At 60.1% G+C, this 53,048-nt stretch carries 44 protein-coding genes and 3 tRNA genes; 24 read left to right on the forward strand and 23 right to left on the reverse strand.

The features are described 5' to 3' along the window. Positions 1–182: 182 nt before the first annotated feature. Complete coding sequence (tyrS, locus tag KTN04_RS12665) at positions 183–1,478, reverse strand: tyrosine--tRNA ligase (RefSeq protein ID WP_217335601.1); 1,296 nt, start codon at positions 1,476–1,478, stop codon at positions 183–185. 173 nt (positions 1,479–1,651) lie between these two features. Here tyrS and KTN04_RS12670 point away from each other — a divergent pair, with 173 nt between their 5' ends. After that, positions 1,652–3,043, forward strand: coding sequence for an OapA family protein (locus KTN04_RS12670; protein ID WP_217335602.1), 1,392 nt, complete (start codon positions 1,652–1,654; stop codon positions 3,041–3,043). Continuing rightward, a complete protein-coding gene (locus tag KTN04_RS12675) occupies positions 3,036–4,139 on the forward strand; it encodes an anhydro-N-acetylmuramic acid kinase (RefSeq protein WP_217335603.1) in 1,104 nt (367 codons plus the stop codon). Before KTN04_RS12670 ends, KTN04_RS12675 begins: the two co-directional genes overlap by 8 nt. A 62-nt stretch (positions 4,140–4,201) precedes the next feature. Here the strand turns inward: KTN04_RS12675 and erpA are convergent, their stop codons facing one another. Then, on the reverse strand, positions 4,202–4,549 hold the full coding sequence (gene erpA, locus KTN04_RS12680) for an iron-sulfur cluster insertion protein ErpA (RefSeq protein ID WP_217335604.1): 348 nt from the start codon (positions 4,547–4,549) through the stop codon (positions 4,202–4,204). A 70-nt stretch (positions 4,550–4,619) separates the two neighbouring features. Continuing rightward, positions 4,620–5,654 (reverse strand): N-acetyl-gamma-glutamyl-phosphate reductase, encoded by a 1,035-nt coding sequence (gene argC / locus KTN04_RS12685; RefSeq protein WP_217335605.1) that lies wholly within the window; start codon positions 5,652–5,654, stop codon positions 4,620–4,622. A gap of 86 nt (positions 5,655–5,740) precedes the next feature. Between argC and KTN04_RS12690 the strand changes: the two genes are divergently transcribed. From KTN04_RS12690 to KTN04_RS12705, 4 genes are read left to right on the forward strand one after another with little or no spacing between them, the layout of a single operon-like run. Further along, a complete protein-coding gene (locus KTN04_RS12690) occupies positions 5,741–7,468 on the forward strand; it encodes a chloride channel protein (protein ID WP_217335606.1) in 1,728 nt (575 codons plus the stop codon). Beyond that, on the forward strand, positions 7,465–8,094 hold the full coding sequence (gene thiE, locus KTN04_RS12695) for a thiamine phosphate synthase (protein WP_217335607.1): 630 nt from the start codon (positions 7,465–7,467) through the stop codon (positions 8,092–8,094). Before KTN04_RS12690 ends, thiE begins: the two co-directional genes overlap by 4 nt. Before the next feature lie 31 nt (positions 8,095–8,125). Further along, the gene (gene hemL / locus KTN04_RS12700; RefSeq protein ID WP_217335608.1) at positions 8,126–9,412 is read left to right on the forward strand and encodes a glutamate-1-semialdehyde 2,1-aminomutase; all 1,287 of its coding nucleotides are present in this window, start codon (positions 8,126–8,128) and stop codon (positions 9,410–9,412) included. A 6-nt stretch (positions 9,413–9,418) separates the two neighbouring features. Further along, complete coding sequence (locus KTN04_RS12705; RefSeq protein WP_217335609.1) at positions 9,419–10,021, forward strand: hypothetical protein; 603 nt, start codon at positions 9,419–9,421, stop codon at positions 10,019–10,021. Here KTN04_RS12705 and KTN04_RS12710 read toward each other — a convergent pair. Both KTN04_RS12710 and mrcB read right to left on the reverse strand, forming a co-directional pair. Then, on the reverse strand, positions 10,015–10,596 hold the full coding sequence (locus tag KTN04_RS12710; RefSeq protein WP_217335610.1) for a tetratricopeptide repeat protein: 582 nt from the start codon (positions 10,594–10,596) through the stop codon (positions 10,015–10,017). The two genes, KTN04_RS12705 and KTN04_RS12710, sit on opposite strands and share 7 nt — an antisense overlap. A gap of 15 nt (positions 10,597–10,611) precedes the next feature. Then, positions 10,612–12,879 carry a penicillin-binding protein 1B gene (gene mrcB / locus KTN04_RS12715; RefSeq protein ID WP_254262540.1) on the reverse strand — a complete coding sequence of 756 codons (2,268 nt, stop codon included), beginning with the start codon at positions 12,877–12,879 and terminating at the stop codon, positions 10,612–10,614. Between the two features lie 112 nt (positions 12,880–12,991). Here mrcB and KTN04_RS12720 point away from each other — a divergent pair, with 112 nt between their 5' ends. The 12 genes from KTN04_RS12720 to KTN04_RS12775 all read left to right on the forward strand — a co-directional run bounded on the left by KTN04_RS12720 (position 12,992) and on the right by KTN04_RS12775 (position 26,562). Then, positions 12,992–14,521, forward strand: coding sequence for a bifunctional aminoglycoside phosphotransferase/ATP-binding protein (locus KTN04_RS12720; protein WP_217335612.1), 1,530 nt, complete (start codon positions 12,992–12,994; stop codon positions 14,519–14,521). 1 nt (position 14,522) lies between these two features. Continuing rightward, positions 14,523–14,858 carry a Rieske (2Fe-2S) protein gene (locus tag KTN04_RS12725; protein WP_217335613.1) on the forward strand — a complete coding sequence of 112 codons (336 nt, stop codon included), beginning with the start codon at positions 14,523–14,525 and terminating at the stop codon, positions 14,856–14,858. A 235-nt stretch (positions 14,859–15,093) separates the two neighbouring features. Continuing rightward, entirely contained in the window at positions 15,094–15,525 is a 432-nt protein-coding gene (dksA, locus tag KTN04_RS12730) for an RNA polymerase-binding protein DksA (RefSeq protein WP_217335614.1), read from the forward strand. A gap of 55 nt (positions 15,526–15,580) precedes the next feature. Continuing rightward, positions 15,581–16,480, forward strand: a complete 900-nt coding sequence (gene gluQRS, locus KTN04_RS12735; protein WP_217335615.1) for a tRNA glutamyl-Q(34) synthetase GluQRS — start codon at positions 15,581–15,583, stop codon at positions 16,478–16,480. Then, complete coding sequence (locus tag KTN04_RS12740) at positions 16,480–16,653, forward strand: hypothetical protein (RefSeq protein ID WP_217335616.1); 174 nt, start codon at positions 16,480–16,482, stop codon at positions 16,651–16,653. Before gluQRS ends, KTN04_RS12740 begins: the two co-directional genes overlap by 1 nt. Beyond that, positions 16,643–19,594, forward strand: a complete 2,952-nt coding sequence (locus KTN04_RS12745) for an ATP-binding protein (RefSeq protein ID WP_217335617.1) — start codon at positions 16,643–16,645, stop codon at positions 19,592–19,594. The genes KTN04_RS12740 and KTN04_RS12745 overlap by 11 nt, the downstream gene beginning before the upstream one ends. After that, positions 19,591–20,985 (forward strand): sigma-54-dependent transcriptional regulator, encoded by a 1,395-nt coding sequence (locus KTN04_RS12750; protein ID WP_217335618.1) that lies wholly within the window; start codon positions 19,591–19,593, stop codon positions 20,983–20,985. The genes KTN04_RS12745 and KTN04_RS12750 overlap by 4 nt, the downstream gene beginning before the upstream one ends. A 520-nt stretch (positions 20,986–21,505) precedes the next feature. Continuing rightward, positions 21,506–22,954 (forward strand): polynucleotide adenylyltransferase PcnB, encoded by a 1,449-nt coding sequence (gene pcnB, locus KTN04_RS12755; RefSeq protein ID WP_217335619.1) that lies wholly within the window; start codon positions 21,506–21,508, stop codon positions 22,952–22,954. 2 nt (positions 22,955–22,956) lie between these two features. Beyond that, on the forward strand, positions 22,957–23,439 hold the full coding sequence (folK, locus tag KTN04_RS12760; protein ID WP_217335620.1) for a 2-amino-4-hydroxy-6-hydroxymethyldihydropteridine diphosphokinase: 483 nt from the start codon (positions 22,957–22,959) through the stop codon (positions 23,437–23,439). A gap of 51 nt (positions 23,440–23,490) precedes the next feature. Continuing rightward, positions 23,491–24,285: a 3-methyl-2-oxobutanoate hydroxymethyltransferase gene (gene panB, locus KTN04_RS12765; protein ID WP_217335621.1), complete on the forward strand. Its 795-nt coding sequence runs from the start codon at positions 23,491–23,493 to the stop codon at positions 24,283–24,285. Between the two features lie 2 nt (positions 24,286–24,287). Beyond that, the gene (gene panC, locus KTN04_RS12770; RefSeq protein WP_217335622.1) at positions 24,288–25,127 is read left to right on the forward strand and encodes a pantoate--beta-alanine ligase; all 840 of its coding nucleotides are present in this window, start codon (positions 24,288–24,290) and stop codon (positions 25,125–25,127) included. 253 nt (positions 25,128–25,380) lie between these two features. Next, a complete protein-coding gene (locus KTN04_RS12775) occupies positions 25,381–26,562 on the forward strand; it encodes an acetyl-CoA C-acetyltransferase (protein ID WP_217335623.1) in 1,182 nt (393 codons plus the stop codon). 76 nt (positions 26,563–26,638) lie between these two features. Here KTN04_RS12775 and KTN04_RS12780 read toward each other — a convergent pair whose 3' ends face one another. Then, the gene (locus KTN04_RS12780) at positions 26,639–27,481 is read right to left on the reverse strand and encodes a 6-carboxytetrahydropterin synthase (protein WP_328515986.1); all 843 of its coding nucleotides are present in this window, start codon (positions 27,479–27,481) and stop codon (positions 26,639–26,641) included. Between the two features lie 117 nt (positions 27,482–27,598). On the opposite strand from KTN04_RS12780, the gene rsuA reads away from it, so the two are divergent. Genes rsuA through KTN04_RS12795 form a run of 3 tightly spaced genes read left to right on the forward strand, consistent with a single transcriptional unit; the run spans position 27,599 to position 30,031 of the window. Then, positions 27,599–28,288, forward strand: a complete 690-nt coding sequence (gene rsuA, locus KTN04_RS12785; protein WP_217335624.1) for a 16S rRNA pseudouridine(516) synthase RsuA — start codon at positions 27,599–27,601, stop codon at positions 28,286–28,288. A gap of 1 nt (position 28,289) precedes the next feature. Further along, positions 28,290–29,351: a methyltransferase gene (locus tag KTN04_RS12790; protein ID WP_217335625.1), complete on the forward strand. Its 1,062-nt coding sequence runs from the start codon at positions 28,290–28,292 to the stop codon at positions 29,349–29,351. Then, positions 29,348–30,031, forward strand: a complete 684-nt coding sequence (locus KTN04_RS12795; protein ID WP_217335626.1) for a YciC family protein — start codon at positions 29,348–29,350, stop codon at positions 30,029–30,031. Before KTN04_RS12790 ends, KTN04_RS12795 begins: the two co-directional genes overlap by 4 nt. 430 nt (positions 30,032–30,461) lie before the next feature. Here the strand turns inward: KTN04_RS12795 and pnp are convergent, their stop codons facing one another. The 14 genes from pnp to ftsH all read right to left on the reverse strand — a co-directional run bounded on the left by pnp (position 30,462) and on the right by ftsH (position 44,897). Further along, positions 30,462–32,564, reverse strand: a complete 2,103-nt coding sequence (pnp, locus tag KTN04_RS12800; RefSeq protein ID WP_217335627.1) for a polyribonucleotide nucleotidyltransferase — start codon at positions 32,562–32,564, stop codon at positions 30,462–30,464. A gap of 226 nt (positions 32,565–32,790) precedes the next feature. Further along, a complete protein-coding gene (gene rpsO, locus KTN04_RS12805) occupies positions 32,791–33,060 on the reverse strand; it encodes a 30S ribosomal protein S15 (protein WP_217335628.1) in 270 nt (89 codons plus the stop codon). A gap of 110 nt (positions 33,061–33,170) precedes the next feature. After that, the gene (gene truB, locus KTN04_RS12810; RefSeq protein WP_217335629.1) at positions 33,171–34,121 is read right to left on the reverse strand and encodes a tRNA pseudouridine(55) synthase TruB; all 951 of its coding nucleotides are present in this window, start codon (positions 34,119–34,121) and stop codon (positions 33,171–33,173) included. 5 nt (positions 34,122–34,126) lie between these two features. Next, on the reverse strand, positions 34,127–34,543 hold the full coding sequence (gene rbfA / locus KTN04_RS12815; RefSeq protein WP_217335630.1) for a 30S ribosome-binding factor RbfA: 417 nt from the start codon (positions 34,541–34,543) through the stop codon (positions 34,127–34,129). A gap of 10 nt (positions 34,544–34,553) precedes the next feature. Continuing rightward, a complete protein-coding gene (gene infB / locus KTN04_RS12820) occupies positions 34,554–37,046 on the reverse strand; it encodes a translation initiation factor IF-2 (RefSeq protein WP_217335631.1) in 2,493 nt (830 codons plus the stop codon). Positions 37,047–37,073: 27 nt separating this feature from the next. Then, complete coding sequence (gene nusA, locus KTN04_RS12825; RefSeq protein ID WP_217335632.1) at positions 37,074–38,564, reverse strand: transcription termination factor NusA; 1,491 nt, start codon at positions 38,562–38,564, stop codon at positions 37,074–37,076. Between the two features lie 30 nt (positions 38,565–38,594). Further along, the gene (gene rimP / locus KTN04_RS12830) at positions 38,595–39,050 is read right to left on the reverse strand and encodes a ribosome maturation factor RimP (RefSeq protein ID WP_217335633.1); all 456 of its coding nucleotides are present in this window, start codon (positions 39,048–39,050) and stop codon (positions 38,595–38,597) included. Positions 39,051–39,179: 129 nt separating this feature from the next. Beyond that, positions 39,180–39,256: transfer RNA gene (locus KTN04_RS12835), tRNA-Met, on the reverse strand. A gap of 46 nt (positions 39,257–39,302) precedes the next feature. Next, a tRNA-Leu gene (locus KTN04_RS12840) sits at positions 39,303–39,388 on the reverse strand. Positions 39,389–39,395: 7 nt separating this feature from the next. After that, positions 39,396–39,761, reverse strand: coding sequence for a preprotein translocase subunit SecG (secG, locus tag KTN04_RS12845; RefSeq protein WP_217335634.1), 366 nt, complete (start codon positions 39,759–39,761; stop codon positions 39,396–39,398). A 12-nt stretch (positions 39,762–39,773) separates the two neighbouring features. Next, complete coding sequence (gene tpiA / locus KTN04_RS12850; RefSeq protein WP_217335635.1) at positions 39,774–40,541, reverse strand: triose-phosphate isomerase; 768 nt, start codon at positions 40,539–40,541, stop codon at positions 39,774–39,776. Positions 40,542–40,586: 45 nt separating this feature from the next. Then, positions 40,587–41,936, reverse strand: a complete 1,350-nt coding sequence (gene glmM, locus KTN04_RS12855; protein ID WP_217335636.1) for a phosphoglucosamine mutase — start codon at positions 41,934–41,936, stop codon at positions 40,587–40,589. Positions 41,937–41,939: 3 nt separating this feature from the next. Then, complete coding sequence (folP, locus tag KTN04_RS12860; protein ID WP_217335637.1) at positions 41,940–42,800, reverse strand: dihydropteroate synthase; 861 nt, start codon at positions 42,798–42,800, stop codon at positions 41,940–41,942. A 90-nt stretch (positions 42,801–42,890) separates the two neighbouring features. Next, positions 42,891–44,897, reverse strand: a complete 2,007-nt coding sequence (gene ftsH / locus KTN04_RS12865; protein WP_217335638.1) for an ATP-dependent zinc metalloprotease FtsH — start codon at positions 44,895–44,897, stop codon at positions 42,891–42,893. A 330-nt stretch (positions 44,898–45,227) separates the two neighbouring features. On the opposite strand from ftsH, the gene KTN04_RS12870 reads away from it, so the two are divergent. Further along, positions 45,228–45,530: a YhbY family RNA-binding protein gene (locus KTN04_RS12870; protein ID WP_217335639.1), complete on the forward strand. Its 303-nt coding sequence runs from the start codon at positions 45,228–45,230 to the stop codon at positions 45,528–45,530. 56 nt (positions 45,531–45,586) lie between these two features. Here KTN04_RS12870 and greA read toward each other — a convergent pair whose 3' ends face one another. Genes greA through carA form a run of 3 tightly spaced genes read right to left on the reverse strand, consistent with a single transcriptional unit; the run spans position 45,587 to position 50,471 of the window. Continuing rightward, positions 45,587–46,063, reverse strand: coding sequence for a transcription elongation factor GreA (greA, locus tag KTN04_RS12875; RefSeq protein WP_217335640.1), 477 nt, complete (start codon positions 46,061–46,063; stop codon positions 45,587–45,589). After that, positions 46,060–49,284, reverse strand: a complete 3,225-nt coding sequence (carB, locus tag KTN04_RS12880) for a carbamoyl-phosphate synthase large subunit (protein WP_217335641.1) — start codon at positions 49,282–49,284, stop codon at positions 46,060–46,062. Before carB ends, greA begins: the two co-directional genes overlap by 4 nt. Before the next feature lie 50 nt (positions 49,285–49,334). Beyond that, entirely contained in the window at positions 49,335–50,471 is a 1,137-nt protein-coding gene (gene carA / locus KTN04_RS12885) for a glutamine-hydrolyzing carbamoyl-phosphate synthase small subunit (protein WP_217335642.1), read from the reverse strand. A gap of 261 nt (positions 50,472–50,732) precedes the next feature. Here carA and KTN04_RS12890 point away from each other — a divergent pair, with 261 nt between their 5' ends. Together KTN04_RS12890 and KTN04_RS12895 are read left to right on the forward strand one after the other, a co-directional pair. Next, positions 50,733–52,706 (forward strand): methyl-accepting chemotaxis protein, encoded by a 1,974-nt coding sequence (locus KTN04_RS12890; RefSeq protein ID WP_217335643.1) that lies wholly within the window; start codon positions 50,733–50,735, stop codon positions 52,704–52,706. Positions 52,707–52,779: 73 nt separating this feature from the next. Continuing rightward, positions 52,780–52,855 (forward strand) — tRNA-Phe (locus KTN04_RS12895). Positions 52,856–53,048 lie beyond the last annotated feature (193 nt).

The raw sequence follows: 53,048 nt of genomic DNA on the forward strand, positions 1-53,048 counted from the left end.
AGTGTTTCGCGAACCCTGTCGTCTCAAGCGAGGAGGCGTATTCTACGCATCCCCGATGCAGAGTCAACACCCGTGCGCGTAAAAGTTTCAAAAAAGCGATCGCACGCCAAAACCACCGCCCCTTAACGCAAACAGGCGCCCCTGAGACCAGGGGCGCCTGTTTCACACCGAATGGGCTGTGTTTACACCAGGTAGAACAGGTGATGTTTCTTCTTGCCCAGCTTTACCAGGAAGTACTTGCCGAAGCGGGCCGCCTCAGGTGCAAACAACTGCGCGGCATTCATGTTCTGCTCCATACCGCACGCTTGGTCATTGACCATGACGGCATTGCGCTGCAACGCATCCTTGACCTGCTTGCCGGACGTCGCCAGCCCCGCATCCGTGAACAGGGTGGTCAACGGCAGGTCTGCCAGTTCGGCCGGCACCTGAGTAGCGGGCAGGCCATCCTGCTCCAACTGAGCATAATCGTCCGCACTCAGTTCGGACAGATCACCCGAGAACAACGCATCGGTAATACGGCGGGCCGCCTGTAGTGCAGCCTCACCGTGTACCAACGCCGTCATCTGTTCAGCCAGAATACGCTGCGCTTCCGGACGACCCGCACGTTCACGGTCAGCCGCTTCAATGGCATCGATCTCACTGACCGGCAGGAAGGTAAAGAACTTCATGAAGCGGTACACGTCTGCATCCGGGGTCTGCAGCCAGAACTGATAGAAAGCATACGGCGACGTCTTCTTCGCATCGAGCCATACCGCACCGCCCTCAGTCTTGCCGAACTTGGTACCGTCCGACTTGGTGATCAGCGGCAGCGTCAGTGCATGTGTTGCAGCACCGTTGACGCGACGGGTCAGCTCGATCCCCCCAACGATGTTGCCCCACTGATCAGAGCCGCCGATCTGCATAGTGCAGCCGTACTTGCTGTTCAGTTGCTGGAAATCGTAGGACTGCAGAATCTGATAGGTGAATTCGGTAAACGAAAGACCCGAGCCTTCACGTTCGATACGCTGCTTGACCGACTCCTTGGCAATCATCTTGTTAACGGTAAAGTGCTTGCCAATGTCACGCAGGAAACTGAGCACATCGACATTGGCAGTCCAGTCATAGTTGTTGGCCAGAATCGCACCGCCTTCGCCATCGAAGGTGATAAAGCGACTGATCTGTGCCTTGAGACATTCACTCCACTGCTGCACAACCTCTTCTGAGTTGAGCTGACGTTCCTGGTCCTTGAAGCTGGGGTCCCCGATCAGGCCGGTTGCGCCACCGACCAGCGCAATCGGGCGATGGCCGGCATCCTGGAAACGCTTCAGCATCAACAGCGGCACCAGGTGCCCCAGGTGCAGGCTGTCGGCAGTCGGATCGAAGCCGCAATAGAGGGTCACCGGCCCCTGAGCCAGGTGCTCAGCCAGTTCCTCTTCATGCGTCATCTGTGCGATAAGACCTCGGGCCTTAAGATCTTCGATCAAACTGTTTGCGTTCATACCGCCGGAATCTCTCTATTGAGTTAAAGTAAGCCGATGCAGCATTCTAAACCTTCACTTGATCCTGAACAAACCCGGCCTCGGCCACCACTTCCCGGGGCTCCGGCCCGCCCTGCGTTTCGATATACTCCATCACTCAAGGGCTATTTTCACCTTCTGACACAGGTATCACCGTGACACCCCTGATTGACAAGTTTCGTACCCTGCCACGTCTTCATCGTCTGGCGGCCGGCAGCATTGCCCTGGCGAGTCTGGCCGCGCTCGCGTTCTGGCCAGCGCCTGCGCCCCGCACTGCCCTGCCGGAAACGGGCGCGGCCATTTCCACACCCCATGAAGCTATTGCCACCTCGACCGAGCGCATTCCTCTACCAGCGCAAACGACCAACCTCTTAACCGATACCCCCCCGGAGGCAAGCATCCATACGGTGACACCTGTGCCGGAGCGCATCGAGAACTGGGTGGAATACCCGGTTAAGTCCGGTGACAACCTGACTCGCCTGTTCAAACGTGCTGGACTGGGGCCACGCGAGGTGTACCGCATCTCTCAGGCCACCACCGGGCAGAACGCCTTTCACCATCTGTGCCCGGGGCAGACCTTTGCCTTTCTGATCGAAGACGGCGTGCTACGCAAGCTCAGGCATGTACGTACGCCTCTGGAAAGCACCCTGGTCGAGTTGACTGACCTCGGTTACCAGGCACGGGATATCGTGCGCCAGCCACAAGCGCGTCAGCGCTATGCCGAAGGTCAAATCCAGTCCTCACTATTCGCGGATGCATCCGCCGCAGGCCTGCCGCAGCGAACCATCATGCAGCTGGCTGAGATTTTCGGCTGGGACATCGACTTTGCCCTCGACCTGCGAGCAGGTGACAGCTTCCGCGTACTTTATGAACAGGACTACCTGGATGATAAGCCGCTGGACCGCAGCCGCATCCTGGCTGCCGAATTCATCAATCAAGGCATACGTCACCAGGCCGTGCGCTTCACCGGCCCGAACGGCGACAGCGATTATTTTTCGCCGGATGGCCGCAGCATGCGCAAGGCATTCCTGCGCTCTCCGGTGGACTTTCGCCGCATCAGTTCGCGCTTCAAGCCGGAACGTTACCACCCGGTATTGGGCAAGCGCCGACCGCACCGTGGCGTGGACTATGCCGCTGCCACCGGCACTCCGATTCGGGCGGCCGGAGATGGCAAAATCATCTGGCGCGGCACCAAGGGCGGCTACGGCCGTACCCTCATGCTGCAGCACGGCAGCAACATGACCACTCTGTATGCACATATGAGTCGCTATCAAAAAGGGCAACACAAGGGGGACAAGGTCAAGCAGGGAGAGATCATCGGCTACGTCGGTGCCTCCGGACTGGCAACGGGGCCGCACCTGCATTATGAATTCCGCATCGACAACGTACACCAGAACCCGCTGACCGTGGACCTGCCTGCGGCCGAACCGGTTCCGGGCCCGCAACGCGAAGCCTTTGCGACCCAGGCACGGACGCTGCTTGCAGCACTGGACGCCGCCTCCGGCACCCGACTGGCCATGACCGAACAGGAGAATAGGGATGAGTGACTGTTACATCGGCCTGATGTCCGGGACCAGCCTGGATGGCATTGACGCCGTCGCCGTCAGCTTCGAACCGACTTTCTGCCTGCACGCCAGCCACACCCATCCGCTACCCGCGGACCTGCGCCAGCTGATTCTGCAACTGAACCACAGCGGCAGCGATGAGATCGACCGACTGGGGCAACTGGACATTGCCCTGGGCCGCGTGTTTGCCGAAGCCGTACAGGGCCTGCTTGACAACAGCGGTCTGCTGCCTGAACAAATACGCGCCATCGGCAGCCATGGCCAGACCATCCGCCACCGGCCGGAGCTGGGCTTCAGCTTGCAAATCGGCGACCCGGCAACACTGGCCGAATACACTGGTATCACCACCGTGGCCGACTTTCGGCGCCGCGATCTGGCCGCCGGTGGCCAGGGGGCCCCTCTGGTTCCGGCCTTTCACCAGGCGCTGTTTCGTCAAGAGGGGCAGGACCGGGTTCTGGCCAATCTGGGGGGCATGGCCAACATCACCCTGCTGCCCGGTGACCGGGAGCGACCGGTGCTGGGCTATGACACCGGACCGGGCAATGTGCTGATGGATGCCTGGATTCGGCGCCACCGGGGACTCGCCTATGATGCGGACGGCCAGTGGGCCGCCAGTGGACGGGTGCATGCCGGTCTGTTGGAGCAGCTGCTCCGCCATCCCTACTTTGCCCGTACCCCGCCGAAAAGCACCGGACGCGAGCAGTTTGATCTGCCCTGGCTGGATGACCAGCTGCAGCAATTGGCGGAACCGGTGGCCTCGGTCGACGTACAGACCACCCTGCTGGAGTTGACCGCCCTGTCACTGACCCGAGCGATTCAACATCATGCGCTGTCCCGACCCGAACTGCTATTGTGCGGCGGTGGCAGCCACAATCGGCAGCTGCAGCAACGCCTGCAATTGCACTTGCCACAGGCGCGTCTGACAACGTCAGCCGCCGGAGGTTTGGAACCCGATTGGGTCGAAGCCGCTGCCTTTGCCTGGTTTGCCATGCGCACCCTATCGCGCCAACCTTCAAGCCTGGCGGCGGTGACCGGTGCACGGGGAGACCGCATTCTCGGCGCCATCCACTATCCCTGAGCGCGACCCAAAAACAGAAACGCCGGCATCAAGCCGGCGTTTGCGCAACAGTATGACAGCGATCAGATCGAGAACGATGACCCGCAACCGCAGGTTGTGGTCGCGTTGGGGTTGTTGATCACGAACTGGGAGCCCTGCAGGCCTTCCTTATAGTCGACTTCAGAACCCGCCAGGTACTGGTAGCTCATGGGGTCGACCACCAGGGTCACGCCATCACGTTCAACAGCTGCGTCGTCGTCAGCCATGTTTTCATCAAACGTGAAGCCGTAGGAAAAGCCGGCACAACCGCCGCCGGTGATATACACCCGCAGTTTGAGGTTGTTGTTCTGCTCTTCTTCCAGCAGTGACTTCACTTTGTTGACCGCCGCATCGGTAAAGACCAGTTCGGCCGCTTGTGCAGTATCGCTCATAGTTACACTTAACCCTCTTGGATACAGCGCATTCTGCCTAACCCTAGTATTTCAGTCAAGTATTGACCGATCAGGGCATCAGGGCGACCTGTTGCAGACCAGTGGTCTCCGGCAGATCGAACATGATGTTCATGACCTGTACCGCCTGACCGGACGCCCCCTTGACCAGGTTATCGATGGCCGACAGCACCACCACCGTATCTTCACCCTGCGGCTGGTGCACACTGATGCGACACATATTAGAGCCCTTGACGCTGCGGGTTTCCGGGTGAGCACCGGCCGGCATCACATCCACGAACGGCTCATCACGGTAGAACTCTTCGAACAGCGTCTGGAGATCCGGTCCGACCGGATCCTTGAGCACCGAGTACAGGGTGGCATGAATGCCACGGATCATCGGCATCAGGTGCGGTGCGAACGTCAGGCCAACCGGACGACCGGCCATGCTGCTCAGGCCCTGCTTGATTTCCGGCAGATGACGATGGCCCGGCACGCCGTAAGCTTTGACGCTTTCGCTGGATTCCGCCTGTAGCATGGCTACATTGGCACCACGACCGGCCCCGGTAACACCGGACTTGCAGTCGGCAATCAGACGACGGTGATCGATCAGGCCCTTTTCCAGCAGCGGACGGAAGCCCAGCTGAACGGCCGTCGGGTAACAGCCGGCACAACCGATCAGCTGACCTTCACGAATCGCATCGCGGTTGACTTCAGGCAGACCATAGACCGCCTGCTGAGCCAGGTCCGGGCAAGTGTGTTCCAGGCCGTACCATTTCTCCCAGAGCTCGATATCCTTGATGCGGAAATCAGCCCCCAGGTCAATGATACGCACGCCACGCGCAACCAGCTCAGGTGCCATGCTCATGGCCACACCATGCGGCGTGGCAAAGAACACCACATCACAAGCGGCCAAACGGTCCACATCAGGCACGGTAAATGCGAGGTCGTAGTGGCCACGCAGGTTGGGGAACATGTCCGCGACCTGGATACCCTCCTCGGATCGCGAGGTGATAACCTCGACCTGAGCCTGTGGATGGTTTGCCAGAAGACGCAACAATTCTACACCGGTGTAGCCGGTGCCACCGACGATTCCTACCTTGACCACATCAACCTCTCATCAGTACGCAAAAACTGTTAGGGTATAATACTCAGCTGTTCAGCAGATGACCATGATCCCCTGAAGCCACCATCATGCCACACCGACTGCTTTCACTGGAACATTTCCGCCAACGTCTGGCCCACGCCGACGCCCTGCCGCAGCTGGTTGTGCTGGGGGTACTGTCCGGCCTCGCGGCAGGCGGTCTGATCAGCCTGTTTCGTCATCTTGATACCCTGCTGCAGTTCGAGCTGCTGCCCGGCGGTGCCGAACGCTTTGAGAACCTGTCGACGCAGGAGCGTCTACTGTGGCCGGTCGGCGGCAGCCTGATGCTGATCCTGCTGTTTCTGGTCATCCCCGCGCATGCCCGTTCGGTCGGGATCGTCCACCTGCTGGAACGCCTCAACAATCAGCAGGGGCGCATGCCGGGTCTGAACATGCTGATCCAGGGCCTGTCCGCGCTGATTGCCCTGGGCAGCGGTCACTCGGTGGGCCGCGAGGGCCCCGCCGTCCATATCGGCGCCGCCGCCAGCAGCCTGATCGGCCAGCGCATGCACCTGCCCAACAACTCCCTGCGGCTGCTGGTCGGCTGCGGCACGGCGGCCGGGATCGCGGCGGTCTTCAACACCCCGCTGGCCGGGGTGATCTTCGCCATGGAAGTGGTTCTGCTCGAATATACCCTGATCGGTTTCCTGCCTATTATGGTGGCAGCCGTGGTGGCCGACGTGGTGGTAAGGGCCACGGTGGGCGAGGCGATCGTCTTCAATGCGCCGGAGGCCAGCATCGGCGAGCTGACCGGGCTGCCACTGGTCGTACTGCTGGGGCTGCTGACCGGACTGTTGGCCGCCGGATTTCATCACCTGCAACTGCTGACCTTCCGCCTGCGTCACTGGCATTTCAGCGTGCGCTTTTTATTGGCCGGCGGACTGACCGGCGCCGTGGCCGCCTACTGGCCGGAAGTGATGGGCAGCGGCTACGACACCATCGAAGCCCTGTTTCACGGCCCGGCCCCGCTGCTGTTCCTGCTCGGCCTGCTATTGGCCAAGTGCCTGCTGACCCCCGTGATCATTGCGCTGGGCATTCCCGCCGGCCTGATCGCGCCAGCCCTGTTCATCGGCGCCGTCGCCGGTGCTCTGCTTGGCGGTGTCGGCGCCTGGCTGACCGGCCAGCCGCATACCGGCTTGTATGCCATGATCGGCATGGGCGCGATGATGGCCGCCCTGCTCAATGCGCCACTGGCTGCCCTGCTGGCACTGCTGGAGCTGACCCACAACACCGGCATCATCCTCCCCGGCATGCTGGCCATTCTGGTAGCCAATCTGACCACCCGCTTCGGTTTCGGCCTGCCCTCCATCTTTCACGCCTCCCTGCAGCAGCAAGGCCTGGATCTGCGCCAGGCACCGCTGGCACAGGTGCTGTCACGGGCAGCGGTGGGCAGTCTGATGCAGCGCGACCTCTGCCAGGCACCGGCGAGTCTGAACCGCACGGCGGCACGTGCGCTACTGGATGCCGCGCCCTACTGGATTCTGGTAGACAGTACACCACGCCGGTTCCTGCTGCCCCCGACCGATCTGCGCCAGTACCTGGACAGCTTGGCGCCCGAAGTGGACTCTGGCGACGACATCGACCTGCTCAGCATTCCAGCTCAACGGATCGACGTTGAACCTTTGCTCTACCGCGCCACTCTCAAGGAGGCACTGGAGCGCATGCAGCAACAACAGCTGCAGTACCTGCTGGTGGTCAGCAACCGGGAAGAACCCATGGGCCTGATCAGCCGCCAGCAGATCGAAGACTACTACCATCAGAAACAGAGCCTGACATGACCCGATTGCATGGCCTTTATGGCCTCACCGATGCCACCCTGATGCCCACCGATACCCTTATGCTGGAGCGGGTGGAAGCGGCCCTGCGCGGCGGCATGCGCCTGCTGCAGTACCGCGACAAGTCCACCGATGACGCTCGCCGTCTGCGCCAGGCACTGGCATTGCGTGACCTGTGCCGACAGTATGACTGCCCGCTGCTAATCAACGATGACGTGGAGCTGGCTCATGCCAGCGGTGCCGATGGCGTTCATCTGGGTCAGCAGGACGGCAGCGTGGCCGCCGCACGCGACCGCCTGGGCCCAGCGGCACTGATCGGCCAGACCTGCCACGACCGTATCGATCTGGCCCAGCGCGCCATTCAAGCCGGCGCCGATCATGTCGCCTTCGGGGCCTTCTTTGCCTCGCGCACCAAGCCCGAGGCTGAACTGGCGCCGCTGGCACTGCTACAGGAAGCCCGCGCCCGGCTCAACGTGCCGGTGGTGGCGATCGGCGGGATCAGCATGGATAATGTTGCCCGGGTCGTTGCAGCGGGCGCGGATCTGATAGCCGTGGTCAATGCACTGTTTGCCGCTGAGGATATTCAGCAACAGGCCGAGCGTCTGACCCAACCGTTTCACGTTTCGTAACTCATTCGTTTGAAGATAAAGGAAGTGTCCAATGTCACGTTCAGAATCCCTGTTCCAGGCCGCACAGGCCCACATCCCGGGCGGCGTCAATTCACCGGTGCGCGCCTTCAAGGGCGTTGGCGGCACCCCGATCTTCTTCAAGCGTGGCGAAGGTCCCTTCCTGTTCGATGAAGATGATCGCCGCTACATCGACTACATCGGCTCCTGGGGTCCCATGCTGCTGGGCCACTCCTACCCGCCGGTGATCAACGCCGTGCGCGAGGCACTGGACAACGGTCTGGGCTTTGGCGCGCCGACCGCCATCGAAACCGAAATGGCCGATCTGGTTTGCGAGCTGGTGCCCTCCATGGAGATGGTGCGCATGGTCAGCTCCGGCACCGAAGCCACCATGAGCGCCATTCGCCTGGCCCGCGGCTTCACCGGCCGTGACAAGATCGTCAAGTTCGAGGGCTGCTACCACGGCCACTCCGACTCCCTGCTGGTAAAGGCCGGCTCCGGTGCTCTGACCTTGGGCGAACCCAACTCGCCGGGGGTTCCGGCGGCGCTGGCTGAGCACACCATTACCCTGAACTTCAACGACATCGACAACGTGCGCCAAGCCTTTGCCGAGATCGGTCACCAGGTGGCCTGCATCATCGTCGAGCCGGTGGCCGGTAACATGAACTGCATCCTGCCCAAGGAAGGCTTCCTGGAAGGCCTGCGCGAGGTCTGCGACCAATACGGCAGCGTGCTGATCTTCGACGAAGTGATGACCGGCTTCCGCGTGGCCCTGGGCGGTGCCCAGGAGAAATTCAACGTCAAACCCGACCTGACCACGCTGGGCAAGGTGATCGGTGGCGGTCTGCCGGTGGGCGCCTTCGGCGGCAAGCGCGAAATCATGGAACACATCGCGCCGCTGGGCCCGGTCTACCAGGCCGGGACCCTGTCCGGCAACCCGCTGGCCATGGCCGCCGGCCTGACCATGCTCAAGGCGCTCAAGGCCGAAGGCATCCACGAAGCCCTGAGCGCCAAGACCGAGTACCTGACCCAAGGCCTGGAAGCCCTGGCCAGCAAACACGGTATTCCCTTCACCACCAGTTGCGTGGGCGGCATGTTCGGCATCTTCTTTACCGAGCAACCGCTGGTCAGCAGCTTTGCCGATGCCACGGCCTGTGACACCGAGCGTTTCGGCCGCTTCTTCCACGGCATGCTGGATGAAGGCATTTACCTGGCACCGTCCGCCTTCGAGGCCGGCTTCATCTCCAACGCCCACACCGAAGCGGAACTGGATGCCACGCTGGCCGCCGCGGATCGGGTGTTTGCCACGCTGGCGGAGTAAGCGGGCATGCTCGGACAAGGTCTGCTGCTCGCGGCCGCCCTCGGGGCGGCCATGCTGCTGTTCCGCCACGCGGACACCCAGCCCGAGGCCCCACGCTCACAGCTGCAGGTGGGTTGCCTGAGCCTGGTCTTCATCACGCTGGCGGCCATGGGACAATTGCTGCTGACGCCGCAGAACCAGGATGTTGCAACCCTACAGCGCCTGCTGGACAACCTGGCACTGTATGCCGGCTTGCCACTGCTGGTCACGGCTACGCTGGCACAGGCCATGGGCTGGTACTGGTCACGAGCTGGATGGGGCCGCTGGCTGCTGGCCCTGTTTGCACTGTTTGAGCTGTTTCGCCGCATGGGACGGGGCGAGGACTACACCCTGTGGCTCAGCTTTGCACTGGCCGCCGCCCTGCTGCTAACCGCCTGGCGTCAACAGCGCCTGCTGGCACGCCTGGCGACCGCCCTGTCCGCACCACTGCTGCTGGTCAGCCTCAGCGCGCCGGCGCTGATGGTGGCCGAGCTGCCTGAAAGTGCGCGCCTGCTGGCCCAGGCGGTCAGCCTGCTGCTGCTCTGTTGGGGCCTGCAGCAACAGACACCGAAACCGACAGCGGCTCAATAAGCCGCGGCCTTCTGGCGGGCCTGCCTGGCGCCCGCCGCATTTCCCGCCTCGGCTCGAATATCCGCGACCAACAGCCACAGGCGACGCAGCGCACCGGCTTGACCCGAGGCGACACTGACGCCTTTTAGCGCGACCTGCTCGGCCTGAAGAAACTGCCCCTGACGTCGCTGCACATCCGCCAGCTGGAAATAGACTTCGGGGTCTCGCGGCGCAATGCGCAAGGCCCGCTCCAGTCGACTCTGTGCCGTACGCAGGTTGCCACTGCCGGTATCACGACGTGCCGAGTCCAGCAATGCAACCACCGCCGGGCTCTGCGGCTGACGCACCGTCACCGGAGCCTGTGGTACTGGCGCCGGGGTATCTTCGGCACCACGCTGGGCACGAATGACCGGTGCCGTTTCGATCGGCGTCACCTTCACGCCCGGCGCCGGTTCGGCCGGCACCACCGTACCCGGCGCCCGGGGTGCATCCGTGCGCCCCCGCTCCTCGACCGGTGCCTTGTAATCATAGGGGCTGGTGCCGGCACAGCCGGTCATGGCCAGCGTCAGTGCCGTAATCAGATAAACCTTTTTCATAGCATCCTTCTAATATCAGTTGAACCAGTTACGGAACCAGTCCAGCGAACGCCGCACTGGGGTATCCAGACCACAATCGACCTTGTCCGTCGGCGCCGTGCCGGTCAGGAACGGCAGCTGTCGCGAGCCCTCGCAGCGCGCATCCGAACGCAGTCCCGTGGCTTCATCCACCCAGACATACTCGATACCGGCCGGGCGTGTGGCCACAAAGGGTTGCGGCTGCTCACGGCGCATGAACTCGGTCCATACTCGCAGCGCACCGCTGGCACCGGTAAAGGGCAACTGGGAGTTATCATCACGCCCCAGCCAAACCACCGCCAGACGGTCGCCGGTATAACCGGCAAACCAGCTGTCACGCTGATCATTGGAAGTCCCCGTCTTGCCGGCCAGATTCAGGTTTTGCGGCAGCGTGCGATAAGCACTGCGCGCTGTACCTTCCCGGCCGACTTCCTGTAACGCGTACTGCAACAAGTGCACCACCTCGGGCTTGACCTGCTGCTTCAGGGTAAAGGGATAGCGTGACAACTCTTCACCTTCGGCATCGGTCACCCGTCGAATGACCCGCAGTGGCATGCGGAATCCATTGGCGGCGATGGTCTGGTAGATGCTGGCCAGCTCCAGTGGTGACAGGGCCTGTGCCCCCAACAACAGGGATGGATAAGGCTTGAGCTCGCGTTCGGCCCCAAGCCGCTCCAGCATGTCGATTACCCGCTCGACGCCCACGTCCATGCCCAATCGCGCCGTGGACTGGTTGTAGGACAGCGCCAGTGAACGATGCAGCGGCACCAGACCGTGACTGCGCCGGTCGAAATTCTGCGGCTCCCAGGTCGAACCGTCCGGCAGCTTGACGCTCAACGGCTCGTCTTCAAGCATGGCGTTGAGGGTGTAGCCCTGCTCCAGGGCCGCCAGGTAGACCGCAGGTTTGACAAGAGAGCCGACAGGGCGTAGTGCATCCAGGGCACGGTTGAACCCTTGGTAACGGGTATCGCGGCCCCCGATCAACGCCAGCACCTCGCCGGTCTGTGGATCGGTCACCACCATGCTGGCTTCCAGGTTGTTGGCTCGCTGGCCATAGCGCTGCTCCAGCCGCTTCACGCTGCTCTCCAGCGCCGCTTCAGCATGGGTCTGCGCCAGCGGGTCCAGAGCCGTAAAGACGCGCAGACCTTCGGTGCTCAGATCTTCATCGCGGTATTCTTCACGCAGCTGACGCTTGACCAGGTCCAAATAAGCCGGAAACGCGCCCTTGTGCAGACTGCGCTGCTTGACCACGCCCAAAGTGCGCTCACGCGCGGCCGTGTAGTCTGCTTCCGTGATATGGCCCTGCTCATGCAGCATCCTCAGTACCAGGTTGCGGCGCTCCATGGCACGCTCGGGATGGCGGCGCGGGTCATACCAGGACGGCCCCTTGACCATGCCGGCCAGCAGCGCGACCTGATGCAGCTCCAACTCCTGTACCGGACGGGCAAAATAGTATTGACTGGCCAGACCGAAGCCGTGGATGGCACGGCTGCCGGACTGTCCCAGATAGACCTCGTTCAGGTAGGCTTCCAGTATCTCGTCTTTGTCGTAGTGCAGCTCCAGCAGCATCGCCATCGGCAGCTCCAGCAGCTTGCGGCTCAGGGTACGATCGGAGGTCAGGTAAAAGTTCTTGATCAACTGTTGGGTCAGAGTGCTGCCGCCCTGCACGAAACGTCCGGCACGCACGTTGACCCACATGGCACGGGCGATACCCTTGAAGGAAACGCCCCAGTGGTCATAGAAAGCGCGGTCCTCCACGGTCACCAGCGCCTGCGCCAGATAGGGCGGCGCCTCTTCCAGCTTGATCAGGTCGCGGTCTTCATTGGACTTGGGGTAGATGCCGCCGATCAGCATCGGTTCCAACCGTACCAGCGGCAAGTTCTGCCCCTGGGCATCCCGGATGCTCTCGAGCCGGTCACCGGAAAAGCTCAGCAGCAGATTGCGGGCCGGTTCGGCACCGTCCGGGAAATTGAAACCCCGAGTCTGAATGCGCGTACGGCTGCTGGCCCACTCCACAGCACCCGGCTGCTCGGCCCGGCGCACGAAGCGGTAGTTGAGGCTCTTCAATTCCTGCTTCAGGTCAGCCATGCTCAGGGTCTGGCCGGGATAGAGCTCCAGCGGTCGGGCGTAGACCTTCGCCGGCACGGCCCAGCGCTTGCCCTCGAATTTGGTGCGCACCTGAGCGTCCAGGTAGATCAGACCGACACCGGCAATGACGCTCATCACCAGCCCCAGCTTCAATAGCCAGCGCAGCAGGCGACCCAAGCGGGAAGGTTTGCGGGAACGGCGCGATTTGCGCCTCTTGGCAGGGGGAGTTCTCTTTTTACTCATCGGGTCAGTATAATCTCATGCCATCGCTGACAACAGCTGGAGCCTCATGTTACCCAAACTGATCGAATCATTGCGCGACCCGGCCTGTTATCCACACGCCGTGACCGACATCGACGTCATTGAAACCCATATTTCCTGGATTCTGCTGACCGGCGAGTTCGCCTACAAGGTTAAGAAACCGGTGAATTTCGGTTTCCTGGATTTCACCACGCTGGAACAGCGCCGCCACTGCTGTGAGGAAGAGGTGCGACTGAACCAACGCCTGGCACCGGACATCTATATCGGCCTGGTACCGATCGGCGGCCACAGCGAGGCCCCTGAACTGGGCGCAGAGGACGGCATCATCGAATATGCCGTCAAAATGTACCAGTTCGATCCTGAACTGCGCCTTGACCGCCTGCTTGAGCGCCACCTGTTCAAGCCCGAGTGGATCGACCTGCTGGCTGAACAGATTGCTGCCTTCCACCAGCGCATCCCCATCGTTGCTCAGGACAGCCCCTGGGGCGAGCCGGATACGCTATGGGAAGTGGTCGCGGACAACTACCGCTATATTCCGCCAGACCACCTGGGTGCCGAAGACTGGGCCCTGCTGCAGCAGCTGTCGGCGCGCACAGCAGAAAATTTCCGTGCACTGGAAGGCCTGATGCGCCAGCGCAAGCGCAACGGTCGAGTCCGTGAATGCCATGGCGACCTGCACCTGGCCAACGTCAACCTGTTCCATGACGAACTGCGTCTGTTCGACTGCATCGAATTCAATCTGGAATTTCGCTGGATCGACACCATTTCCGACCTGGCGTTCCTGCTGATGGATCTGGAAGCCAACCAGCAATTCCGCTGGGCCAACCGTTGCCTCAACCGCTACCTGGAGCTGACCGGCGACTATGGTGCGCTGCCGTTGCTCAATTTCTACAAGGCCTACCGTTCCATGGTCCGTGCCAAGGTGGCCATGCTAGGCCCCAACCCGGATGTGCCCACCTGTCGTCATTACCTCAAGCTGACCGAGCACTACTGCCGCCCGCGCACCCCCGCCGTGTTCCTGATGCACGGCGTCAGCGGCAGCGGCAAGAGCTATCTCAGCGAGCGCCTTGCTGAAGCCGTGGGTGTGATCCGCATCCGTTCCGACGTGGAGCGCAAGCGGCTGTACCGCGAACTGAGCCTGCAGGGTAATTCGCTGCAGCTGTATGGCGCCGAGATGAACAGCCGCACCTTCCAGCACCTGTTGGACACCACCCGCCTGATGCTCAAGGCCGGTTACTCCGTGGTGGTGGACGCCACCTTCATCCACCAGCGCACCCGCAATGCCTATGCAGAGCTGGCAGCCCTGCTGGACGTACCGGTACGCATCATCAGCTGCCATTGCGAGCAGAACCTGATCGAGGCCCGGCTCAAGCGACGCCAGCAAGAAGGCCTCGACCCGTCCGATGCCGATGTGGACGTGATGCGTGAACAGATGAGCGTCATGCAGCCGTTGAGCAGCGACGAACAACTGATCACCCTGCCGGTCGATACCCGCGATGACGAAGCCATCGAGCAGCTGATGGCCCAACTGCGCGCCCAGCGCCTGCTGGAGGAATAAGATGCCGAATATTCGCCTGTGCCATGTTGATGAGCTCGATCCCGTCGAAGGCCAGAGCTTCGAACTGGCCGACGGCAGCGCCGTGGTCGTGTTTAAGCGTGGCGCGCGCGTGCTGGCCTGGCACAACAACTGCCCCCACCGAGGCATCCGCCTGGAGTGGCAACCGAATCAGTTTCTCGATGACGAAAAGCAGTTCATTCAATGCGCCACCCACGGTGCCTTGTTCGGGGTCGAGGATGGGGTCTGCGTGGCTGGCCCCTGCCCCGGCGAGCAGCTGTCCCCCCTGCCGTGCCGGGTCGAGCAGGGAGTCGTCTACCTGCAGCAGAATCGATCATGAGGGTACGATCGAGCATGCTCGCAGCCGGTTCTACTTTGGTCGCGGCACACGCCCGCACCGCGTCTGCATGACATCAAACGGCTGGCAAAAAGGCCAAAGAGGTCTAGCCTAAACTCTGGGCTTCTGGTACTTTCACCGGCTTTCAAAACACCCTAGTGTTCCCATATCAGGGGCGCCGGGCCGGAGCAATCGGGCTTGAACAGGTCTGAGCCCCCAATGACGTGAGGCTGCGCCAATGCCAAAAACCAAAGATACCCAGTTCATGCATTTCGAACCCTATCCGCTGGATACCGGTGAGGAGTACATGAATGAAGCGCAGAGAGAGCATTTCCGCAAGATTCTGCTTGGCTGGAAACGCGAACTGATGGAAGAGGTGGACAGCACCATTACCCACCTGAAGGAAGAAGCGTCCAACTTTGCGGATCCCAGTGACCGCGCCAGCCAGGAGGAAGAGTTCAGCCTGGAACTGCGCACCCGTGATCGTGAGCGCAAGCTGATCCGCAAGATCGACGAAGCGATCGAAAGCATCGACGAAGACGACTACGGCTTCTGTGAGGCCTGCGGTGTCGAAATCGGCATTCGCCGCCTGGAAGCCCGTCCGACCGCCACCCTGTGCATCGACTGTAAGACGCTGGCCGAGATCAAGGAAAAACAGCTCGGCCGCTAAGCGGACGTGCCCCGGAGCCGTCGGTTCCGGGGCGATTCAGCTGTGAGTGCCCATTATGCCCTGTATTGGACGCTTTGCGCCCTCGCCCACCGGCCCTCTCCACTTTGGTTCCCTGCTGGCAGCACTGGCCAGCTATCTGGATATTCGCAGCCGTAACGGATTCTGGAAGGTCCGCGTGGAGGACCTCGATCCGCCCCGGGAACAGCCCGGCGCTGCCGACCACATCCTGCGCACCCTGGAGGCTTTCGGCCTGCACTGGGACGGCGAAGTTGTATACCAGAGCCAACGCCATGATCTCTACCAGGAGGCGCTACAGGTCCTGATCGATCAAGGCACCGCCTACCCCTGCAACTGCAGCCGCAAGCAGCTCCGTGCCCGTGGCGTTCAAGGCTATGACGGCCACTGTCTGCATCAGCCGCCACCGGCCTTGGCCAACGTGGCCTACCGGGTACGCCACCTGCAGCCGAGGCAACACTTCAACGACCGGATCCAGGGCCGACGCGACTACCACTGGCACGGCCATCAGGGTGATTTTGTGGTCTTCCGCCGCGACGGGCTCTTTGCCTATCAGCTGGCGGTGGTCGTGGATGACGCCGACCAGGGCATCACCGATATCCTGCGCGGCAGTGATCTGATCGACGAAACGCCGCATCAGCTGGAACTGCAACAACAGCTGGGCTACCCACCGCCCGACTACGCCCATATCCCGGTCATCACCCATGCCAACGGCCAGAAACTGAGCAAGCAGAACTTGGCACCGGCCATTGATCCACAGGACCGCCTGACCCTGCTGCGCCAGGCCCTGAGCCTGCTGGGCCAAGGGCCGAGCCCTGACCTGGCGGATGCCACACTCACCGAGCTGCTCGACTGGGGCTGCCTGAACTGGAACCCGGCGGCCATACCGGCCGTTCTCAGCCTGCCCGCCGCCAAACACCTTCCCGGGCAGGTGTATTGATGCACCGGCGCCTGCTACTGTTGCTGGCACTGGGCGCCCTGCTGTTGATGCCGTCGCTGGTCGAACAGCTGCTGTTTACCAACCGGCACTGGCTGCTTCCCTTTATTGTTTGGGCGCTGCTGATTCTGATCACAGCGGCCGCTGAATGGCGCCACCGTCACCATGAACTTTGATTTGACCACCCTGACACTGCTGGGCTGCGGCTACCTGCTGTCCCTGTTTGGTGCCGCCTGGCTGAGCGAGCGCAAGCGCCTGCCGGAACGGCTGGTACGCCACCCGCTGGTGCATGTGCTGGCCTTGGGTGTTTTTGCCAGCGCCTGGACCTTTTACGGCATCTTTGGCGTCGCCTACGCGTCCGGCTATGCCTATCTGATTTCCTATCTGGGGGCCTCGGCAGCCTTCATGCTGGCCCCTCTGATCATGGTCCCCATTTTGCGCATTACCCGGCGCCACCAGCTCAGCTCTCTGGCCGACCTCTTTGCCTTCCGCTTTCGCAGCGGGCGCGTCGGTACGCTGACCACCCTGTTGACCCTGTTCATCAGCCTGCCGCTGATTTCGATCCAGATTCAGGCCCTGGCCGACTCGCTGCCGATGCTGAACCAACAGATCTCATCGACCCAGGCCGCCGCCGGGTTCTGTACCGTAATCGCCCTGTTCACACTGCTGTTCGGAGCCCGCCACGCCTCGGTACGCAACAGCCATCAGGGTCTGCTGTTTGCTATTGCCACCGAATCGCTGGTGAAGCTGGTCGCTCTGCTGACCATCGCCGGTTATGCCCTGTTTGCCGTACTGGGCGGCCCATCCGGCCTGATCGACTGGCTGGCGGCCAATCCGACCGCCCTGGAACCACTGCAGCGGGCGCCGGATACCGATCACTGGCAGATACTGCTGCTGGCCTTCTTTGCCTGCGCCTTTGTCATGCCGCACATGTTCCATATCGCCTTTACCGAAAACCTGCCCACCGAAAGCCTGTATCGCGCCAGCTGGGGCGTGCCTCTGTTCCTGCTGCTGCTGGCTCTGTGTGTACCACCCATTCTATGGGCGGCGGTCAAAAGCGACGCCATCAGCAACCCAGAGTACATGGTGCTGCAGCTGGGGCAGGCATTGAAACTGCCCTGGCTGGGTGTGCTGGCGTTTATCGGCGGATTGTCGGCCGCCAGCGGCATCATTATTGTCGCCACCGTTGCCCTGGCATCCATGCTGCAGAACCACGTGGTGCTGCCACTGGTGCGGGTGCCGGACAACGTGCGCTTCTACGCCTGGCTGCTGTGGATCCGCCGCCTGATCATCCTCGGCGTGCTGCTGGGCAGCTTTCTGTTCTTTCAATTCATTGGTCATCGCTTCGATCTGAACCAGCTCGGCTTGCTGGCCTTTATCGCTTTTCTGCAGTTCCTGCCCGGTGTACTGGCCACCCTGTACTGGCCTGGTGCCAGCCGTCACGGTTTTCTGGCCGGTATCCTGGCCGGTTTCAGCGTCTGGGGGCTGGGCCTGCTGCTGCCGATGATGGGCCTGCTGGGCAGCGGTGAAACACCCGGTCTGCCGGCGTCCCAGGGCTATGCGATGGCGCTGCTGTCGCTGCTGGCCAATGCGCTGGCCCTGGTCAGCATCTCGATGCTGTTTCCCGGCAGTCGCGAAGAACGCCTGGCCGCCGATGCTTGCATGCTCAATGCCTTGCCACGCCCCAGCGGTCAGGGCATCCAGGTGCAAAGCGAAGCCGATTTTATCGACCGGTTGACGCCGCGCCTGGGCGAGCGCCCGGCCCGGCGTGAAGTGCGCCGCGCCCTGCGCGAACTGCAACTGCCGACCGGACGGCTGACACCGCTGGATACCCTGCGGCTGCGCTCGCAGCTGGAGCAGAACCTGTCCGGCCTGCTCGGGCCGGTGGAGGCCGCCGCCCTGCTGGCGCCATTGGATGCCCCCGCCGGGCATGACTTCAAAGGGCGGGATGTGCATCTGCTGGAACAGCAGCTTGAAACCTATGATCAGCGCCTGTCGGGGCTCGCGGCCGAGCTGGACCAATTACGCCGCTACCATCGTGCCACACTGCAACGCTTGCCGATTGGGGTCTGCACTCTGGACGCCAACCGGGAAATCCTGTTCTGGAATGCCGAGCTGGAAAGCTACACCGGCCTGAGTGCCGACAGCACCTTGGGCACGCCACTGGATCAGCTGCCCGCCCCCTGGACCGAGCTGCTGGTCCCCTTCGCCAGCACCCATACGCTGCACCAGAGTGCCCAGTGCATCGAACTGGATGGCGCACGGCGTTGGTTCAGCCTGCATAAGGCCTGGCTGGAAGACACGCCCTCGGCACAAGGCATGGTGTTGTTGATCGAGGAAGAAACCGAGCACCAGCTGATGGCGCGCAAACTGGCACACAGCGAACGCCTGGCGTCCATCGGCCGCTTTGCCGCCGGGGTAGCACACGAAATCGGTAACCCGGTCACCGGCATCGCCTGCCTGGCCCAGAACCTGAAGCTGGAAACCGACCTGCCTGAGGTGCTAGACACCGGCGACCAGATTGTCGATCAGACCCGTCGCATCACCCGTATCGTGCAGTCACTGGTGCGCTTTGCCCACACCGGGCGCCAGGAGGGCCCGGGGTCGCTGGAACCGGTCAACTTACATGCCTGTGCGGCTGAAGCCATTCACCTGGTCAGCCTCGACAGCCGCAGTCGCCAACAGAGCTTCATCAACGACATTGCACCGGACCTGATGATTCAGGGCGACCTGCAGCTGCTGCTACAGGTGTTCGTCAACCTGCTTAACAACGCCAGCGACGCCTCACCCGCCGACGGTGAAATCCGGCTGACCTCGGAACAGAATGAGCACAGCAGCCGCGTGCTGATCACCGACACCGGCACCGGCATTGCCCCCGAGCATCTGGAGCAGCTGTTCGAACCCTTCTTCACCACCAAGGAGCCCGGCAAGGGCACCGGGCTGGGCTTGCCTTTGGTCTACAACATCATTACGCAGCACTATGGTAATATCGAAATCTTGAGTCCGGCCGACAAGAAACAGAACAAAGGCACTCGGGTCGTTATCACCTTACCCCGGCTGCAGCAGAGCATGCTGTCTGCGCTGTCGGAGGCAGATGGAGAAGGTTTGTCCGGATGAGTCGAATTCTGATTGTTGAGGATGAAAGCATCATCCGCTCAGCACTTAAGCGCCTGTTGGAAAAGAACGGGCATGACGTCAGTGATGCCGAATCGGTCAGTGATGCTACCAGCCGCTACCCCCTCGACAGTTTCAACCTGATCATCTCGGACCTGCGTCTGCCTGGCGCCCCCGGCACCGACCTGATCGAACTGGCCGGCCAGGTGCCGGTGCTGATCATGACCAGCTATGCCAGCCTGCGTTCGGCCGTTGATGCCATGAAGCTGGGCGCCATCGACTACATTGCCAAGCCCTTCGACCACGACGAGATGCTGAAGACCGTGGCCGGCATTCTGGAACAGCGCCCGGCACCGGCGGCCACCGACACCACAGCGACCGAACCCGGCGACGGCCAGACCCATATCCTTGGCTCCTGCAACGCCATGCAGGAGCTGTACCGCCGCATCGCCAAGGTAGCCCGCACCGACGCAACCGTGCTTATTCTGGGCGAATCCGGCACCGGCAAGGAGCTGGCTGCCCGCGCCATTCACGAGCAAAGCGACCGTTCCGGCAAGCCGATGGTCTGCGTCAACTGCGCCGCCATCCCGGAAACCCTGATCGAATCCGAACTGTTCGGCCACGAGAAGGGCGCCTTTACCGGCGCCACCAGCAGCCGCAGCGGCCTGATCGAAGCGGCCGACGGCGGCACCCTGTTCCTCGACGAGATCGGCGAACTGCCGCTGGAAGCCCAGGCACGCCTGCTGCGCTTCCTGCAGGAAGGCGAGATCCGCCGTGTTGGCGCGGTGCAACCGCTCAAGGTCAACGTGCGTCTGATTGCCGCCACCCACCGGGATCTCAAGTCCCGCGCCCGTTCCGGCCAGTTCCGTGAAGATCTGTATTACCGTCTTTACGTGATGGAGCTGCGTATGCCGCCGCTGCGCGAGCGTGAGAACGACATTCTGGAGCTGGCCGAAGCCTTTCTCGACAAGCAAGGCCGCAAGATGGGCTGCGAGCCACTGCGCTTCAGTCCCGATGCACTCGACCTGCTGCGCCGTTACCACTGGCCCGGCAATGTCCGCGAGCTGGAAAACGCCATTGAACGCGCCGTGATCCTGGCCGACGGACAGCAGATCACGCCCGAGCTGCTGGGGCTCGACGTGGAACCGCACAGCCTCAGCGAACTGGAAAGCCAGTATCAGCAGACCCGCTCCACTCCATCGCCGGTACCCGATGCCGCCCCTGCAGCCCCGGCGCGAACGGACCTGTCACTGGACGATTACTTCCAGCGCTTTGTGCTGGAAAACCAGGACCAGATGAGCGAGACCGAGCTGGCCAAAACCCTGGGCATCAGCCGCAAGAGCCTGTGGGAGCGCCGTCAAAAACTGGGCATTCCGCGCAAGCCCAAAGGGTAACCTCAGGTAACACTCACAAGTGTTACCGAACTACCCAAGCCCGCACGAATAACGTGGTTTCAGGTAACACTCTGTTGTTTTTTTCATACCCTTATTCGGACTATAAAAACAAAAACCTTATAAAACATTAAGTTACATTTTTTGGCACGCGCCCTGCATTATATTTAGCAGAACAACAACAACGTACACCCTGAAGCTCGCTCGGCAATAAAAATAACAATAGAGCGAATGGATGAGTGACCTGCCTCGAATAAAAATAACAACGAGGCTTAGTCGGTCGATAAAGTGGCACTGCAGCGCTCCCCAATCAGTGCTCTTAGGAACAAAAACAACAAGCTAAGTTTTATGTTGCCACTTTTCGACCGACACCCCCCACTCTCGCTACCCCCCTTCTATATCTGTCAACGTTACGCCCCTGCTTCTTCATTCCACCTGCCTAAGGGCAACCTTATGCTCAGGATAGTCAGGTGTTATGATGCGCCATCCGTGAGCCGTTACAGACAGGGACACAGCACGACCCATGCCGAATATTCCAGTTATCATTATCGCCATTCTGGCCGCCGCCCTGGTTGCCTGGATACTGTTGCGCAAACGTACTGGCGCTGCCCGTCAGGCGGACGTCAGTGCGCCGAATGCTCCCAGCGAGACGCTTGAAAACGGTCGCCGCCGCATTCCAGAATCTGAACATCAGATCCCGCGCCGCTACCTCGACGACAATGCCATGAAAGTGGTGTATCGCCTGGAGGATGCCGATCACGAAGGCTATCTGGTCGGGGGCTGTATCCGCGACCTGCTGCGCGGTCTCAAACCGAAAGACTTCGATATCGCCACCTCGGCCCATCCCGAGGAAGCCGAGGAACTGTTCCGCCGCGGACGCCTGATCGGTCGCCGCTTCAAGCTGTTGCATGTACGCTTCGGTCGCGAAGTGATCGAAGTGGCCACCTTCCGCGCATCACACGACCAGGGAGAGGCCGGCCGCGAACAGGCCCGTACCGCCGATACCGGGATGATTCTGCGCGACAACGTTTACGGCACCATCGAAGAGGATGCCCTGCGCCGTGATTTCACCGTCAATGCGCTGTATTACGATGCCAAGGATCACAGCATCCTCGACTTCGCCGGCGGTTATGATGATCTCAAAAATAACCGCCTGCGCATGATCGGTGATGCCAACGCCCGTTACCGCGAAGATCCGGTACGGATGCTGCGCGCCGCCCGCTTTGCGGCCAAGCTGGGCTTCGAGATCGAGTCCGACACCGCCGAGCCGATTCGGGAACTGGCGCCATTGATGCGCAACGTGTCACCGGCGCGCCTGTTCGATGAAGTGCTCAAGCTGCTGCAAAGCGGCCACGGTGAAGCCTCCTACCGCCAGCTGCAGCGCTTCGGCCTGTTCCAGTACCTGTTCCCGCTGACCGACCAGGCACTGGAAAGCGACGACTATCCGGTCGAAACCCTGCTGATCAACGCCCTGTGCAACACCGATCGCCGCCTGGCCCAGAATAAGAGTGTTACCCCGGCTTTCCTGTTTGCAGCCCTGCTCTGGTACCCGCTGCAATTGCGCATGCGCGAACTAGAAGCCGCCGGCACCGACCTGCCACCGATTCCGCTGCTGCATGAGGCGGCCAACCAGGTGCTGGGCGAGCAGGTCAAGTGCACCGCCATTCCGCGCCGCTTCTCCACCCCGGTACGCGAGATCTGGGAACTGCAGCTGCGCCTGCCGCGCCGCCAGGGCAAGAAGGCCGACCAGCTGATGGAACACCCGCGTTTCCGTGCCGCCTACGACCTGCTGCTGTTGCGAGAAAACAGCGGTGAAGATCTGGGCGGGCTGAGCCAGTGGTGGACCGACTATCAGGTCGCCAACCCGGTCAGCCGTCGCGAAATGATGCCGGAAGAACAGAGCGACAGGCCCAAGCGCAAGCGCCGTCGCCGTCCGCGCAAGCGTCCGAACCAGCCGCCGCAGGGGGAGTAAGCGTGACCCGCGTATACATTGGCCTGGGCAGCAATCTGGAAGACCCGCGCCAGCAGGTCTCGGATGCACTGCTCGAGCTGGATGATATTCCGGCCAGCCGTGTGGTTGCCCGCTCCTCCCTGTACCGCTCGGACCCCGTCGGTCCGCCGGGGCAGCCGGACTATGTCAACGCCGTAGCCGCGCTGGAAACCGAGCTGGCGCCAGAAACGCTGCTGGATGCCCTGCAGGCGATCGAGCAGGCCCATCAACGGGTGCGCAAGATCCACTGGGGCCCGCGCACCCTGGATCTGGATATCCTGCTGTATGGTGACCACATCATCGACAGCGAACGCCTGATCATTCCCCACGCCTGGATGCTGGAGCGCAACTTCGTGCTCTGGCCGCTGGCCGAGATCGCGCCGGATCTGCACTTGCCCGACGGCAGCGAACTGCGCCGTCACCTAGTCCATTGTCCACTGGGCACGCTGGAACGGATCCCGCTATAATCGCCGCAAGCCGAACTGGATCGGCGTCTCATTGATAACAAAGAGAATGCTATGAGTAACATCACGCTGCATACCCTGAGCGCCCGTAAACAGGCGGGTGAAAAGTTTGCCGTACTGACCGCCTACGATGCCACCTTTGCCCATCAGGTCAGCAGTGCCGGTATCGAGATGATCCTCGTCGGTGACTCCCTCGGCATGGTATTGCAGGGCCAGGACAGCACCCTGCCCGTTACTGTTGAAGAGATGGCCTACCACACCGCCAGCGTTGCCCGCGGCAACCAGGGCGCCATGATCATGGCTGACCTGCCCTTCATGAGCTACGCCACGCCGGAACAGGCGATGGAGAGCGCCGCCACGCTAATGCAGGCCGGTGCGCACATCGTCAAGCTGGAAGGCGGTGACTGGCTGTGCGAAAGCGTCAGCCTGCTGGCCGAGCGTGGCGTGCCCGTGTGTGCCCACCTGGGCCTGACCCCGCAAGCGGTCAACAAGCTGGGCGGTTACCGGGTGCAGGGCCGCGACAAGCACAGCGCCCTGAAAATGCTGGAAGACGCCAAGCGCCTGGAACAGGCCGGTGCCAGCATGCTGCTGCTGGAATGCGTGCCCTCGCTGCTGGCCGAGGAAATCACCCGCAACGTCGACATCCCCGTGATCGGCATTGGCGCCGGCCCGCACACCGATGCCCAGGTTCTGGTCATGCATGACATGCTCGGCGTGACCACCGGCCGTATCCCGAAGTTCGTCAAGAACTTCATGGCCGACGCCGACAGTGTCCAGGAGGCCTTCCGCCAGTACGGCGAGCAGGTGCGCAACGGCCAATTCCCGGCTGAAGAACACGGATTCGAGTAATCATGCAAACGCTACACACCCTCGCGGAGCTGCGTGCGGCGGTCCAGCAACACCGCCGCAACGGCAAGCGCATCGCGCTGGTGCCCACCATGGGCAACCTGCACCGCGGTCACCTGCGGCTGGTCAAGACGGCACTGCAGCACGCGGATATCGTCATCACCAGTATCTTCGTCAACCCACTGCAGTTCGGGGCCAATGAGGATCTGGACAGCTACCCGCGCACCCTAGCCGAAGATCAGCAACAGCTGGCGGCCGAAGGCTGTCACCTGCTGTTCGCGCCCTCGGTCGCGGAAGTCTACCCCGACGGGCAGGACGCTCAGACCCTGGTGGAAGTGCCGGGTCTGTCCGACCTGTACTGCGGTGCCAGCCGTCCGGGCCACTTCCGCGGCGTCAGCACCGTCGTCTGCAAGCTGTTCAACATGGTACAGCCGGATGTGGCTGTGTTCGGGCTCAAGGATTATCAGCAGGTCGCGGTCATCCGCAAGATGGTGCGAGACCTGTGCATTCCCGTCGAGATCATCGGCGTGCCCACGGAACGCGCCGACAGCGGTCTGGCACTGAGCTCGCGCAACGGCTACCTCAGCGCCGAGGAACTGGCACGGGCACCCGCCCTGCAGCGTGTGCTGCAGCAGGTTGCCAGCGCCGTGCGCGGTGGCGAGCAGAACTTTGACCTGCTGGAGCAGCAGGCCCAGGCCGAGCTGGAAGCGGCCGGCTTCAGCCGCGACTACTTCCGCATCGTCAATCGCTACACCCTGCTGCCTGCCGAACCGAACGATGACAAGGTGATTCTGGCAGCGGCCCGCCTGGGACCCGCCCGCCTGATCGACAACCTCGAAATCTGACGCTTGCTGCATCGCACAAACCAGAAGGCCTGGCTATGTAAATAAAGCCCGGCCTTTTTTGTGCATTGCAACAACATGAGCGCTTGGTCTACTTGACACTTCCTTCCCGCATCGCGCAGACTCAAGTGAGCCCCGGCTGCGTTCAGCCCGGTCCCTACCTGTGTGCAGTATGCCATGCAACACGACGGTCACCTGATGCCGCTAGCATGGTCACAGGCTCAATAATGATATGAATGAAAGAGGCACACTTACTATGCGCGATGTTGTGATCGTTGCCGCCGGTCGTACGGCGGTGGGTGCATTCAATGGTTCGCTCTCCTCGCTGTCTGCTGCATCCCTGGGTACAACCGTTCTGCAAGGCCTGATCGAACAGACCGGCCTGAATCCGGCCGAGGTGGACGAAGTCATTCTGGGTCAGGTGCTGACCGCCGGCTGTGGCCAGAACCCGGCCCGCCAGGCCATGATCAACGCCGGCATCCCGCAGGAAGTGCCTGCCCTGACCATCAACAAGGTGTGCGGCTCCGGCCTCAAGGCCCTGCAGCTGGCCACCCAGGCGATTCGCTGCGGTGATGCTGACGTGATCATTGCCGGCGGCCAGGAAAGCATGTCCCAGTCACCGCATCTGCTGCCCAACTCCCGCAACGGCGCGCGCATGGGCGACTGGAAAATGGTCGATTCCATGATCAATGACGGTCTCTGGGATGCGTTCAACAACTACCACATGGGCATCACCACCGAGAACATCGTCGAGAAATACGGTTTCACCCGTGAAGAACAGGACGCCTTCGCCAGCGCGTCCCAGAACAAGGCCGAGGCGGCCGTGACCGCGGGCCGCTTCAAGGACGAGATCATTCCGGTCAGCATTCCGCAGCGCAAGGGCGACCCGGTGGTGTTCGACACCGATGAGCAGCCGCGCTTCGGCTGCACCGCCGAGGCACTGGGCAAGCTACGTCCGGCCTTCAAGAAAGACGGTACCGTGACCGCCGGCAACAGCTCCACCATCAATGACGGTGCCGCCGCCGTGATCCTCTGCTCCGCCGAAAAAGCCGCAGCCCTGGGGCTGAAGCCGCTGGCCCGGATCAAGGCCTACGCCTCGGCCGGGGTCGATCCGGCCATCATGGGCACCGGTCCAATCTGCGCCACCACCAAAGCACTGGAAAAGGCCGGCTGGGGCATCGATGACCTGGAACTGGTAGAAGCCAACGAAGCCTTCGCGGCGCAGGCCATGTCAGTCAACAAGGATCTGGGCTGGAATACCGATATCGTCAACGTCAATGGCGGTGCCATTGCCCTGGGCCACCCGATCGGCGCATCCGGCTGCCGCATCCTGGTCAGTCTGGTGCACGAGATGATCAAGCGCGACGCCAAGAAGGGCCTCGCCACGCTGTGCATCGGCGGTGGCATGGGCACGGCACTGGCCATCGAACGCGACTGATCAGCTGTTAGCCGCTCGCCTTAACACAACAGCCGCCCGAGGGCGGCTGTTGTGTTAATAGGGCACGACGTTCGGATCAGGCCGCGGCAATGGCGCCCTTGCCGATCCCCTCGAAGGCCCGTACCACCACATCCTCGTGTCCGTGCTCGGCCTTGATCTCGGTCGCCAGGTGCATGGCGATCTGCTCCACCGTAGTTTCGGTGTCCATGACATAGCAGCACTCTGCCGGCAGCACCAGCTCAAACGCGCCCTGGGGCGCCGTATAGGCGTAGTGATGCTCGCCATTGGCCTCGGCCTGCAAATGGGCACGGGTACCGATATAAATATCTCGAAAGCGCTCCGCCCAGATACCTTCCAGCGCCTGGTCACGCTGGCCGTTGCGGTAGATCTCGATGCGCGAGCGATGCCCGTGAGCAATACGCTGGCAGTTGCCATCGTGTTGCTGCAGGCCATGGCTGTAATGGTAGAAATGGCCGTCGATGCTTTCCGGCACGAATGCCAGCTCGACGCCACGCACCTGATCCGGGAACAGCGCCAGCAGCTGGTCACGGCACCAGTCGGCCAGCCCCAGGGGTTCGATTTCGGCCGTCGGCACAGCAGCAATGGCCTGCTCGGGTGCCCGACACCAGAAGCGGCGGCCGTCCGGGTACTGCCAACGGACTTCGGTCATGCCGTCCGCCGTGTCCAGCGCCAGCGACTGCAGACCCGTCGGCACCACCAGCTGATGATCGATATTGGCATCGAGCCACTGCTTGACGCGGCGCTTGACCACGCCGAAATCACAGATCATGCCCTGCGTATCCAGGCTGCCATCCAGTACCAACTGTACCGCCCAGGACTCTCCCAGCAGGCCGCGCTCCGGGTGCAGATAGGAAAAGTCCACATGCGTCAGGTTATCGACAAAAAGCTTCACAGCCACCTCAACAATCAGATTTAGAGCGACATTCTAGCGGATTCGGCCCGGGCTTTCACAACGCCCTGTGGTCGTCTGGACCGCTACTATATACTAGACGCTTTAACTGTTTTGCAGGTTCACATGCGACTCGATAAATACATTACTCAGGTTACGGATTTTTCGCGCAAAGAGGTCAAGCGCCTGCTGCATGCCGACGAGGTGACCGTTAACGGCGTACCTGAGCGGGATCCCGGGCGCAAGGTCGGCGAGCAGGACGACATCAGCCTGCAGGGCATGCCGCTTGAAATGCCGCGGACCCGCTACCTGATGCTCTACAAGCCCGAGGGCGTGGTCTGCTCGAACGATGACCCGGTCCACCCCACAGTGCTGGCCCTGCTGGAGCTGCCACGCGTCGAGCGCCTGAACATCTGCGGTCGACTCGATGTGGATACGACCGGCCTGGTGTTGCTGACCGACGATGGCCAGTGGGCGCATCGCGTGGCATCACCCAACCACAAGACCGGCAAGGTCTATCATGTCACCACGGCCGATCCCATTCCGAGCCGGGCCGTGCAACAGTTTGCCGAAGGCCTGATGCTCAACGGCGAGCGCGAGCGCACCAAACCGGCCGAACTTGAGATCCTGTCCGAGCATGAGGCCCGCGTCTGCCTGCACGAAGGCCGCTACCACCAGGTCAAGCGCATGTTTGCCGCCATCGGCAACCGGGTGGAGGCACTGCACCGGGAACAGATCGGTGCCATCGTGCTGGACGAAATGCTGGACCCCGGCGAATACCGCGAACTGACCGACGACGAGATAGCCAGTATCTGACATGGACCTGCTGACCACCGAACTCAACACCCGGCTGCACAACACCCGCGCCAGCACCCTGTGGCTGGTCGACGAGAACATTCAGCTGGACACGGCGGCCAACCCGACCGTGCACGTCGTGGGCAACCGCCTCGACGTGATCGAGCGCCTGCAGCAGCACGGCTGGCAGGCCGCGTTCAGCGATTTCGATCTATCTGGACTGGCGGCAGGCGGTTTCGACCAGATTCTGTATCGGGTTTCCAAGGAAAAGCCAGTCGTACATTACCTGATCAGCGAAGCCCAACGCCTGCTGCGCCCGGATGGCCAACTGGTTCTGCTGGGCGACAAGGGTGAAGGCATCCGCACCTATGCCAAGAAAGCGGCGGAGTGCCTGGGCGGCTCGCGCCAGGAACAAAAGCTGGGCAAGGAGAGCTGGTGTGCCGAGATCACGCGCGGCCTGACAGGGGGCAGCTGCCCCGAACACCAGTGCTATCCCGAGCTGCGTCCGGCCTGCGAGGATACCCGGCATACCTACTGGTCAAAGCCGGGGCTGTTTGGCTGGAACAAGATCGACCGCGGCAGCGCGCTGCTGATCGAGCACTTGCCGAACATGCTCGACACCACGCTGCCGCTGTCGGGTTCGGTGCTCGACCTGGGCTGTGGCTTTGGCTACCTGGCATTGAATGTTGCCGGTGGCGCCACGCGCCTGGTCTGCAGCGACAACAATGCCGCCGCCCTGCGCGCCTGCCGTCACAACCTGGATCAGGCCGGCCTGACACAGGCCGAGGTGCTGGCGGCCAATGCCGGCGACCGGCTGACACCGGGGTTTGATACCATCGTCTGCAACCCGCCTTTCCACAGCGGCTTCAGTGTCGATGGCGATCTGACCGATCGTTTTCTGGCGGCCAGCCAACGCCTGCTGGCCGTGAACGGAAGCGCCTGTTTCGTGGTCAACCAGCATATTCCACTGGAGCGCAAGGCAGCAGGCCTGTTCGCTGACATCCATACTTGCCTGGATAGCGGCCAGTTCAAGCTGGTCCGCCTGCGCCAACCGATCAACCTTCAGTCTCAGGGATACTCATGACCTTCGACTACCTTCGCCAAAGCCTGTACTTCTTTCGCAACCATGTGAACCGTCTGGCCATGATCCAGCTGCCGTTTCTGGCAATATTGGCTTTCGTGCAGTTTCAGCTGATTCAGCAGTTACCGGTCAACGGCGAAGAGCTGCCGATGGAGCTGGTACAGCGCAACATGTTCATCAGTTCGGCACTGGATCTGTCGCTTATGCCGGTCTACTGGGGGGCAACCCTGTTCTACCTGCAGTCCGTGCTGCAGGGGCAGCCCCTGGCCACCGGTCGCGCGCTGGCGCTGAGTCTGACCTGCTGGGGACGCCTGCTGATTACCTACATCATTTCAGTCCTGGCCATCTCCTTCGGACTGGTACTGCTGATTGTGCCGGGGATCTACATCGGCGTGCGCCTGGCCTTTGCCGAGTTTTACTGTGTCATGGAAGGCATGGGCCCCATGGAGGCCATCAAGGCCAGCTGGGAAAAAACCGGCGACTTCTTCTGGCCCCTGTTTCAGGGTATGGCACTGATTTTCGGCAGCCTGCTGCTGGCGGAGACGCTGATCAGTGAAGCGCTGAGCGATCAAAAGGCGACGCTGATGGTCGTGTCCATGCTGATCCAGTTCATGGGTGTGCTGCCCACCATCTTTGCCTACCGCATCTACTGCGTCATGAAAGCGGACGACGCGCCCGCCTGATGTCTGCGCGCCGCTGCCAATGGGAGCGGCGCCTTGCATCTCCCCCGCCTGTCGACAGACGGCCCTGATTCCACCTGGCGCACCGGCTCACGCCCGCCATCTGGTCTCCTCCTCAGCAAGGTCGCTCCTACCCCCTGTCGCCACGACATCCGTACCGCATTTAGCGCCCGTGCTAGCGTATGTCCGCATACAGGCCCGCTCTCGCACATCCATACACACGCAGCCCAGTGCATCTATATACAACGCCGCGCCTGGGCATCCATGCATACGCGACATAAGTACGTCCATGTACAGCGCCGCTCCTGCGCATCCATGCGCCCGCGGAAGGCCGCCCCGCGGCATACCGTTCATCCTGAACATAAAAAAGCCCCTGGCGGCGGACCGGCAGGGGCTGGGTGTTACGGCTAAGCTGTCAGCAGATCAGCTGAACTCAGGAAACGGCGTCGTCCGCTTCCAGGTCCTTCATGGACAGCTTGATGCGGCCGCGAACGTCCACATCCAGTACCTTCACCTTGATCACGTCATCCATGTTGACGTAATCGGTCACCTTGTTGACGCGCTCGCTGGCGATCTGGGAGATGTGCACCAGACCATCCTTGCCCGGCAGGATGTTCACGAACGCACCAAACTCTTCGATGCGCACAACTTTGCCTTCGTAGATCTTGCCAATTTCGGCTTCAGCGGTGATCGCAGTGACACGATCCAGCGCCGCCTTACCCTTGGCCTTGTCGTCAGCGTAGATGCGGACAGTACCGTCATCTTCGATGTCGATCATGGCACCGGTTTCTTCGGTCAGCGCACGGATGGTGGCGCCGCCCTTGCCGATCAGGTCACGGATTTTCTCCGGGTTGATCTTCAGCAGCTGCATGGCCGGAGCGTTATCCGGCAGTTCCGGACGTGCGTAGCCAATGACCTTGGCCATCTCTTTCAGGATGTGCTTGCGGGCTTCGTGCGCCTGCTCCAGCGCGATTTCCATGATCTCTTCGGTGATACCGGTGATCTTGATATCCATCTGCAGCGCAGTCACGCCTGCTTCGGTACCGGCAACCTTGAAGTCCATGTCGCCCAGATGATCTTCGTCACCCAGGATATCGGTCAGAACGGCAAAGCGATCGTTTTCCTTCACCAGACCCATGGCGATACCGGCAACCGGCGCCTTCAGCGGTACACCCGCGTCCATCATGGACAGGGAAGCACCACACACAGAGGCCATGGAGCTGGAACCGTTGGATTCAGTGATCTCGGATACGATACGGATGGTGTACGGGAATTCTTCCTGAGTCGGCAGAACTGCAGCAACACCACGACGCGCCAGACGACCGTGACCGATTTCACGACGGCCGGTCGCACCCATGCGGCCGGCTTCACCTACGGAGTACGGCGGGAAGTTGTAGTGCAGCATGAACGGATCTTTACGCTCGCCTTCCAGCGCATCGATGATCTGCTGATCACGGCTGGTACCCAGCGTACAGGTGGCGATGGACTGAGTCTCGCCACGGGTAAACAGCGCAGAGCCGTGCACGCCCTTCAGGATATCGATCTCAACATCGATACCACGCACGGTCTTGTTGTCACGACCGTCGATACGCGGCTGACCGTCGATGATACGGTTACGCACGATCTCTTTTTCCAGCGAGCTGAAGATACCGGCCACTTCCTTATCGGACGGCTGGCCTTCTTCCTTGCCGGACAGGGCTTCAACCGCCTTGCTGCGCAGGTCGGACAGTGCGCCCTGACGCTGCATTTTGTCAGCCACCTGGTAAGCCGCTGCAATGCCTTCGCCCACCAGCTCACGCACCTGAGCGATCAGGGCTTCGTTCTTCTCGGCCGGCTGCCATTCCCACTTCGGCTTGCCTGCTTCGACAACCAGTTCGTTGATGGCGTTGATGGCCACCTGCATCTCCTGGTGCGCAAACAGAACGGCGCCCAGCATTTCGTCTTCGGTCAGTTCCTGCGCTTCGGACTCAACCATCAGCACGGCATCGTTGGTACCGGCAACGACCATGTCCAGCTCGGACGCAGCCAGCTCTTCGAAGGTCGGGTTGAGGATATAACCCTGATCTTCGGTGAAACCAACGCGGGCAGCACCGATCGGACCCAGGAAGGGAATGCCGGAGATGGCCAGGGCAGCAGAGGTACCGATCATCGCCGCGATATCCGGGTCGTTCACCTTGTCGGCGGACATGACAGTACAGATGACCTGTACTTCGTTCATGTAACCTTTCGGGAACAGCGGACGGATCGGACGGTCGATCAGGCGAGAGGTCAGAGTTTCCTTCTCGGACGGACGCGCTTCACGCTTGAAGAAACCACCCGGAATACGGCCAACGGCGTAGTATTTTTCCTGGTAGTGAACAGACAGCGGGAAGAAGTCCTGGCCTTCTTTGGCTTCACGGGCACCGACAACGGTACACAGTACCTGGACACCGCCCATGGTAACCATGACCGCACCGCTTGCCTGACGGGCGACCTTACCGGTTTCGATGGTGACTTCATGCTTGCCAAACTGGAATGTTTTGCTAATCGCTTGCACGATAAAAACTCCTTGTTTTCGAGTTTGTCCCGCCAGCAGACCAATCATTCCTCTTTGTAAGCCGGTACTCAGTTATTCACTGACCATTATTGACTGACGACAGTGGATAAGTGAGTACAGGCTGGATGATTGTGTCGGCGGTTACGGGAGCTTTGACTAAAACGGACCGATTATGGGCCCGGATAAAACTGAGGCCATACAGTGTATGGCCTCAGTGGGGTACTGCTTAGCGACGCAGTCCGAGACGGCCGATCAGAGCCAGGTAACGGTCAGCATCTTTGCCTTTCAGGTAGTCCAGCAGCTTACGACGCTGGTTAACCATGCGGATCAGACCACGACGAGAGTGGTGATCCTGCTTGTGCGACTTGAAGTGACCCTGCAGGCCTTCGATGTTCGCAGTCAGCAGCGCAACCTGTACTTCGGTGGAACCGGTATCACCAGCGCCACGGCCGAATTCAGCTACGATAGCCGCTTTTTGTTCGTTAGAAAGAGCCATTGCAATCTCCTAAATTAATATGCACACAGCCAGGCGGCTGCGGATTGATAGTCGCGCTGCACCGAGCATATTTTCAGTACAGCGTCAGTCAGCCCTTATGGCCGAACCGTTCAGGCCGTGCTGACCAGCCGTTTGGCTCGCAACACGCCATCGGTACCGATCTCGCCGATACCCATAAAATCGCTTTGCCCAGCAGTAAAGAGACGCAGCTCGCCTTGCAACGAACCTGCGTTGGCGGCACGAAACCGCTGACCGACACGCATGCGCTCAACTTCTTCGGGCGTCAGCTCCAGGGCAGGCAGTTCCGCCACTGGGCTCCAAGCCGGTAATAATAGCGCATCCAGACGTTGATGTATGCTGTTTTCCGTCTCTTCCTGACGTGGCTCAGCCAGGCTTTGCAGCTGCTCCAGCGTCATCATCTGATCGGCATGGAAGGCACCGGTTTGCAGCCGCCGCAGCACACTCACATGAGCTCCGCAGCCGAGCAGCAGGCCCAGATCTTCAACGATGCTGCGGATATAGGTGCCCTTGGAGCAGAACACTTCCAGATCCACCTCATCCTCGCGCAGCGCCAGCAGCTTGATCTCGTGAATGCGCACCTGCCGCGGCTTGACCTCGACCTCGACGCCTTGACGCGCCAGCTTGTATAGCGGCTGACCGTTGAGCTTAAGCGCCGAATAGACCGGCGGTACCTGCTCGATCTCGCCGCTGAAGTGCTGCTCCAGCAAGGCGTCGATCTGTTCACGCGTCAGATCCTGAGGTACCGGTTTCTCTTCGGTGACCTCACCCTCCGCATCGCAGGTATCGGTGCGCTGACCCAGCTTGGCCGTGGTCAGGTAACGCTTGTCTGAGTCCAGCAGGTATTGGGAAAACTTGGTCGCCTCACCCAGGCAGATCGGCAGCAAACCGGTCGCCAGCGGATCAAGCGCACCGGTATGCCCGGCCTTGGCCGCACCATAGAGGCGCTTGACCCTTTGCAGGGCCGAGTTAGACGACAAGCCCTGAGGCTTGTCCAACAAAAAAAGGCCGCTGATCGGGCGGCCTTTAGGTTTACGGGCCATAGTAATCAGTTCCCGTTATTGTCTTCGTCATTGTCCGCGCGCTTGGCTTCCTGCTGCCAGGCCTTTTCGATCAGGCCATGCAGGTGACGGCCACGTTCCACACTTTCATCAAAGTGGAAACGCAGCTGCGGCATCACCCGCAGCTTGATGCCACGGGCCAGCTCGGTGCGCAGAAAACCGGCAGCGTTGTTCAGGATGCTGGTGGCGTTCTTGATCGCCTCCACCTGCGTCTCATCGGTCTGCTCACCAAAGGCCATCACGGTGAAATAGACATCGGCATAACCGAGGTCCTTGCTCACCTTGACATGGCTGATGGTCACCATCCCCAGACGTGGATCCTTGATATCACGCTGAATCAGGGAGGCCAGATCACGCTGGATCTGATCTCCCACCCGGTCGGTTCGTTTGAAATCGCGTGCCATAGTGCTCCGCTTACAGCGTACGCTGTACTTCGACGGTGTCGAACACTTCGATCTGGTCGCCGACCTTCACGTCGTTGTAGTTCTTCACACCGATACCACACTCCATGCCCTGGCGGACTTCGGCCACGGCATCCTTGAAGCGACGCAGGGATTCCAGCTCGCCTTCATAGATCACCACGTTGTCACGCAACACACGGATACGCTTGTTGCGGTAAACGGTACCTTCGGTGACCATGCAGCCGGCAATGGCGCCCAGCTTCGGCGAGCGGAAGACGTCACGCACTTCGGCAATACCGACAATATCTTCACGGTATTCCGGCGACAACAGACCGGTCATCGCCTGCTTGACATCATCAATGATGTCATAGATGACGCTGTAGTAACGCAACTCCAGCTCTTCGCGTTCCACCACGGCCTTGGCCTGGTTGTCGGCACGAACGTTAAAGCCGATCAGGATGGCGGAAGATGCCAATGCCAGGTTAGCGTCAGTCTCGGCAATACCGCCCACGCCGCTAGAGACGATGTTCACCTTCACTTCGTCGGTGGACAGATCTTCCAGCGACTGGATAATCGCTTCCAGAGAACCGCGCACGTCCGCTTTCAGGACGATGTTCAGCGACTTCACGTCACCCGCCTGCATGTTCTCAAACAGGTTTTCCAGCTTGGCCTTCTGCTGACGGGCCAGCTTGATCTCGCGGTACTTACCCTGACGGAACAGCGCCACTTCACGCGCTTTCTTCTCGCTGGAGACGACGGTGAACTCGTCACCGGCATCCGGTGTGCCGTCCAGGCCGAGGATCTCGACCGGAATGGCCGGACCGGCCGCATCGATGGGCTTGCCGTTCTCGTCCAGCATGGCACGTACACGGCCATAATGCAGACCCGCCAGCACGATGTCACCCTTGTTGAGGGTACCGTTCTGGATCAGCAGCGTGGAAACCGAACCGCGTCCCTTGTCGACACGGGACTCAACTACGACGCCCTGTGCCGGAGCATCCCTGACCGCTGTCAGTTCAAGCACTTCCGATTGCAACAGAATCGCTTCCAGCAGGCTGTCGATGCCTTCGCCGCTCTTGGCAGACACGTGCGTAAACTGGACGTCACCGCCCCACTCTTCCGGAATGACATCACGCTGAGCCAGCTCGTTTTTGACGCGGTCTGGATCGGCTTCTTCCTTGTCGATCTTGTTGACCGCTACCACCAGCGGTACACCGGCAGCCTTGGCATGCTGGACAGCCTCTTCCGTCTGCGGCATGACACCGTCATCGGCCGCTACCACCAGCACCACGATATCAGTCAGTTTCGCACCACGTGCACGCATGGCAGTAAAGGCCGCGTGCCCCGGTGTATCCAGGAAGGTGACCATGCCGTTTTCGGTTTCCACATGGTAGGCACCGATGTGCTGAGTAATGCCCCCCGCTTCACCCGTTGCCACCTTGGTGCGACGGATGTAATCCAGCAATGAGGTTTTACCGTGGTCAACGTGCCCCATGACGGTCACAACCGGTGCACGGTGTTCCTGCTCGCCCTGAACAGCGGCAACGCTTTCGAGCAGTTCATCCTCGATCGCGTTTTCCTGCATCGGCTTGGCCTTGTGGCCCATTTCTTCAACGACCAGTACCGCTGTGTCCTGGTCCAGGACCTGGTTGATGGTGGCCATGGCGCCCATTTTGAACATTGCCTTGATGACTTCCGCCGCCTTGACGGACATCTTCTTAGCCAGCTCGGCAACCGTTATGCTTTCCGGAACATTAACCTCGTGCACAACCGGCGCGGTCGGCTTTTCAAAACCGTGCTGATTCTGGCTACTGCCGGCACGGCCGCGACCTGCCGCTGCACCACGTTTGCCCCCCTTGCCGCGACGACCACGGCTATCCTGCTCCTGGCGGGCACTCTTACCACCCTTGCCTCGGCGCGGGCGGTCATCATCACTGCGGCGTGATTTTTCCTTGTCCTTGCGACGCGGATTTTCATGCACAGGCTCGGCAGCGGGCGCGTTGTCAGCCGCCACAGGGGCTGACGGCGCTGCGGAAGGCGCCTCAGGCTTCGCTTCCGCCTTGGCTTCGGCCTTGGTTTCCTCAACTGCCGGAGCAGCCGGGACCTCAGGTACTGCCGGCGCCTCGACCGGAGCCGGAGCGGCTTCAGCTTTCGCCTCCACGACCGGCTCTTCTGCCGACTTGTTCTCTTCTTCCAATACGGAACGCTTCACGTAGGTGCGCTTTTTGCGCACTTCAACACTAACGGTCTTGCGCTGCCCGGAGGCACTGGAAATCTTCAGTTGTGACTTGGTCTTGCGCTTCAAAGTAATCTTGCTCGGTTCAGCCGCATCGGCACTTTCGCCATGGCTGCGCTTCAGATGGCTGAGCAGCTTGAGACGTTCATCTTCCGATACATTGGATTCTATTTTTTTGCCCGTGATACCGGCTTCCTGCATTTGCGTCAGCAGACGCTCAGCGGATACCCCAACCACATCGGCAAGTTTTTTGACGGTTAATTCTGCCATGTATGTGTTCTCCTCTTCCGCTGGCGTTTACTGCTCTTGTGCAAACCAGGGCGCACGTGCTGTCATGATCAGCTCGGCTGCCTTTTCTTCGGTTAGCCCGTCGATGTCCAGCAGGTCCTCAACGGACTGCTCTGCCAGATCTTCCATGGTGACAACACCGCGAGCCGCCAGCTGGTATGCCAGGGTGCGCTCCATGCCATCCATAGTCAGCAGGTCTTCTGCCGGCTCGGTGTCGCCCAGCTGCTCTTCACTGGCAATCGCCAGGTTGATCAGCGCATCCTTGGCACGGGCACGAAGGGCTTCAATCAGCTCTTCATCAAATTCTTCAATCTCGAGCATTTCGTCGGCCGGTACGTAAGCCACCTCTTCCAGTGAGGTAAAGCCTTCACCTACCAATACTTCCGCCAGCTCTTCATCAACATCCAGGTGCTGGACGAACATGTCGACCACGGCACCCACTTCGGATTGCTGCTTGTCGGCAGCTTCTGCTTCCGACATGACATTCAGATCCCAGCCGGTCAGTTCGGCCGCCAGACGCACGTTCTGACCACTGCGACCGATGGCCATCGCCAGTGCTTCCTCCGCAACGGCAACATCCATGGCATGACTCTCTTCGTCGATGACGATAGAGGCCACTTCGGCCGGCGCCATGGCATTGATGACCAGTTGTGCGGGGTTGTCATCCCACAGGATGATATCAACCCGCTCACCCCCCAGTTCATTTGAAACCGCCTGCACACGGGATCCCCGCATGCCGACACAGGCGCCCACCGGGTCGATGCGGCCATCATTGGTTTTCACGGCGATCTTGGCGCGTGCACCGGCATCCCGCGCCGCCGCACGAATTTCGATAACCTCTTCGGCGATCTCCGGCACCTCGATGCTGAACAGCTCAATCAACATGGCGTTGGAAGTACGGCTCAGGATCAGCTGCGGACCACGACCTTCGCTGCGCACTTCTTCCAGCACCGCACGGACGCGATCCCCCATGCGGAAGCTTTCACGCGGAATCAGGTTTTCGCGCGGCAACAGAGCCTCGGCGTTGTTGCCCAGGTCGACAATGATGTTGTCGCGGGTCACCTTCTTCACGGTGCCGGCGACCAGTTCACCCTTGCGATCTTGGTACTGTTCGACAACCTTGGCACGCTCGGCTTCACGTACCTTCTGCACGATCACCTGTTTGGCGGTCTGGGCAGCGATACGGCCGAAGGCCACGGACTCGACTTTCTCTTCGTGAATGTCGCCCGGCTGCAGGTTGGTATCGATCTCGTGTGCTTCTTCCAGGGTCAGCTCGGTACCCAGAGCCGGCACGACTTCGTTGCTGACCACCAGCCAGCGGCGCCAGGTTTCATAGTCGCCGGTTGCACGATCAATTTCGACGCGGATATCCGCCTCTTCGTCATAGCGTTTCTTTGTAGCCGTGGCCAGAGCAACTTCTATCGCTTCAAAAATGACGCCCTTGGGCACATCCTTTTCATTAGAAACAGCTTCTGCAACCAGTAGAATCTCTTTATTCATACGACTGCCTCGCCAAACCTCAAACCGGTGTTAAAACTGGGGAATCACATTGGCACGGTCGATATAGTCGACCGGCAATAGATACTCTTCATCATCGACAACCAGCAGAACCTCGTCACCTTCGACGCCGTTCAGCAGGCCCTTGAATTTGCGACGCCCTTCAAAGGGAACGCGCAGGCGCAGCTGTACCATGTGGCCCGCGTACGCTTCGAAATGTTGCAGGGTGAACAACGGCCGATCCATGCCTGGGGAAGACACTTCCAACAGGTACTGCTCCTGAATGGGGTCTTCCACGTCAAGAATACCGCTGACCTGGTGGCTGACGCGGGCACAGTCATCCACATTGACACCCTCGGGCCCATCAATATAGATACGCAGCGTACTCTGGCGACCGGCGGAGTTGAACTCCAGCCCCCACAACTCAAGCCCCAGCGCGGTTACGGCCGGTTCTATCAATTCATGCAAGGCATTAAGTTTGGCTGACACTGACGAAGACCTCGTTGGATATGCCTGAAACAAAAAATGGGCCCCTAGGACCCATTTCTGACGCGGCACTTGGTGCCTGTTGTTCACCTACGAAAAAGCCCCTAAACAGGGGCTTTTTCGTAATAAAAGTGGTAGCGGGGGCTGGATTTGAACCAACGACCTTCGGGTTATGAGCCCGACGAGCTACCAGACTGCTCCACCCCGCATCAGAAACAGGTGCACAGTATACACAACACCTGCCGTACTTACAAATGGTGCCGAAGGCCGGACTCGAACCGGCACGAGCATAGCTCACCACCCCCTCAAGATGGCGTGTCTACCAATTTCACCACTTCGGCTTGAAACTTATTCTGCAACCGGAATATCGGAAGCAGGCTTTTCAGCACCAGCACCCTCGAGCGCCGGCAATTCCTGCTGAGCATCGGCTGCAGATTCAATCACTTCTGCCGCCGGAATACCAGCATCATTTACACTTTCTGCTTTCTGCTTCGCGAACACCGCCAGCGCAAAGCTGGTCGCGAACACACCTGCCGCCATGATTGCGGTCAGACGTCCCAGAAAACTTTTAGACCCCTGACTGCCAAAAACAGTCTGAGATGCGCCACCGCCAAAGGCAGCACCTGCTTCTGCGCCCTTACCCTGCTGCAGCAGCACCAAAGCAACAATTGCAGCAGCCAGCAGCACATGAACGATCAGAACAATACTTTCCATCATCGATACCGTTTAGCCGGCGACTGCCGCTGCACGGCAGATCGCGATAAAATCTTCAGCCTTCAATGATGCACCACCAATAAGGCCACCATCGATATCTGGCTGCGCAAACAGCGCCTCAGCATTGGCTGCATTGACACTGCCACCGTACAGGAGACGAACATTTGCGGCAACAGCAGCAGACTTGGCTTCAAGTGCCTTGCGCAGCAGATGATGGATTTCCTGCGCCTGCTCCGGCGATGCTGTCAGGCCAGTACCGATCGCCCAGACGGGCTCATAAGCTATCACCACCTTGGACAACTCGCTCGCATCAACACCCGCAAGCCCTTGATCAAGCTGCTCGCGCACCACATCCGCAGCCTTGCCGGCTTCACGCTGCTCAAGGGTCTCACCAACACAGACAACAGGCATCAAACCTGCCGCTAGCGCAGCCTTGACCTTTGCAGCTACCGCCACATTTGTTTCGGCAAACAATGCACGACGCTCGGAATGCCCAAGAATAACCAGCCCACAGCCGATATCCTTCAGCATTACAGCAGAAACTTCCCCCGTAAATGCGCCGCTATCGTGCTCACTCATGTTCTGAGCGCCGACAACAATATCAACACCACTCAGCTGCTCAATAACGGACTGAGCATAAACTGCGGGCGGACATACGCCAACATCGATACGCCCCAACAACTCATTTGCGACACCTGTTTTGATCTGTTCAACAAGGGACTTGTTCAGTACCTGCTGACCGTTCATCTTCCAGTTGCCGATAACCAGTGCTTTACGCATCGATATCCCCTTACGAAAGAGGCGCATATAGTAGCCGAGCCAATATCAGCTGGCAAGAGCACTCAGGGATTTTTCTACTGTCTGCGCCAGCTCGCCGCACAGGCGCTGAACCTCTGCGCTGTCTTCGCCTTCCACCATGACACGCACCACCGGCTCGGTCCCCGAGGGCCGCAGTAAAACACGCCCACGCTCACCCAGCTCTGCCTCGACGGCATGTACCGCTGCAGCCACTTCGCTGGACGCCATCGGATCCATCTTGCAGGGCATGGCCACATTGATCATGGTCTGCGGCATCTTGTGCATGCCGGTTTTCAATTCATGCAGCGTAAGCTCCGACTCGACAACGGCCTTGAGTACCTGCAGAGCCGCCACCAGTCCGTCCCCGGTGGTGGTCAGATGACCACAGACAATATGTCCCGAGCTTTCACCACCCAGCATCCAGCCGTGCTGCTGCATCTGCTCAATGACATAGCGATCCCCGACCTTGGCCCGTACAAAGGGAATATCTCGTTGCTTGAGCGCCTGCTCCAGACCGAAATTGGACATCAGTGTACCGACGACGCCCCCCTGAAAGGCGCCGGTCTGCTGCATGGCTGTCGCAATGATGAACAGAACTTCATCACCATCAACAACCTCCCCCTGGTGGTCCACCATCATCAGACGGTCGCCATCGCCATCCAGCGCTACTCCCAGATCAGCCGCTTCAGCCAGCACGACCGTTTGTAGACGCGCGGGGTCCGTTGCACCACAAGCATCGTTGATGTTGACACCGTCCGGAGATGACGCAATCTCGATAACCTCGGCCCCTAGCTCCCTCAATACCTTGGGAGCCACGTGGTAGGTAGCGCCATTGGCACAATCCAGCACGATGCGCATCCCCTTGAGGCTGAAGCGATTGTGCAACGTGCCCTTGCAAAACTCGATATAGCGACCGGCCGCATCTTCAACTCGACGCGCCTTGCCAAGCCGGGCTGAAGGCACCGTGGTCATTGCCAGATCCATCTGCGCTTCGATGGATTGCTCCACCTCGTCCGGCAGTTTGGTGCCATCGGCAGAGAAAAACTTGATACCGTTGTCCGAATAAACGTTGTGCGACGCACTGATCACGATGCCAGCATTGGCACGAAAGGTACGCGTGAGGTACGCCACAGCCGGTGTCGGCATAGGGCCGGTCAAGAGGACGTCGACACCGGCGGCCGATAAACCCGACTCCAGTGCCGACTCAAACATGTAGCCCGAAATGCGGGTATCCTTGCCGATCAGAATCTTGCTATAACCTTCACGGGCAAAAACACAACCCGCAGCCCAACCCAGCTTGAGCACAAAATCCGGCGTGATCGGAAACTGCCCGACTTCACCACGAATACCATCGGTACCAAAGTATTTACGGCTCACGCCTTACGCTCCTGTTGCTTCGTTAATAACAGCTTCGGTCATGCGCACCACATCCACGGTTGCCGCAACATCATGTGCCCGGATGACCTTGGCACCTCTCTCGACCGCCAGCGCCACTGTGGCCAAACTGCCGTACAAACGCTCATCGACCGGACGGTTCAGGGTCATGCCGATCATGGATTTGCGCGACGTGCCGACCAGCAGAGGGGCGCCCACCGTCTGTAACTGCTGCAGACGATTCAGCAGCTGCAGATTATGTTCCAGTGTCTTGCCAAAACCAAACCCGGGATCCAGCAACAGGCGATTATCCGCAATGCCAGCATCGCGACAGCGTTGCAGCTGGAACTGCAAGAAGTGCTCCACTTCTTCGGTCACCTCCTGATACTGAGGGCGCAGCTGCATGGTCGCCGGGCTGCTGCCCTGCATATGCATCACGCACAGCGCCAAGTCCGTGGCAACGGCCACTTCAAAGGCACCCGGACGCGAAAAGGAACGCACATCATTCAATAACCCCGCACCGGCATCGGCACAGGCCTGCATGACCTCGGGGGCACTGGTATCAATCGACAGCACGACATCCAGCTCACGGCTGAGCCGCTCGACCACCGGCACCACTCGTGCCAGTTCCTCTTCAACCGGGACAGGGGTGGCGCCAGGCCGCGTTGATTCACCGCCGATATCAATCAGCGTAGCCCCTTCATGCACCATCTGCTCAGCCTTGCGCAGCGCCATTTCCACCGACAGCCGGCGATCCTGGTACACGCTACCGCCATCTGAAAAGGAATCCGGCGTCACGTTCAAGATCCCCATCACCTGCACCTGCGAAAGGTCAAGCGCACGTCCGGCGCACTGCAGTATTGCCATCACATTATCCCCGCTGTTCCGCATAAACCCTCTACGCCGGACACAAAAAAGCCGGCCCCAAGGCCGGCTATGATAGCAGATCAGATTGACTCAGCGGCCATCAGGACGTTGCCAGGGATTGGAGTCGTCATCATCACGGCGCCCCTCTTCCCTATCGGCCTTGTCCTCATCGTCACCAGCAACCGGCACATCGGGGTCGGCCGGCGGAGTTTGATCTGCCTGCTGTTTCCGCTCATGCATTTCGCGCTCGGCCTGATCAGCACGGTCCTGGGCTTCAACCCAACCATCCGGCGGCGTCACGTCGGAACGCGCCATCAGCTGATCCAGCTGTTCAGAGCCGATGGTCTCGTACTTCATCAACGCTTCCGCCATGGCATCGAGGATATCGCGATTCTCGTGCAGAATCTGCGAAGCTTTCTGATAGCACTCGTCGATGATGCGCTTGACCTCGGCATCAATGCGCTTTTGTGTCTCTTCAGACATGGGCTTGGCACCCTGGCCCATGCCACGACCGAAGGGATCATCATCCTCATCGCCATACAGCAGCGGCCCCAGATCTTCACTCAGGCCCCACTTGGTCACCATGTTGCGTGCCAGAGAGGTCGCCTTCTGGATGTCATTGGAGGCCCCCGTGGTGACACCCTCCTTGCCCAGGGTCATTTCTTCCGCCAAGCGGCCACCGTACAGCGAGCAGATCTGGGAGATGATCCACTGGCGGCTGTGGCTGTAACGATCCTCTTCCGGCAGGAACATGGTCACGCCCAGGGCGCGGCCGCGCGGAATGATGGAGACTTTGTACACCGGGTCATGCTCGGGCATGACCCGACCAATGATCGCATGACCGGCTTCGTGGTAGGCCGTATTCAGGCGCTCCTTATAGGACATCACCATGGATTTGCGTTCGGCGCCCATCATGATCTTGTCCTTGGCTTGCTCGAACTGCTCCATGCTGACAGTACGACGGTTGTTGCGCGCCGCAAACAGCGCCGCCTCGTTGACCAGGTTGGCCAGATCCGCACCAGAGAAACCCGGGGTACCGCGCGCAATCAGCTCCGGCTTGACGTCATCGCCCAGCGGTACCTTGCGCATGTGCACCTTGAGAATCTGTTCACGGCCACGGATATCCGGCAGGCCAACATGGACCTGACGGTCGAAGCGACCAGGACGCAACAGCGCCGGGTCCAGCACATCCGGACGGTTAGTGGCCGCAATCACGATAATGCCTTCGGTACCTTCAAAGCCATCCATCTCGACCAGCAACTGGTTCAGCGTCTGCTCACGCTCATCGTTACCGCCGCCCATGCCGACACCACGATGACGACCGACCGCATCGATTTCGTCGATAAAAATGATGCAGGGCGCATGCTTCTTGGCCTGATCGAACATGTCACGAACACGGGAGGCGCCCACACCGACAAACATTTCGACAAAATCAGAGCCGGAAATACTGAAGAAGGGCACGCGCGCTTCGCCCGCAATCGCCTTCGCCAGCAGAGTTTTACCAGTACCCGGCGAGCCAGCCATCAGCACGCCACGGGGGATATGTCCGCCCAAACGCTGGAACTTGCCGGGATCACGCAGGTAATCCACCAGCTCCTTCACTTCTTCCTTGGCCTCTTCCACGCCGGCAACATCATCAAACGTGGTTTTGACCTGGTCTTCGCTCATCATCCGCGCCTTGGATTTGCCGAATGACATGGGGCCGCCCTTGCCGCCACCGCCGCCCTGCATCTGACGCATGAAGAACATGAACACGGCAATAATGACCAGAATCGGGAATGAAGCCACCAGCAGCTGGGTCCAGATGCTCTGGCGCTCCGGCTGCTTGCCCTCGATCACCACGTTGTGCTGCAACAAGTCGTCAATCAGCTTGGGATCCTGAACGGCCGGACGCACCGTCTCGAAGCGATCGCCATTGCTGCGCTGACCAATAATGGTATAACCGTCGATGGTAACCTTCTCCACCCGGTCTGCCTGCACCTCGGCCACAAAATCGGAGTAGCTCAACTTGCCACTCTCGGTTTCGGCACTGAAATTGTTGAAGACGGTCAGCAGCACCGCTGCTATCACCAGCCACAACACCAGATTTTTTGCCATATCGTTCAATGGACCACCCTCTGTTCACTCAATTCTGTCGGCCGCTTTTGATTGCCACTGTTACTGAATCAGCACCGCTTCGCAACCTGTTTTATCGTTGTTACGCACCCGAATGCACATCCGAGCAGGCACATTCACCTCAAGGCCACATGCCATGTTTGGATCCGTTGGCAGCTGAAATGTTCCAACCGGCATGGCTTTGTCGCCGTCTGTGAGCAAAAAACCTCGACCATGGAGCTGCCTGCTACTCACGCCTGCCGGAGTCAGGTAAAATAGCTGTTTATTTGATCAACGGGGCTATCCCCCCATCAAGAGGCACCATATTCTAGTATGAGCTTGACGCCTGAGCAAAAGAAGCACTTCCGCACCCTGGGCCATAACCTGAACCCGATTGTCATGGTTGCGGGCAACGGCCTGACCGAAAACATCCAGCTGGAAGTGGATCGCGCCCTCGAAGATCACGAACTGATCAAGGTAAAGTTCTCGGTTGGTGATCGCAGCGTAAAGAAGCAGATGATTCGCGAACTCTGCGCCATCGTTGAAGCCCAGCTGGTACAGGAAATCGGCAATATCGCCTTGCTGTACCGCGCTGCGCGCGAGCCCAATCCCAAACTGTCCAACCTGATGCGTTGATCAGGGCATAAAAAAACCGCCGATGATCTCGGCGGTTTTTTTTGCCTGCGGGTCGCTCAGAGATGAGCGACCTCGGCGATTTCATACTCGGTCATGCCGGAAGGTGTCTGCACGGCGGCAATGTCACCTTCTTCCTTGCCGACCAGAGCACGCGCGATCGGGGAGTTGACGGAGATCTTGCCGGCCTTGATGTCGGCCTCGTCATCACCCACGATCTGGTAACGCACTTCTTCATCGGTTTCGATATTGATCAGCTCAACCGTGGTGCCGAAAATCACCTTGCCCGTATGCGGAATTTCGGTGACATCGATCACCTGGGCCTGAGACAGCTTGTACTCCAGCTCACGGATGCGCCCTTCAATGAAACCCTGCTGCTCGCGGGCCGCGTGATACTCGGCATTTTCCTTGAGGTCGCCATGTTCACGCGCTTCAGCGATGGAAGCGATCACGGCGGGGCGCTGGACCGACTTGAGGTCGGCCAGCTCCTCGCGCAACAGCTTTTCGCCCGCGACGGTCATCGGGACTCGCTTCATGCTTCAACTCCTGCATGCAGATCCTGCAGACGGCGAACCGTCTTTTCTTCACCATACTTGAGCGCTTCGGCGGTTGCCGCTGCACCTGCCAGCGTGGTGGTGTAAGGCACCTTGTGCTGCAGCGCCGAACGACGGATCTCGGCCGAGTCGGCAATCGCCTTGCGTCCTTCGGTGGTGTTGATCACGTAGCTGATTTCACCATTCTTGATCATGTCGACGATGTTCGGACGCCCTTCGGCCACCTTGTTCACCTTGGTCACCGCCAGGCCGGATTCTTCCAACAGCGCCGCCGTACCGGCGGTCGCAACCAGAGCAAAGCCCAGCTCGGCCAGATCACGGGCGACCGGGACTACGGCCGCCTTGTCGACGTCGCGCACAGAGATAAACGCCTTGCCACTGGCAGACGGCATCTTCTCACCGGCACCGACCTGTGCCTTCATGAAGGCTTCGCCAAAGGTCGCGCCGGTACCCATGACTTCACCGGTGGACTTCATCTCCGGGCCTAGAATCGGGTCAACACCCTGGAACTTGTTGAACGGGAACACCGCTTCCTTGACGTTGAAGAACGTCGGCACGACTTCCTGAGTGAAGCCAACCTCTTCCAGCGTCTTGCCAGTCATGACACGCGCCGCCACGGCTGCCAGAGAGGTGCCGATACACTTGGACACGAAAGGTACGGTACGGGATGCACGCGGGTTCACCTCGATAACGTAGATTTCGCCATCCTGGTAGGCCAGCTGTACGTTCATCAGACCGACAACACCCAGCTCCAGGCCCATCTTGCGCACCATTTCGCGCATCTCGTCCTGTACATCCGCCGCCAGACTGTACGGCGGGAAGGAGCATGCCGAGTCACCGGAGTGCACGCCAGCCTGCTCGATATGCTGCATGATGGCACCGATCACCACGGTCTTGCCATCGCTGACCGCGTCGATATCGACTTCAACCGCCGCATTCAAGAAGTGGTCCAGCAGCACCGGTGCGTCATTGGACACCTGCACCGCCGTATTCATGTAGCGACGCAGTTCATCCTCTTTGTACACGATCTCCATGGCACGGCCACCCAATACGTAGGACGGGCGTACCACCAGCGGATAGCCAATCTCAGCCGCCTTGACGATGGCCTCTTCCAGGCTGCGTACGGTGGCGTTTTCCGGCTGTTTCAGCCCCAGACGCTTGAGCATCTGCAGGAACTGTTCACGGTCTTCGGCGCGATCGATCGCTTCCGGGCTGGTGCCGATCACTGGCACACCGGCCTGCTCCAGCGCCACGGCCAACTTCAGCGGGGTCTGGCCGCCGTACTGCACGATCACGCCCTTGGGCTGTTCGACATTGACGATTTCCAGCACGTCTTCCAGCGTGATCGGTTCGAAGTACAGACGATCGGACGTATCGTAGTCGGTAGACACGGTTTCCGGGTTGCAGTTGACCATGATGGTCTCGTACCCGTCCTCACGCGCAGCCAGCGCTGCATGAACACAGCAGTAATCGAATTCGATGCCCTGACCGATACGGTTCGGACCACCACCGATGACCATGATCTTGTCACGGTCGGACGGGCTGGCTTCACACTCTTCCTCATAAGAGGAGTACATGTAGGCGGTGTCAGTGGCAAATTCGGCGGCACAGGTATCCACACGCTTGAATACCGGACGCACACCCAGCGCCTGGCGGTGCTTGCGGAACTGCTTCTCGCTCACACCCAGCAACTGCGCCAAGCGGGTATCGGAGAAGCCCTTGCGCTTGAGGCGGAAGATCTGATCCTTGTCCAGTTCGCTCAGCGCCGTCTCGGACACGCGCTGTTCGTCCTTGATGATGTCTTCGATCTGCACCAGGAACCAGGGATCTACACCGCTGAGCTTGTAGATTTCGTCCACGCTCATGCCCAGACGGAAGGCGTCGCCGATGTACCAGATGCGCTCGGCACCCGGCTGAGTCAGCTCGGTCACGATGGTGTCACGGGCGTCTTCGGCAGTCAGATCCACGATGGGATCAAAGCCGTTGGCACCCACTTCTAGACCGCGCAGTGCCTTCTGCAGGGATTCCTGCTGAGAACGACCGATCGCCATCACCTCGCCTACGGACTTCATCTGCGTGGTCAGGCGACTGTTGGCCTGCGGGAACTTCTCGAAGGTGAAGCGCGGAATCTTGGTAACCACGTAGTCGATGGACGGCTCGAAGGACGCCGGGGTACGACCGCCTGTGATGTCATTCTGCAGCTCATCCAGGGTATAGCCCACGGCCAGCTTGGCCGCAATCTTGGCGATCGGGAAACCGGTCGCCTTGGAGGCCAATGCCGATGAACGGGAGACACGCGGGTTCATTTCGATGACCACCACGCGGCCGGTCTCGGGGTCGACGCCGAACTGCACGTTGGAGCCGCCGGTTTCCACGCCGATCTCGCGCAGTACCGCGATCGATGCATTACGCATGATCTGGTACTCCTTGTCGGTCAGGGTCTGGGCCGGCGCCACGGTGATGGAGTCACCGGTGTGCACGCCCATGGCGTCGAAGTTTTCGATCGAGCAGACGATGATGCAGTTGTCGTTCTTGTCGCGAACCACTTCCATCTCGTACTCTTTCCAGCCGATCAGAGACTCATCGATCAGCAGCTCGTTGGTCGGCGACAGGTCCAGACCACGTTCACAGATCTCGATGTACTCTTCACGGTTGTAGGCAATGCCGCCACCGGTGCCGCCCATGGTAAACGACGGACGGATGATGGCCGGGAAGCCGATGGAGTCCAGTACCTGCAGGGCCTCTTCCATGCTGTGCGCCAGTGCGGAGCGCGGGCACTCGAGGCCGATGTTTTTCATCGCCTTGTCAAAGCGGTCACGGTCTTCCGCCTTGTCGATGGCATCCTGAGTCGCACCGATCATTTCCACGCCGAATTCGGCCAGCACGCCTTCACGATCCAGGTCCAGCGCACAGTTCAGTGCAGTCTGGCCGCCCATGGTCGGCAGCAGCGCATCCGGGCGTTCCTTTTCGATGATCTTGGCAACGGTCTTCCAGTTGATCGGCTCGATGTAGGTCGCATCCGCCATGACCGGGTCGGTCATGATGGTCGCCGGGTTGGAGTTGACCAGGATGACGCGGTAACCCTCTTCACGCAGCGCCTTACACGCCTGGGCACCGGAATAGTCGAATTCGCAGGCCTGGCCGATTACGATCGGGCCTGCACCAAGGATGAGAATACTTTTAATGTCCGTACGTTTTGGCATCTGTCTTAACCGGTCGTCTCTGTTACTGTCACTGACTTGTCAGGAGGCTATCAGGCCTGACGGGCCTGCATCTGCTCGATAAAGCGATCGAACAGCGGCGCCACGTCATGCGGGCCTGGGCTGGCTTCCGGGTGTCCCTGGAAGCTGAACGCCGGAACGTCCGTACGCTCGATCCCCTGCAGTGAGCCGTCGAACAGGGATTTGTGGGTTGCACGCAGGTTGGCCGGCAGTGAATCCTCGTCAACCGCAAAACCGTGGTTCTGGCTGGTGATCATCACGTGTTTGCGATCCAGATCCTGTACCGGGTGGTTGGCACCATGGTGGCCAAACTTCATCTTAACGGTCTGCGCACCTGACGCCAGCGCCAGCAGCTGATGGCCCAGGCAGATACCGAAGACCGGAATGCCGGTAGTCAGGATTTCACGGATGGCCGTGATGGCGTAATCGCAGGGCTCGGGGTCACCGGGGCCGTTGGAGAGGAAAACACCATCCGGGTTCAGCGCCAGCACGTCAGCAGCGGGAGTCTGCGCCGGCACAACGGTCAGGCGACAGCCACGCTCGACCAGCATCCGCAGGATGTTGTGTTTCACACCAAAATCGTAGGCGACCACGTGGAACGGCAGCTCGCTGTCAGCCTTGTCCTGATGACCTTCGCCCAGCGTCCAGGTGCTGGAGCGCCAGTCGTAACCTTCGGTCACGCTGACTTCCTTGGCCAGATCCATGCCTTTGAGGCCCGGGAACGCGCGCGCAGCCGCCAGCGCCTTCTCTTCATCCAGTTCATTCCCCGCCAGAATGCAGCCGTTCTGCGAACCCTTCTCACGCAGGATACGGGTCAGGCGGCGGGTATCGATGTCGGCGATACCGACAATGTTGTTGTCCTTCAGGTACTGGTCCAGCGTCTGTTCACTGCGGAAGTTGCTGGCCAGCAGCGGCAGGTCGCGGATCACCAGGCCAGCGGCCCAGGTCTGTGCGGACTCTGCATCTTCGGCATTGACGCCGGTGTTGCCGATATGTGGATAGGTCAGGGTCACAATCTGGCGGCAGTAGGACGGGTCTGTCAGGATTTCCTGATAACCGGTCATCGAGGTGTTGAAAACCACCTCGCCACTGGACTCACCATCGGCGCCAATTGCTATCCCCCTGAAAATGCTGCCGTCCTCAAGGGCTAGAATGGCTGGTCGCGTCAATTGAACCTCCCCGCGCGTGCGCTGCTTTAATCTGGACAATTTTGGATGGAATACGTGCAAAAAAGCGAGGCAACACGGAATGCTTGCCTCGCTTTTGTCAATTCGGCTGTTATGCACCTGCACTGATAGCAGGCTAAACCCCTCTATTCTAGTCGATTCACTGCACCACGTCCACGCAGTATGTGCCGATCCGGTGTCACTGGGCTGTCATCAAACATTAATACCCTGTCGCCCATCGATAACACCTGATACGAGTCCATCATGAATATTTCCACTCTGGCACGCACCTCTCTGCTGGTACTGTTGCTATTGCTGGCCGGACTGAGTGCAGCGGTCATCTGGTCACTGATGCAACTTGGGGATGCCTTCACCAACAGCACCCGTTATCGGGACTACACGCTGCAGATTCAGCAGCACGTTGAAGCGCCCGCACGCCGCTATCTGGCGACCGGAAATGCCGCAGAATTGACCACCCTGAATCAGGGCATTGAAAACCTGATCAGTGCTAATCTCACGAACCTTTGGCTGCCGTTGCCGGTTCGAGAGCAGATTGATGCCTCCCTGCAGACCCTGCATGATACCGTGATTCCCAAACTCCGCTCGGCCGGCAAGCTGGCCGAACCTCAGGCGTTGCTGGTCAATAACGAACGCGAGCTGGCCTACGGCCTCAACAGCCTGCACGAGTATGCTTTCAAGGCACTCGATGCCCGACCGGGCATGACTCAACAGGCAATGAGATACCTGCAATTGAACACACGCTTGCTCAGCGAGCTGCATAACCTGACATTGCTGCGCCAACGCTACGTTGAAGTGCAGGACCCAGAGGCCTTGGCGTCTATCCACCAACAGCTGAGCCGGATGGATACCCTGACAGCAGAGCTCGCGGCCCTGCCAGCCTTGGGTATATTCAAAACCAGTGAACCCGACCCGATGGCCGAGCTGATGGGGTGGGACACCCGCGCGAGCCGCATCGAGCTGGGTGAGGAGGCACGCAGTCAGGTTCAAGACCTGATCAACCGCTATCCGAAGGAGTTGAGCAACGCGAGTAAGTTTCTCCAGCACAAGCTGCAAGGCGAGGCGATGGCCAGCAACTATCTGAGCACCCTCGCGGATGAGCTGACGCGGATTGAACGCAGTCTCAGCGAATCGTTTGAACAAACGCTGTTGCAAACTTATGCGTTGCTGGCCATCGCCATTGTGCTGGTACTGACCATGGTGCTGCTCCTGGGCCTGCTGTTGTACCGGCTTGCCGGCCTGATCGTCACCGCATGCCACCATATTACCCTGCTGGCTGCCGGTAAGCTGCATGAACCCCTGATACTCAACAGCCGCTTCAATGAAGCTCGACAGCTCAATGAAGCCCTGTTGCAATTACAAAACTATTTCAAACAGCTGATCGATCAGGTCTATCAGCAGACCCACAGGCTCGGCGCCCTGCAGGTGCGTGCCACCAACAGCTCGACACGGCTGGAAGCCGTGGTGCAGCAACAGCAACAGCAGACACACGCCTCTGCCCTAAAGATGGACCAGCTCAGCACCTCTTATCAGGAGGTCGCCGCCAGCGCCGTAACCGGCAGTGAGGCAACACTTCAGGTGCAAGCTCAAATCGATCAAGGAGGAGAGCGGATTCGCAGCACCAGCACCTTTGCCCGCCGGTTAAGCGAGGAAGCCAAGCGGACCGAATCCAGCATCAACCGTCTGCGCGAGGACACGTTGGCCATCAGCGAAGCCCTTGAGGTGATCCATGGATTTGCCGACCAAACCAACCTGCTCGCGTTGAACGCGGCCATTGAGGCAGCACGTGCCGGGGCTTCTGGCCGCGGCTTTGCCGTTGTGGCGGATGAAGTACGCAACCTGGCCAACAGCACCACGACATCAGCCGAGCAGATACAGGGCATTCTGAACCGCCTGGAACAGACTTCCCTTGATGCCATGGACTGCGTCAGCCAGCAGAAGCAATTGGTCAGCCAAACCGTTACCGCGGTTGAAGAGACTCGCAGCTCAATGGAAACCATCAATGTCGCCATGCGTGAAATCGCTGATATGAACGCCATGGTCGCTGCGTCGACCGAACAGCAGTCACAGACCACCGCCCAGATTCGCATCAGTATCAATGACAGTGCCGCCCTGGCATCAGACTCAGCACATGAAGCCAGCGGCAATCGACAGCTGGCATTGGAGCTGGAAACCATCAGCCAGTCACTGAACGGATTGGTATCGCGCTTTCAGCAGTGAGATAGCAGAATTACAATTAAATCAGCAAGATAGTTGACAACACGCGGCAAGGGTGAAAGAATGCACTCTCTTCGCCCAGATAGCTCAGTCGGTAGAGCAGGGGATTGAAAATCCCCGTGTCGGCGGTTCGATTCCGTCTCTGGGCACCAGAATTATTGAAGGCCTGCATTTCGATGCAGGCCTTTTTTGTTGCGACGACTATTATCCCACCCCCTTCCCTGATGCTCGATACCGAATATATTGGTGATTTAGGAATTATTCCTATAGCCGGCCACCAGCCGAGCCCCTATTATAATCATCGAGGTTCACAGGACGTGATTGGCTGACAGGATGAGCGCCACC

The sequence above is a fragment of the Marinobacterium weihaiense genome, from assembly GCF_019061305.1.
Classification (GTDB): domain Bacteria; phylum Pseudomonadota; class Gammaproteobacteria; order Pseudomonadales; family Balneatricaceae; genus Marinobacterium; species Marinobacterium weihaiense.

Bases quoted from the DNA above. Each gene is read 5' to 3' on its own strand.
- tyrS (WP_217335601.1), bottom strand. From the start codon at position 1,478: ATGAACGCAAACAGTTTGATCGAAGATCTTAAGGCCCGAGGTCTTATC.
- secG (WP_217335634.1), bottom strand. From the start codon at position 39,761: ATGGAAAGTATTGTTCTGATCGTTCATGTGCTGCTGGCTGCTGCAATT.
- hemL (WP_217335608.1), top strand. From the start codon at position 8,126: ATGTCACGTTCAGAATCCCTGTTCCAGGCCGCACAGGCCCACATCCCG.
- KTN04_RS12720 (WP_217335612.1), top strand. From the start codon at position 12,992: ATGTTACCCAAACTGATCGAATCATTGCGCGACCCGGCCTGTTATCCA.
- carB (WP_217335641.1), bottom strand. From the start codon at position 49,284: ATGCCAAAACGTACGGACATTAAAAGTATTCTCATCCTTGGTGCAGGC.
- infB (WP_217335631.1), bottom strand. From the start codon at position 37,046: ATGGCAGAATTAACCGTCAAAAAACTTGCCGATGTGGTTGGGGTATCC.
- nusA (WP_217335632.1), bottom strand. From the start codon at position 38,564: ATGAATAAAGAGATTCTACTGGTTGCAGAAGCTGTTTCTAATGAAAAG.
- ftsH (WP_217335638.1), bottom strand. From the start codon at position 44,897: ATGGCAAAAAATCTGGTGTTGTGGCTGGTGATAGCAGCGGTGCTGCTG.
- KTN04_RS12675 (WP_217335603.1), top strand. From the start codon at position 3,036: ATGAGTGACTGTTACATCGGCCTGATGTCCGGGACCAGCCTGGATGGC.
- KTN04_RS12750 (WP_217335618.1), top strand. From the start codon at position 19,591: ATGAGTCGAATTCTGATTGTTGAGGATGAAAGCATCATCCGCTCAGCA.
- tpiA (WP_217335635.1), bottom strand. From the start codon at position 40,541: ATGCGTAAAGCACTGGTTATCGGCAACTGGAAGATGAACGGTCAGCAG.
- KTN04_RS12870 (WP_217335639.1), top strand. From the start codon at position 45,228: ATGAGCTTGACGCCTGAGCAAAAGAAGCACTTCCGCACCCTGGGCCAT.
- truB (WP_217335629.1), bottom strand. From the start codon at position 34,121: ATGGCCCGTAAACCTAAAGGCCGCCCGATCAGCGGCCTTTTTTTGTTG.
- rpsO (WP_217335628.1), bottom strand. From the start codon at position 33,060: ATGGCTCTTTCTAACGAACAAAAAGCGGCTATCGTAGCTGAATTCGGC.
- rsuA (WP_217335624.1), top strand. From the start codon at position 27,599: ATGCGACTCGATAAATACATTACTCAGGTTACGGATTTTTCGCGCAAA.
- folP (WP_217335637.1), bottom strand. From the start codon at position 42,800: ATGGCAATACTGCAGTGCGCCGGACGTGCGCTTGACCTTTCGCAGGTG.
- KTN04_RS12740 (WP_217335616.1), top strand. From the start codon at position 16,480: ATGCACCGGCGCCTGCTACTGTTGCTGGCACTGGGCGCCCTGCTGTTG.
- KTN04_RS12690 (WP_217335606.1), top strand. From the start codon at position 5,741: ATGCCACACCGACTGCTTTCACTGGAACATTTCCGCCAACGTCTGGCC.
- KTN04_RS12790 (WP_217335625.1), top strand. From the start codon at position 28,290: ATGGACCTGCTGACCACCGAACTCAACACCCGGCTGCACAACACCCGC.
- KTN04_RS12705 (WP_217335609.1), top strand. From the start codon at position 9,419: ATGCTCGGACAAGGTCTGCTGCTCGCGGCCGCCCTCGGGGCGGCCATG.
- KTN04_RS12890 (WP_217335643.1), top strand. From the start codon at position 50,733: ATGAATATTTCCACTCTGGCACGCACCTCTCTGCTGGTACTGTTGCTA.
- thiE (WP_217335607.1), top strand. From the start codon at position 7,465: ATGACCCGATTGCATGGCCTTTATGGCCTCACCGATGCCACCCTGATG.
- rbfA (WP_217335630.1), bottom strand. From the start codon at position 34,543: ATGGCACGCGATTTCAAACGAACCGACCGGGTGGGAGATCAGATCCAG.
- gluQRS (WP_217335615.1), top strand. From the start codon at position 15,581: ATGCCCTGTATTGGACGCTTTGCGCCCTCGCCCACCGGCCCTCTCCAC.
- panB (WP_217335621.1), top strand. From the start codon at position 23,491: ATGAGTAACATCACGCTGCATACCCTGAGCGCCCGTAAACAGGCGGGT.
- pcnB (WP_217335619.1), top strand. From the start codon at position 21,506: ATGCCGAATATTCCAGTTATCATTATCGCCATTCTGGCCGCCGCCCTG.
- KTN04_RS12725 (WP_217335613.1), top strand. From the start codon at position 14,523: ATGCCGAATATTCGCCTGTGCCATGTTGATGAGCTCGATCCCGTCGAA.
- panC (WP_217335622.1), top strand. From the start codon at position 24,288: ATGCAAACGCTACACACCCTCGCGGAGCTGCGTGCGGCGGTCCAGCAA.
- KTN04_RS12745 (WP_217335617.1), top strand. From the start codon at position 16,643: ATGAACTTTGATTTGACCACCCTGACACTGCTGGGCTGCGGCTACCTG.
- KTN04_RS12775 (WP_217335623.1), top strand. From the start codon at position 25,381: ATGCGCGATGTTGTGATCGTTGCCGCCGGTCGTACGGCGGTGGGTGCA.
- KTN04_RS12710 (WP_217335610.1), bottom strand. From the start codon at position 10,596: ATGAAAAAGGTTTATCTGATTACGGCACTGACGCTGGCCATGACCGGC.
- dksA (WP_217335614.1), top strand. From the start codon at position 15,094: ATGCCAAAAACCAAAGATACCCAGTTCATGCATTTCGAACCCTATCCG.
- KTN04_RS12795 (WP_217335626.1), top strand. From the start codon at position 29,348: ATGACCTTCGACTACCTTCGCCAAAGCCTGTACTTCTTTCGCAACCAT.
- erpA (WP_217335604.1), bottom strand. From the start codon at position 4,549: ATGAGCGATACTGCACAAGCGGCCGAACTGGTCTTTACCGATGCGGCG.
- greA (WP_217335640.1), bottom strand. From the start codon at position 46,063: ATGAAGCGAGTCCCGATGACCGTCGCGGGCGAAAAGCTGTTGCGCGAG.